This window comes from Rhodococcus sp. D-46 (genome assembly GCF_011290655.1).
Lineage (GTDB): Bacteria > Actinomycetota > Actinomycetes > Mycobacteriales > Mycobacteriaceae > Rhodococcus_F > Rhodococcus_F qingshengii.
In genome coordinates this window covers 402,582-460,252 of sequence record NZ_JAANTF010000004.1, presented here as the reverse complement: position 1 = coordinate 460,252, position 57,671 = coordinate 402,582, and the positions used below count along the sequence as shown (strand labels likewise).

Below are 57,671 nucleotides of genomic sequence, written 5' to 3'. Positions count from 1 at the left end.
TCGTGATAGTCGGCCAGGAGTCGGTTCTTTCCACGCGCCTCGAACCAGTCGACGGTCGCGCCCAGCAGTCTCCGCGTGGTCGCGTCGAACTCCGGCCGATCGTACGTGGAGGGATGGAGCAGCAGATCATTCGGCACTAAAGAGGTCGACGCTGTCATAGCGGTTGTTCTCCTCGAGATCTCGGCAGAGGCGCCTCACTGAGCACCATTCGAATACAACGCCACCGTAACAATTGCAGACGATGAATACAACGGTTGCGTATTATTCACGAAGAAGTGGCAGGCAGATTAGGGTGAGAGCGGAGGTGATGCACACGATGACCAGGTCACAAGCTGACGCAACGGATACACCGCGGCGCAAGTACGCCCCTCGCATGGCGCCGGAGCAACGTCGCGAGCAGCTCCTCGACGCAGCATTCGAGGTCACCGGCCGCGTTGGCCTGCACAACCTCAGCATGGAATCCGTCGCTGCCGAAGCCGGTGTCGGCAAGCCCGTCCTCTACACGATTTTCGATACCAGGACCGATCTCGTCGCTGCACTGCTGCGCCGCGAGCACGAGCGAGCCATCGCTCAGGTGCTCGAAACCATGCCGACAGATCTGAGCGAACTCGGCCCAGCGGCGTCGTACACCGGGACCGTCGGCGCCTTCGTCGACGCCGTACTGGAGAACCCGACGCGCTGGCGCCTGATTCTGACGTCTGTCGAGAACGCCCCCAGCGAGTATCACGGCTTGTTGAAGCTCTCTCGCGGAGCTGTCTTCGCCCGCGCCGAAGAACTGGCCCGCGCCGGGATTGCCCTCGAGTCGAAGCTCGAAGGCCTTGATCCGGTTCTCCTCGCACACACCATGATGTCGTTCGCCGAAATGCTCGGACGACTGGCCGTCAGTGATCCCGAAACCTATACCCGAGAACGACTTTCCAGTTTTGCCGTGGCTCTCGCACAATCGGTCGGGCGTTAGCGGCCGACTGAAACCTGTCGGTCGGATCTGCTTCAATACACGCATGACATCACCATCGATCGAACCGCTACAGCTTTTCGAAACGTCTCCGGGCAACTGGTCACTGATGCTCACCGACCAGCATTTCGGCAAGGTGGCATCGATATTCGAGCAGGTAGAGGGTTTCGAAGGCTCCGGTTACGACTGGGCGTCGGTCGCCCACGCAGTGGTAGGCCGCGATGCACCGCATCTGGAGGGCCGCTTCGGCACCGATCCCGAAGCGGGCATGTTTGTTGCGTACGGCAGCGACAACGGAGCTCTCGGTGAGCTCGGAGCGCTACTCGCCAAAGCGTATTCGGATGCCGAGTACCTCGGTGGCCTGGTCGCCATTTCCGAACTCGACTAGAGCGCCTGTCGAAACGACACCGGCCCCACACCTAGGTGCGGGGCCGGTACCGAACGAAAGATCTAGCCGACCAACAGCTCGGCAATCTGAATCGTGTTGAGCGCGGCACCCTTACGCAGGTTGTCGCCCGAAACGAAGAGCGCGAGTCCGCGTCCCTCCGGGACACCCGGATCCTGACGGATACGACCGACCAGCGACGCGTTGCCACCGGCAGCGGCCAGCGGCGTCGGAACCTCGACCAGCTCGACGCCCGGAGCGTCGGCGAGGATCTCCTTGGCGCGAGCAACCGAGAGCGGGTTGGCGAACTCTGCGTTGATCGCGAGCGAGTGCCCGGTCACGACGGGAACGCGCACGCACGTACCCGAAACCAACAGATCGGGAAGTCCGAGGATCTTGCGGCTCTCGTTGCGGAGCTTCTGATCCTCGTCGGTCTCGCCGCTTCCGTCGTCGACCAGCGAACCTGCGAGAGGCAGGACGTTGAACGCGATGGGGGCGACGTAGTTGTTCGGGGCCGGGAAGTCGACGGCACTGCCGTCGTGAACCAGCTTCTCCGCGTCTCCGACTACGGCGCGCACCTGGCCGAGGAGTTCCTCGACGCCGGCGATGCCGCTACCGGACACGGCCTGGTAGCTGGAGACGATCAGACGCTGCAGACCGGCTTCGTCGTGCAGAACCTTCAGCACCGGCATCGCTGCCATGGTGGTGCAGTTGGGGTTCGCAATAATGCCCTTGACCAGGTTCTTCGTGTCCTGCGGGTTGACCTCGCTGACCACGAGGGGAACCTCGGGATCCTTGCGCCATGCCGAAGAGTTGTCGACAACGGTCGCGCCGGCAGCAGCGAAGCGAGGAGCCTGGGCGCGCGAGAGCGTCGCACCGGCTGAGAACAGGGCGATGTCGATGCCCTTCAGGTCCTCATCCGATGTGGCGGCCGCATCCTCGACGATGATCTCTTCGCCGCGGAAGGGCAGCTTCTTACCGGCGGAGCGTGCAGATGCGAAGAACCGCACCTTGTCCGCGGGGAAGTTCCGCTCTTCGAGCAAAGTGCGCATGACGATGCCGACCTGACCGGTCGCACCGACAACAGCGATAGTCGTCATGAGAAATTACCGTCCCGTTCCAGCGTGTACTACTGCTTCTTCTTCGCCACCGAGCCCGAAAGCGTCGTGGATGACACGTACAGCGTCGTCCAATTCGGTGTCCTTGACCAGCACTGAGATGCGGATCTCAGAGGTCGAGATGAGGTCGATGTTGATGTCTGCCTTGGCCAGCGCCTCGCAGAACGTGGCGGTGACGCCCGGGTGGCTCCGCATTCCGGCGCCGACCAGGGAAACCTTGCCGATGTGGTCGTCGAACAAGATCTGCGTGAAGCCGATGTCTTCCTGACGCTTGGTCAGGATCTCGACGGCGCGGGGGCCGTCGGCCGTCGGAAGCGTGAAGGTGATGTCCGTCTTGTTTGTCTCCACCTTGGAGATGTTCTGCAGCACCATGTCGATGTTGATCTCGGCATCGGAGACTGCGCGGAACACCTTGGCAGCGTGTCCCGGTGTGTCCGGCAATCCGACAACGGTGATCTTGGCTTCGCCGCGATCGTGCGCGACTCCGGTGATCAGGGCCTCTTCCACAGGAATGTCCTCCATCGATCCGGACACGATTGTTCCGGGCTTGGTGGTGTATGACGAACGGACGTGCACAGGCACGTTGTAACGACGGGCGTACTCGACGCACCGGAGCATGAGCACCTTGGCACCACACGCTGCGAGTTCGAGCATTTCCTCGAAGGAAACCGTCTCGAGGCGGTGAGCGTCGGGGACGATGCGCGGATCGGCGGAGAAAACGCCGTCGACGTCGGTGTAGATCTCGCAGACGTCGGCGTTGAGTGCAGCTGCCAACGCCACGGCAGTGGTGTCCGAGCCACCGCGTCCGAGCGTCGTGATGTCCTTGCTGTCCTGGCTGACGCCTTGGAATCCGGCGACCAGAACGATCGAGCCTTCGTCCAGCGCAGTGCGAACACGGCCCGGCGTGACGTCGATGATCTTGGCGTTTCCGTGGCTGCCGGTCGTGATGACTCCGGCTTGTGAGCCCGAGAACGAACGAGCTTCGGCGCCGAGGGAGTGAATTGCCATCGCTACCAAGGAGTTGGAGATGCGCTCACCCGAGGTCAGCAGCATGTCCATTTCACGGGCCGGCGGGGAAGGGCACACCTGCTGAGCCAGATCGAGCAGCTCATCGGTGGTATCGCCCATCGCTGACACCACGACGACGACATCATTGCCGGCCTTCTTGGTCTCGACGATCCGTTCAGCGACTCGTCGGATGCGCTCGGCGGTTGCCACCGAGGATCCGCCGTACTTCTGGACGACGAGAGCCACGCGTTTCTACCTCCAGGTCGAAATTGTTTACAGATACCAGAGGTCGAGCTTACCGAGGTGGTCCTGGGACTTCCCGATGCGTACTGCTGTTCGCCTCAGATCCGCGCGGGATCAGTTGCGAGATCCGCGATCGCATCAACGTCGCAGAACGCGAGCCACCGGCAACGTAACCGACCACCGTGACGGCAACTCCGCAGGCGAGAAGCACGCGGATACTGCTGACCAGCGAAACTGCCAGCGCGTCGTACACCGCGACTGCCGCCTCAGATGACGGTATGTCTGAATTCTGTAAATAGACCCGCCGCACGACGGCCAGCGCCACCAACAGGGCGATCATCGCCACCGCCGTCGCCAGCCCGACCAGGGACAGTGCGCGCATTCTCCTCGGCGCAACTGCGACGGCCGCGATCGCACAGGCCAGCGACACCCACGGCAGCCAGGCCGCTGCCCGGTCGAGAGTGTTCGAGAGGTCCTGGGCCCGCACCAGCTCGTCGGATTGCAGGATCTCGAACTGCGGATCGAACGTCGGAAGACGATCGACGACGGTGAATCCGCGATCGCGGAGGTTCGTCCGCAGTTCTGTCATGATCGGCTCGAGGGACAAGGTGACTGTTCCGCTGTCGTCGGACCGAACGATGCCGTCGGTGGCTCTGCCGGTCACCATCGCAGCAAGTTGCGCGTGCGCCTGACGGTTGGCCGCGGTCCAGAGCGTCGCGAACTGGTCGCTGGAGACCAACGACTGAGCCGCCTCCCGAACAAGTTTCTCGGCTTGTCTCGTCACCACCTGCGGAAACCGGTCCAACCGCTGCGTCAGTTCCTCGGTCAGCCGATCAACGACAGCCGCTTGGACAGCAGGTTCGGAAGCCAACGGGGCAACCGTCTCGACGTAACTGTCGGTGTCGTTCACCTGGGTGTGGACGAACAGCGCGAGCACCGAGCCGGCAGCACCGAGACCAGCGAGAACGATCAGCAGTGAACAGACGATCCAGCGGATCGAGCGCATCACGTGTGCTTGGCGCGCGCCGGTCGAATCTTCGCGGTGATGTGGTGAATGCGGTGATCGTCAGCGGGTATCCGGAAGGTCTCGGTAACCCGAACGGTCATCAGGTTCCGCCCGAACAACCCGGCGTCGAGGAGGTAGTCAGCCGTCAGGTCGTCCCCGTCGACCGTCCACTCCACCTCACGAATGTCGCGGATCACGCGATACTGAGGACCTCCGGAAAGGCTGCGCCGCAAATGATTCCCCGAAAATCCGGTCTTGAGCCCGACCTCGTGGCGTACCGCGTCCGGAGCCAGCGGTACGGAACTGCCATCGTGACTGCGGAGCGCGTCGAGGTACGTCCTCGCCACGGCGATTCGGGGATCCATGGACGACAGTCCACCATTTTCGGGGCCGAAACGGCAGCACAATTCGGCGACAAATTGGACATGAGGGCGAACCCCACCGATTTCTCGCGAAATCCAGGAGTAGAGTGCTGTGCATGCAGCGCGCACTCCTTCTTGGTTGCCGCGACGGGGTCTGATCCAGACTGGCCTCCCGCCGCGGGGTTTTTGTGCGCCGGTCGACCAAGCCTTCCGGACTCATGGTCTTGACCAACAGGTCAACAGGCCGGGTCCACAATCCTGGAGATCACACCCATGTCCCCCGCTGACGCATTCACCACCGGCACTCGCACCATCACCCCGCCCACGAAGCCGGCACCGTCCGACCAGCCTGCGTGGAACACGCAGAAGAACTCGTCGATGCCGACGTTCCGCTACCGCCCGTTCGCCGAAGAGGTCGAGACGGTCACGCTGCCCGACCGCACCTGGCCGGACAAGATCATCGACCGAGCACCCCAGTGGTGTGCCGTTGACCTGCGCGACGGCAACCAGGCGCTGATCGATCCGATGAGCCCGGCGCGCAAGCGTCGTATGTTCGATCTCCTGGTTCGTATGGGCTACAAGGAGATCGAGGTCGGCTTCCCGTCCGCGAGCCAGACGGACTTCGATTTCGTTCGCGAGATCATCGAGGACGGCGCCATCCCGTCCGACGTCACCATCCAGGTGCTGACGCAGTCGCGTCCCGAGCTGATCAAGCGCACGTTCGAGGCCTGTGAAGGTGCCGAGAACGCGATCGTGCACTTCTACAACTCCACCTCGATTCTGCAGCGCCGCGTCGTGTTCCGCGCCGACAAGGACACGATCAAGAAGATCGCCACCGACGCCGCCGAACTGGTCCTCGCCGAGTCGAAGAAGTACCCGGACACGAACTGGCGCTGGGAATACTCGCCCGAGTCCTACACCGGCACCGAGCTCGAGTACGCCAAGGAAGTATGTGACGCCGTCACCGAAACCCTGGGTGCGACGCCGGCCAACCCGGTCATCCTGAACCTGCCCGCCACCGTCGAGATGGCTACACCCAACGTGTATGCCGACTCCATCGAGTGGATGCACCGCAACCTGGCCCGCCGCGATTCGGTCATCCTGTCGCTGCACCCCCACAACGACCGCGGCACGGGTGTCGCTGCAGCCGAGCTGGGCTACCAGGCCGGCGCGGACCGCATCGAAGGCTGCCTGTTCGGCAACGGTGAGCGCACCGGCAACGTCTGCCTGGTCACTCTCGCTCTGAACATGTTCACGCGCGGCGTCGACCCGCAGATCGATTTCTCGAACATCGACGAGATCCGTCGCACGGTCGAGTACTGCAACCAGCTGCCCGTCCACGAGCGTCATCCGTACGGCGGCGACCTGGTCTACACCGCGTTCTCCGGCAGCCACCAGGACGCGATCAACAAGGGCCTCGACGCCATGAAGGTCGACGCCGACAGCCAGAACTCCGACGTCGACGACATTCTCTGGCAGGTCCCCTACCTGCCGATCGACCCGAAGGACGTCGGCCGCAGCTACGAGGCCGTCATCCGTGTGAACTCGCAGTCCGGCAAGGGCGGCGTCGCATACATCATGAAGGCCGATCACGGTCTGGTGCTGCCGCGTCGTCTGCAGGTCGAGTTCTCGCAGTCGGTCCAGAAGATCACCGACGGCGAGGGCGGCGAGGTCTCGCCGAAGGAAATGTGGGACGTCTTCCACGAGGAGTACCTCGCTCCCATCACCCCGCTCGAGCGCATGAAGCAGAAGGTCACCGCGTCCGAGGAGGACGGCGGCACCGATGCGATCACCGCAATCGTCAAGGTGAACGGCAAGGAGCAGGAGATCTCGGGAACCGGCAACGGCCCGCTCGCTGCCTTCGTCGACGCGCTGGGAAGCATCAACTTCGACGTTCGTGTCCTCGACTACTCCGAGCACGCGATGTCCGCCGGTGACGACGCCCAGGCCGCGGCCTACGTCGAGTGCGCCGTGACGGGCCCGGAGGGTCAGAGCACCGTCGTCTGGGGTGTGGGTATCGCCACGTCGATCACGACGGCCTCGCTGCGCGCTGTGGTCTCGGCAGTGAACCGCGCCAGCTGACACTCAGCTCCTGACTCGTGAACAATCCCTGGTCTCACCCGATTTTCGGGTGGGGCCAGGGTCGTTTTCAGAGCACTGAAGATTTTCGGTCGATGTTTTCGATTCGGCATGACATTGGTCCCGAAAGAGTCGGTTAGCGAAGTTAACAAAAAGAATTCACCCATCGAGGATGATGCAGACGCCACGTGCGCGTGAGATAGTCAGCTCAGACAAATCCGACTTGTGAAATGGAGCTCGACAATGGATTCCTTTTGGGACTTCCTCTGGCTGATCATCATCAGCTTCGCGTTCATCGCGTACTTGATCCTGCTCTTCTCGATCATCACCGACCTGTTCCGCGATCACAAGACCTCCGGCTGGGTGAAGGCAATCTGGATCGTCTTCCTGTTCTTCATTCCGCTGCTCACCTCGCTCGTCTACCTGATCGTTCGCAGTGACGGAATGGCACAGCGGTCCCTCGAGGCTGCGCAGCAGGTCAAGAACGCACAGGACAGCTACATCCGTGAGGTTGCCGGAAAGTCCCCGGCCGAATCCATCGCAGATGCAAAGGCACTTCTCGACGCCGGCACCATCAGTGAAGAAGAATTCGCAGCACTGAAGGCCAAGGCTCTCGCCTGATACCGGCCCTCACTAAGCGACCCTCACTAAACCGTGAGGATTGCACTACCGAAACGGGAGCGACACTAATCGTGTCGCTCCCGTTTTGTGTTCATTCACCAACAGCTGCTCATTCACCGACAGCCGTTCATTCACCAACGGCCCTTCATTCACCGACAGCCTTCATTCACCGACAGCACGCGCGACGTCACGAAAGGCGTCGAGCACGACTCCGATAGCCGGACTGCGGTTGGCGTGTAACCGAGTTGCCAATTCATAAACTCGTGCAGCGCGCACTCCCGCCACCGGTTTCCTCGAAACTCCGGGATGCGTGATCGCGTATCGCGGCATCAAAGCCACGCCGTGGCCCGCCGCCACCAGTTCTTCGATGACGCGGAAATCGTTTATCCGATGAGCGACGCGAGGCTGGACGCCGGTTACCGACGCAACCGACAGCAGAACGTCGTCGACCGGAAACCCGCCGCGCACGCTTATCCAGTTCTCGTCGGCCAATTGTTCCAGCCGGACCGAATCCTGCTCGGCGAGTGGATGATCAGGCCGCAGCACCAGATCGATCGGTTCACGCATCAGCGGTTGCACGCTTACCCGGGGAAACGACGTCTCGGCTCCGCGTTCGTCACGGTGAGTGAGGATCACATCGTGATCGGCCAACAGCCCAGGGACGGCGGACGCCGGTTTGTCGACGTCGTAGGCGTCGATGTCCACGTCCGAGTTCTTCAGCGCCGTCAGGACACCGGGCAGCAGGAGCGCCGCGCCGGAGGGAAAGAACGCGACTCGCACCTTTCCCCGCGGCGAGCCTCGGTACGACGCCATCTCGTCCGCCGCCCGGTCTAGCGCCGCCACCACGTCGTCGGCGCGAAGCACCAGCGCTCGACCCGCGTCGGTGAGGCGCAGCGTGCGCCCGTCCGGTTCGAGGAGCGAGACCCCCGCTTCTCGTCCGAGGATCTTGAGTTGTTGCGAGACGGCGGACGGCGTCATCGAGAGGGCGAGAGCAGTAGCGCCGACGGTTCCTCGGTCGGCGAGCTCGCGGAGGATTCGCAAGCGCGTGGCATCCATACGGTGACGAATATCCATGTAGCAAAACTACATGGATAGTGCATCTATATTCGCTTGTTCTGATGCTTCGTAAGGCTCACGATTAACGCATGACTCCCCGCGACCGTCTCCTCGGCCTGACCGTGATCGTCTTGTGGGGTCTGAACTTCCTGGCCATTCGCGTCGGCCTGGATCATTTCCCGCCGTTCTTCTTCGCAGCGCTGCGGTTTCTGATCATCGCGATTCCGGTGGTCATCTTCGTGCCGCGTCCACAGGTGCCGCTCCGCTGGCTGCTGCTCTACGGATTCGGTTTCGGATTCGGCCAGTTCGTCTTCCTCTTCTGGGCGATGCATTCGGGGATGCCGACGGGCCTTGCATCACTTGTCCTGCAGTCGTCAGCACCGTTCACCGTCCTACTCGGCGCTTTCCTGCTCCGCGAGAAGCTCAGCGTCTGGCAAGTCTCCGGTATCGCCGTCGCCGTTGGCGGGATGTCCTTGATCGGCTGGGACCGCTCGCACCACGCGGCACTGCTGCCCGTCGTCCTCACACTCCTCGGCGGCCTGTCCTGGGCGTTCGGCAATCTCGGCAGCCGCTTGGCTGCGGCAAACACCGTCGGCGAGCCTGCACCGATGCGCTTGATGTTGTGGATGTGTGTCATCCCGCCGTTACCGATGCTCGCACTGTCAGCCGTGGTCGAAGGCCCCACAGTCGGCTGGCACGCACTCGGCACCGCATTCAGCGCCGACGCCTGGCCGTCGCTGGTCGGACTGGCCTACATCATTCTGCTCGGCACCATCGCCGGATCCGGGCTCTGGACGATGCTCATGGGCCGCTATCCCGCCGGCATGGTGGCGCCGCTCTCCTTGCTGGTGCCAGTCGTGGGAATCGGCGCGTCCTGGCTGTTCCTGCACGAGGATCCGAGCCCGTTGTCACTGGTCGGGGCGGTCATCGTGATCGCCGGAGCGAGCGCCGCACAGATGAGGCGTAAGCCCGCGAACACTGTTTTCTCGGACACACCTGCAGCCTCACCACCGGCGCGACTCGGCGTCTGACGACGCCCTGTGCCAAACTCGGGCCGTGGGAACTGGACTATCGATCACAGCGCGCGGAAAGCTCGCCATGCGAGCTGCCGCAGCAGCATCTTGGGCATCGCAGAAGGCCGGTCGCGGCAAGGGTTCGATGATCGGCGGGCTGATCGCCCTCAAGATCGACCCGACGCTCATGACTCAGCTCGGACGCGGCAAGCGCACCGTCGTGGTCACCGGCACCAACGGCAAGTCGACGACCACGCGTATGACCGCCGCAGCGCTCGCGACACTCGGTGACGTCGCCACGCAGGCCGACGGCGCCAACATGGATGCCGGGATCGTGGCCGCCCTGGCCGCGCGTACCGATGCGACGCTGGCGGCACTCGAGGTCGACGAACTGCACGTCCCCCACGTAGCCGACGCCGTGAACCCGGAAGTGATCGTGCTGCTCAACCTCAGCCGCGATCAACTCGACCGGGTCGGCGAGATCAACATGATCGAACGGAAACTGCGCGCGTGCGTCAACGCGCATCCGAATGCGGTGATCGTCGCCAACTGCGACGACGTACTGGTCACCTCCGTGGCATACGACGCCACCAACGTCGTGTGGGTTGCTGCCGGCGGCGGTTGGGCCGGCGATTCCGTCAGCTGCCCGCGCACCGGCGAACCCATCGTGTGGGAGGGAAAGCACTGGCGCAGTACCGGTTCCGACTTCGCGCGGCCCGAGCCGACCTGGTGGCTCGACGACGACAATCTCTACGGCCCCGACGGCCTGAAGATTCCGATGACGTTGACCCTCCCAGGAAAAGCCAACCGCGGCAACGCAGCTCAGGCCGTAGCGGCTGCAGCGGCTTTGGGTGCAGATCCGGTCGGGGCAGTTGCCGCCGCATCGACGGTTCAAGAAGTCGCGGGTCGATACAGCACCGTCGAGGTCGGACCGCACTCCGTTCACATGCTGCTCGCGAAGAATCCCGCCGGCTGGCAGGAAGCGCTGTCGATGATCGATCCCACGGTGGACGGTCTGGTCATCGCGGTGAACGGTCAGGTGCCGGACGGCGAGGACCTCTCCTGGCTGTGGGACGTGAAGTTCGAGCACTTCGAAGGTGTCAAGGTAGTGGCCGCCGGTGAACGCGGAACAGATCTGGCAGTTCGCCTCACGTACGCGGGCGTCGAGCACACTCTCGACCCGGACCCGTTGCGCGCCATCGCTTCCTGCCCTCCCGGACGTGTGGAGGTACTGGCGAACTACACAGCCTTCCGTGACCTCAACACTGCCATCGCGAAGGAGTCTCGCAATGTCTGACTCGACAGTTCGCATCGGTCTGGTACTCCCCGACGTCATGGGCACCTACGGCGACGGCGGCAATGCCCTGATCCTGCGTCAGCGTCTGCGGATGCGCGGCTACGACGCCGAAATCGTGGACATCACCCTCAGCGATCCGGTCCCCGATTCGCTCGACGTGTACACGTTGGGTGGCGCCGAGGATTCCGCTCAGCGCCTCGCAACGCGTCACCTCGCGAAATACCCTGGTCTGCAACGCGCCGCAGAGCGTGGCGCACCGGTTCTGGCGATCTGCGCTGCCATTCAGGTGCTCGGCAACTGGTACGAAACCTCCAGCGGCGAACGCGTCGACGGTGTCTCGATGCTCGACGTCACAACCTCGCCGCAGGAGAAGCGTTCCATCGGCGAAGTCATCACGAAGCCGCTGATCGACGGACTCACCGCGCCCCTCTCAGGTTTCGAGAATCACCGCGGCGGAACAACTCTGGGTAGCTCAGCCTCTGGATTCGCACGTGTCACCCATGGTGTCGGAAACGGCGTCGGCGACGGATTCGAAGGCGTCGTGCAGGGTTCGGTGATCGGGACGTACATGCACGGACCCGCTTTGGCTCGCAACCCCGAACTCGCGGACCTCCTGCTCATGCGCGCCTTGGGTGTGAACGAGCTTGAACCCCTGCATCTGCCCGAGGTCGACAAGCTCCGCAAGGAGCGACTCGCGATTCGCTGACCCGGTTCAGACGGTTTCGGATTTGCCCTCGGTCAGAATCAGTTCCACGGCCAACAGCGCGGCGCAGGCCAGTCCCGCGACCAGTTCGGGCACCGCGGTGTAGGTACCACCGAGCACGACGACTATCGCGACCGAGAACGGCACGAGGGTGCGTACCGAGGAGTCGTGTAGTCGAATGTGGATGAACCACAAGGCGGCAAGGATGACCGCGACCGGAACGGTGACGGCAGCACCCGTCACCAACGCGCTGCCGTCACCGTGATGAGTCCAGAAGTCGACGCGCGAGGCCAACCCCGCACCGATGGCGGCAGCGGCGGCGAAGATGAAGTAGTGACCGAACCCCCAGACGAAGGGTGAGACGTTGTCACCGCCGATCACTTCGCCTGCATTGCGTTGGAAGTACAACCACCACAGGCTGAAGACAATCAGAATGCCGCCGATCACGACGTAGGTGACCTGCGCTGCCGGATGCTCACCGTCGACCGCGTCCTGAATCGCGATGGTGGTCGAAAGGATCGTCTCGCCCAGAACGATGATGAAGAACAACGAGTACCGCTCCGCGATGTGATGCGGGTGCCACGGCGTCATGCCCGGCTTCTCCGACCAGATCGGTACCGCGAATTCGCACAGAACCAACACCAGGAACGTCGGGACGTAAACGGCGGACGGCACGAAGTAGAAACCGATCCAACCGATCTGGACCAACACGATTCCGAGAGCGTATCGACGCGCCGTGAGCGCATGCTCGGGGTCGTTCCGCGAGACCCTGAGCCATTGGATGACCAGTGCTATTCGCATGATGACGTAGCCGACGATGATCAGCAGGGCGTCGTCGTTGAAGAAGCGGACGATGCCGGCTGCAAGGACCAGCGATCCGAGGATCTGGAAGATGGTCAGCAGCCGGGCGATTCCGTCGTCGTTGTCGTACGCCGAGGTGAACCACGTGAAATTCAGCCACGTCCACCAGATCGCGAAAAACGCCATCGCGAAGTGCCCGACGCCCGAAGCCGCGTGCCCTTCGCTGATCGCGTGGTGCAGGCCGGTGGCCGCTTGAGCGACCGCCACGACGAAGCAGAGGTCGGTGAGCAGTTCGAGCGGCGTCGCCACCCGGTGCGGCTCGTGCGGGTCCCGCGGAACCAACGGCCTGATGAACGAACTGGTGCGATTCACGAAGGGCAGAGCAGCGCGATGATTGCCGACGCGCTGCCCGTGACTGGAACCTGTCGTCTCAGATATTCACGCCGACGCCCCGATCTGGGCTCGGATCTCCAACTGATCGGCGAGTTCGGCGCCTATCGCCCCCGCGCTCCCCAAAGTGAAGGCGATCTGCCGTCCCCACAGGAAATAGCGGTGAATCGGATAGTCGACATCCGCGCCGATTCCGCCGTGCATGTGCTGGGTCGCGTGCACCACGCGCAAACCGCCACGCGACGCCCACCATTTGGCGACCAGCGCCGCTGCTTCCGCTTCACTCTCGACTCCGCTGTCCATCAGCCAGGCAGCGCGGTGGGTGGTCAATCTGGTGCTCTCGGTGTCGAGATACGCGTCGGCGGCCCGGACGGCAACTGCCTGGTTGGTCGAGAGTGGACGTCCGAATTGCACTCGATCGGAGGTGTATTTCGCCGTCATCGCCAGCGCTTCCTCGCAGACGCCGGTAGCCAGGGCCGCCAGAGCCACCCGTGCACGTCGTAACGTCCAGTCTCGAACCACCGCGCCGTCTGCGGGAAGTGCGTCAGCTGCAGTAACCGCAACCCCGTCGAACTGCACAGCGCTGTTGCTCTCGCGGTTCGTCACCGCAAGCGGTGTACGCACCAGCGCGTCCCGGTCCGTCGGCACGATCATCACGGTGACACCGCCGTCCGGCATCGTCACCGGAACCACCAGTGCGGCAGCGAACTCGGCGGCCGGTACGGAGTCGACGTGGCCCGACAGAACCCAGCCGTCAGGAGCCGGCTCGGCGCGAACTGCCGTCTCGGCGTTGTAGCCGGTGTCGAAGGCGCCGGTGACGATCACCGAGCCGTCGAGCAGTCCCGGAATCCACGACGCTTTCTGCTCCGTACTGCCGAACTCGGCAATCGGCAGCGCTGCCGTCGAAATCACCGACCAGAGCGGCACCTGGGCGACCCGGCGGCCTTGTTGTTCGAGCACCGCTGCCAGGCCTAGCATTCCGAGTCCCGCTCCCCCGACTTCCTCTGGCAGAGGAATTCCCAGAACGTCGGAGTCGGCGAGGAGCTTCCACAGTTCGGCGTCGAAACCGCCGGCGCCCTCTACTTCCCGCAGGCGGTCCACTCCGGACTTCGCCGAGAAGATCGATTCACTCAGATCCCGCACGGCGGACAAGTTGTCGTCGAATTCGAATTCCATGTCAGCTCTTTTCGTTCTGTGCAGCGGGCCGGCGACGCGCAGCAAGCGCCATGCCCAGACATTTTGCGGCGACGATTTCACGCATCACTTCGTTGGTACCACCGCCGAAGGTGTTGTTCTGGGCGCGTCGACCCAGGTTCTCGACCCGCCCTTCCAGTACCGCTCCGGGTGTGCCGGGGCGCAGTAAGCCCTTGGCGCCCAGCACTTCCTGCAGCATGCCGTACGCACTGACGACGGCTTCGGTACCGAAGATCTTGGCCGCGGCCGAATCCCCGCCGCCCAAGGTGTTGGCGGCGACGTCCGCCACCAGTCGTAGGTTCATCAGGTCGGCAGCACTGAGCAGCGCGTAGACTTCCGCCAATTTCTCACGTACCCAGCCGATGTCGTAGACGTGGCCGTCACCGGCGGGTTCGGTCTTTGCCCATTCGACCACCTCGGCAAAGAGCTCGTTGGCTATACCACCGCGTGCCGCCAGGGCAACACGTTCGTGGTTGAGCTGGTTGGTGATGAGCTTCCACCCTTGATTGAGCTCACCGACGACATTGGTGATCGGCACCCGAACATCTTCGTAATAGGTTGCCGAAGTGCTGATTCCGCCCACGGTGTGAATTTCGGTGACCGAGAACCCCGGCGAATTGGTCGGCACCAGGACCACGGAAATGCCCTGATGCGTAGGCGCGTCGGGATCGGTGCGAACGGCAAGCCAGACCCAGTCGGCAAACACACCGGCGCTGGTGAAGATCTTGTTGCCGTTGATGACAAGCTCGTCACCCTCGATGCGGGCGCGTGTTTCGAGGGCCGCGAGATCGGTGCCCGCATTGGGTTCGGTGTAGCCGATGGCAAAGATCAATTCGCCCGCCAGGATCGGACGTAGGAAGAAGTCCTTCTGAGCTTGCGTCCCGTGCTTGATCAGAGCGGGTCCGACGGTGTTCAGCGTGACCAGCGACAGCGGCGCATTGGCGCGAATCACTTCGTCGTAGAACACGTACAGAGCTTCGGGGTTCTCACCCCGGCCGCCGAATTCCTCCGGCCACCCCAAGCCCAGCCAACCGTCTTTACCCATTCGGCGCAGAATGCGATCGAAGACGGGGCCGCCTTCGGTCTGATCCACGAGAGCACGGCGGTCTTCGTCGTTGATGATCTCCGCGAAGTACGCGCGCAATTCCTTGCGCAGAGTCTTCGACTCCTCCGACAAATCCAAGTACATGGTGAAACTCCTAAGATCTACGAACGCGGCAGGCCGAGTACGCGCTGCGCGATGACGTTGAGTTGAATTTCGACGGTTCCGCCGCCGAACAGAATCGAGGGAAGTCCGATGTGGTCTATCGCGTAATTCGCCGACGGGTCGACAACGGCGGCACGAGGTCCGAGCAGTCGCAACAGATCCCGCGAGCCCTCACGCTGCGCCAGGGCGTTGTACACCTTCGACACGCTGATCTCGGCGCCCGGTTCCTGACCCGCCAGTCGCGCCGACACCCCGCGTAGATTCATCGCGGACAGTGCCAACTCACGAGAGATACTGCGGCCGAGGCCCTCCACTGCGTCTTCGCGAGGGCAGTCGTGGCTCGCGTCGGCGATAACCTGACGGAACAGCCGACTCGAACCGTGGTGCAGCGTGCTGCCCATACTCAGGCGTTCGTTGGACAGCGTTGTCGCAGCAAGCTTCCACCCTTGCCCCGGCTCCGCCACCAGGCAGTCGTCCGGGACGAAGACGTCGTCGAGGAATACCTCGTTGAACTCCGACTTACCGGTGGCTTGTTTCAGCGGACGTACGTCGATACCTTTCGAGGTCATGTCGACCAGGAAGTACGACAGCCCACGATGTTTCGGAGCGTCGGCGTCGGAACGCGCCAGGCATACTCCCCAATCGGCCTCGTGCGCGCCCGAGTTCCACACTTTCTGACCCGACAGGACCCAGCCACCGTCGACCTTGCGCGCTTTCGTGCTCAGACCGGCCAGGTCTGATCCCGCGCCCGGCTCACTGAACAGCTGGCACCAGATGATGTCGGCGCGCAGCGAAGGCTCGACGAACCTGTCCTGCTGCTCGGCGTTGCCGTGTTCGAGAATCGTGGGCAGCACCCATTCCCCGATCACCGTGGACGGTTGAGCCCAACCTCGCATCGCGAATTCGTGTGCGATGACGGCCTGTTCTCTCGGTCCTGCTCCCAGCCCGTACGGCGCCCGATAGTGCGGGGCTACCAGTTTGGCGTCGGCAAATCGGGCGCGTCGAGCGCTCCCCTTGGCCGGCGCCCAACTGGCGCTGGTGGTTCCGTCGTCGGGCAGCAGCGCAACCTCGTCCAGAACCCTGCGAACCTGCTCTCGTAGTTCAGGCAGCATGTCCGGGTCTACAAAGGAGAAATCCCGTTCCGAATCGGCAGACCGGTCTCCCAACGTGTGTGCCCACTTCACCTCGGAACCCGCCACCGCAGCGATACTGATTGCCCGGCGCCAGTACAGATGCGCGTCATGCTCCCAAGTGAATCCGATTCCGCCGAGCAACGTGACACATTCGAGGGCGTTCTCGATGCCGACGGGCAAAGCGGCCAACGCAGCTTGAGCCGAGACAAGTCTCTGCTGATCCTCGCCGTGCTCTTCGGACCGAGCTGCGTCCCACGCTGCGGCACAGGCAATCTCGGAGCGGACCAGCATCATGGCCGCCTTGTGCTGAACTGCCTGGAAGCTTCCGACCGGACGGCCGAACTGCTGCCGGGACTTCACGTAGTCGACCGCGGTGCGTAGCGCCCACCCGGCGATACCGCTCGCCTCCGCAGCCAACACCGTGTTGACGATCAGTTCGACTCGGTGCGCCTGGAGACCCTCGACGATCAGCCCAGCGTCGACCTTGTGATCGGTCAACGTCAGCGTCCCGATCGAGCGTGTCAGATCCACTCCGTCTTCGACCTCCACCGCAGCGGAAGACGACTGCTCGAGCCGGAACCACAACTCGCCGTCTTCGCTGTTCGCTTGCACGAGAACGACATCGGCTCCGGGTAGACCTAGAGCCGGGTCGGCAGAACCGCTCACGGTCCACCCTGCATCGCTGCGAGCCGCGCGCAATCCCACGCCGGTGCAGACTGCTCCGGTTGCGCCGGTGGCCAATTCGATCAGCATTGATTCCGCAGCCGGGCCGGCAGCTTTCGCGAGGATCCCACTGGCGATGACCGTCGGAACGTACGGCCCCGGGTAAAGCGCATCACCCAATTGCTCGACTACCACCGCCAGTTCGGCAAGCCCTGCCCCGTCACCGCCGTACTGCTCCGGCAGGTGCACTGCGTGCAGTCCCTGACGGACCAATCCATCCCACGAGTCCGGCCGATCACCGGCGGCGTACCGCTTGACGTTGCTCCGCGTATCGGCGATTCCACCGAAGCGGTTCGCGAATGCGGCTACCGCTTCCGCCAGGTCACGGTGATCTTCGAGCAGGGGCAGTGCCATGGCAGGTTCCTCAATCTTCGGTTCTTGTCAGATGCGTTCGAGAATCAGGCAGGTTGTTGCGGCGGACGCGCAGATCGCGATCAGTGCGATGGACTTGTCCCGACGCTCCAGTTCGTCGATGACATTGGCCAACAGTCTGATTCCGGTTGCACCGGCCGGGTGGCCCAGCGCGATTGCACCACCGTTGACGTTCAGCAATTCGGGATCGACGCCGTGAACCTGCGCGAACGACATCGGTACCGAAGCAAATGCCTCGTTGACCTCGAACAGGTCGATGTCGTCGATCGTCAGACCGGTGCGGCCGAGCACGATGTTTGCCGCGTCCACGGGACCGTCGAGCATGAACTCGATGTCTCCGCCAATGACGCACTGCGCCAATATCTTTGCCCGCGGCCGCACCCCGAGCATCCTGGCTCGATCCTCGGACATCAGCAGAGCGGCACTCGCACCGTCCGAGACCTGCGAAGACGTTCCAGCGGTGTGCAATCCGCCCTCTTGAACGGTCCGCAGTTTCGCGAGTCCTTCGAGACTCGATTCGCGCAGACCCTGATCCCGATGAACCGGAGCGTCAGAGCCCGGAGCGACCACATCGATGATGTGCGAGTCGAAGCGTCCTGCCTCCCATGCTGCTGCGGCTCGCTGCTGCGAGCGCAGCCCGAAGGAGTCGAGATCCTCGCGGCTGAAACCGCGCTTGACAGCAATCCGATCCGCTGCGGTGTACTGGTCGACGGTATCGAGTGACCACGACTCCGGACGTGGTGTTCCGAGGCCGGTACCCACCTTGTAGGTGAGTGGTGCCCGCGACATCAGTTCCACACCGCACGCCACACCCACGTCGACTGCACCGATGGCAATCTGCCCGGCAATCAACTGCACCGATTGCTGCGCGGTTCCGCACTGCGCGTCGATCGTGGTGCAGCCCGCTTCCAACGGAAGGCCCGCATGCATCCAGGACGTACGCACGATGTTTCCGAACTGCTCACCGAGAGGCGTCACACAGCCGCCGATGACCTGGTCGACCGCGCCAGGATCCACGCCCACCCGATCCAGCACGCCTTTCTGCGCATAACCCAACAGTTCCGCCGCGTGGACTCCGGACAGCCAACCCTCACGCTTGCCGAACGGCGTTCGTGCTGCGTCCACGATGACGGGCTTCATGCCAACTCCTCGGTTCGTAATGCTGGGTTCTCCGGTAATGCTGCGCCGTCCAGACCACGCACGGTCAGGGACCACTCGTCGATCAGGTCCAAGCTGACGCTCGAGCGCGCGGTGAACTCGGTGTCGCAATCACACAGCGCTGTGACCGCTTCCACCATTTCTTCCATAGATTCGACCTGATCCGGCCGGATAGTCTCACCGACCAGGACTCTGGCGCCCTCACTGAGCACCGCTGCCCGCGGTTGAACCGTGTTGACGCGAACCCCCTGGCCGTAGAGTTCCACGCCCATGCCGTTGCTCATCCTGTTGAGCGCTGCTTTGGACGCGCCGTACACGGTCATGGCAGTTCCCGGTTCGACCCACGTGAACGGCGGGCCATGCCACGGCTTGACGGTGCCACTGGACACGTTCACGATCCAGCCGTATCCGTTTGCCACCATCCCCGGCACCACGGCTTGCATCAGATCGAGCGGTGCATGGACATTTGCCTCGAACATCAACCGTCGCCGCCGCAGTGGGTAATCCGAGAGCGGCTGATAGATCGCCGCTGCCGCGTTGTTCACCAGGATGTCGATCGTCCCGCCAAGCTTCTCGATCGCCAGCGGCACAACGGTGTCGCGCTGCTGCTCGTCCGTCAGATCTGCGACAACTATCTCGACTTTGTTTCCGTACTTGGCAATTCGAGCCGCAGTCTCTTCGAGACTGCCCGGCAGGGTTGCGTGTGCACCGAGCGTCCGGGCCACGAGAGCGACGTCAGCGCCTTCCGCTGCCAGCCTCTCTGCGACGCCTGCACCGATTCCGCGGCTGGAACCGGTGACAAGCGCTCGGCGTCCTTCGAAGCGATCGGTCATGCTACTTCCACTTCGCGGCGAAGCGATTGATGCTCTCCGCAATCCGAGCAACTTCGTCGTCACGCAAACCGTGGCTCATGCCGAGTGTCATGCCGCGGGCAAAAACTGCGTCCGCTTCCGGCAAACCTTCGGCCGGCTGGCGAAATTCGATGTTGTTCATCATGGGGTGACGAGTGACGTTGCCGCTCCACACGGTTCGGGTGTCGATGCCGTCGGCCTCGATGGCTTCCTGCAGGTCGCTGCGCGTGAAGGGGGCGTTCTCGTTGATCATCACCGGGTAACACAGCCACGCCGTGTCGAGACCGTCGAGTTCTACCGGCGTCGTGAAGAATTCAGGATGGGCGCCGTATGCCGCCGAGAAGGCCGCAAATGTTGCCTTACGCGTCTTGTAGTTCTGTTCCAGCTTGTCGAGCTGCACGACGCCGTAAGCTGCGCCAAGTTCGGAGGGCTCGAAGTTCCACGACATGAGCTCGAAGATGAAGTCGTTGTCGTAGTCGACGCCGTCGAGTTCTTCACGGAAGACTCGGCCGGACTTGGTACTGCCGAACAGGTTCGGCTCGCTACGACGGCCCCAGCGGCGAAGCAGCAACGCCTTGTCACGGCTGGCTTCGTCGTCGACGCACACCATTCCACCGGTTCCCGCGCACGTGATGATGTGTGCCATCGAGAAACTGGTGACGACGATGTCCGCCCGAGACCCGGTGGGAGTACCGCGGAGCGTGGCGCCGATCGCGTCACACGAATCCTCGATCACTTTGAGTCCATGGCGATCAGCGATATCACGAATGACGTCCCAGTCCGGGCAGTTGCCGGCGAGGTTCGGCATCAGGATGGCACCGGTCTTCTCGGTGACCATTGCCTCGATCTTGGTGACGTCGACGTTGAACGTGTTGGGTTCCACGTCCACGAACACCGGCACCAGACCGGCACGCACGATCGGTGCGATGTCGGTGGAGAACGTCAACGGCGACGTGATGATCTCACTGCCGGCAGGCAGTCCGAGCAGCTCGACTGCCAAGTACAAACCCGAGGATCCCGAGTTGCACATGACGCCGAACTTCTTGCCGGCCAAGGCCGCGATACGTTCTTCCATCTCGAAGACGTTCTTGCCGATGCGCAATCCTTGATGCCCGCTGCGCAAGACGTCGACAACAGCCTGTATTTCTTCCTCGCCGTGGGTGGCCCTGGCGTAGGTGATCCGCTCGCTCATCTTGTTCCTGCTTTCTCGAATAGGCGGCAGATTCAGCGATCTGCCGAGAGGACGAGCGCACTGTGCGGGACGGGAGAGCCGCCGGTCACGAGCACGTTGTCCAGAGTTTTGGTCGGTTGATTGGTGGAGGTGCCGCGGATCAGGCGAACACCTTCGGCAATACCGTTGACGCCGTGGATGTATCCCTCACCGAGTTGACCGCCGTGGGTGTTGATCGGCAGGCGACCGTCCAGCTCGAGATTGCCGTCGGAGATGAAGTCTTTTGCCTCGCCCCGACCGCAGAATCCGTACTCCTCGAGTTGAAGCAGAACCATCGGGGTGAAAGCGTCGTAGAGAATTGCGGCATCGATGTCGTCCGGCCCGATACCGGCCTGGTCCCACAGTTGGCGCGCCACGAGTTCGACTTCCGGCATGCTGTCGATGTCGTCTCGGTAGTAGCTGCTCATCGAAATCTGTTGCGGACCTACACCTTGCGCAGCGCCACTGATGACCGCAGGTTTGTGCGGCAGGTCGCGGGCGCGCTCCGCACTGACGATCACCAGCGCCTGTCCGCCGTCACTTTCCTGGCAGCAGTCGAGCAGGCGGATGGGATCGGCGATCATGCGTGAGTTCTGATGGTCCTCGATAGTGATCGGGCGTTCGTAGAACCAGGCCTTGGGGTTGTTCGCCGCATGCTTGCGTGAGAGGACCGAGATCTGGCCGAAGTCGGCGCTTGTTGCCCCGTACTTGTGCATGTACAGCTTGGCGAGGAAGGCTTCCTGCTGCGCCGGGGTCAGAAGCCCGTACGGGTTGATCCAGTTCCGATACTCCTGGTCCGTCGACGCGTTGTACGCAAAAGGTGGCGGGCCGGCGCCGAATCGGTGACCTGATCTTTCGTTGAAGGCACGGTAGACGACCACAACGTCGGCAACTCCGCTGGAGACGGCAAGCGCTGCTTGTTGAACCGGTGCGCAGGCACCGCCGCCGCCGTGTGGAATTCGACTGAAGAACGTCAATTCCGGGATCCCGAGGGCGCGTGCGACCGCAATCTCAGGATTGTTCTCCATGGTGAACAGCGCAAATCCGTTCACCTCTTCTGCCTCGATGTGAGCGTCGTCGAGTGCGGCGATCACGGATTCGCACGCCAACTGCCATTCGCTGCGGCCGGAGTTCTTGGAGAACTCGGTGGCGCCGATTCCGGCGATGGCTGCTTGCCTCGAAAATCCTCGTGTCATGCGATTACCCTTTCCACCGGTTCGAGAGTCACGTCGGCCGTCACGTGTGTTCCGCGGGCGTTTTTCCCGAGAACCGTCACGGTGAGCGCCCGGCCGTCTGTGGCGGTGACCTTGCCGGTGAATGTCATGGTGTCTCCGGGGAAGTTCGGAACACCAAGCCGTAGTGATGTTTTGACGATCCGTGACGCCGGACCGGACCAGTCGGTGATGTAGCGGTCGATGAGCCCGTTGGTGGTGTTGATACTCATGAAGATGTCGGGAGTTCCGCGATCCCGTGCCTTGCCCGGATCGTGATGCACGTCCTCGAAATCCTGAGAAGAGATCGCGGTGGCGACGATCAGCGTTCGATCCAACGGCAATTCGAGGCTGGGGAGGACCGAACCCACTTCGCAGTCAATCAGTTTCGTCATTGCACCGAACCCCGTCGCCTCAGTTGCGGCAGCATCTCGCCGTGAGCGTGCTCGGAGAAGGTCACTTCGAGTTCCATGCCGAATTCGAGTTCCTCGTGATCGATCCCCGCGATGTCGGCAACCAGACGCGTGCCTTCTTCGAGATCGACGAGTCCGACGGCGAGTGGGTACTCGAAAGCAGGATCCTTCGGGTGATGGATGACCGTGAAGCTGTGCAACGTGCATCGCCGCGTGGATTCGACTGTGTCCCAACTGAACGAGCGGCATTCCGGGCAGGCGGGCGCTGGCGGGTGGCGCAGAGTCTTGCAATCCGCACACCGTTGGATCTCGAGGCGACCCTCTTTGGCCGCGGAGAAGAAGAAATCGTTGTCGTCGGTGACGGTGAGTCTCGGCACCGCGGTGTGGCGGGAGCCAGTCTCGCTCATGCGATTACCTCCTGGGCTTCGGGCTTGGTATCTGTCTGGGCATCTGGTTTGAATCTGAGCAGTCGAAAGCGCTCTTCGACCAGCGTCTTTCCGTCCTGGTCCACGTACTTCTTGAACAGAGTGATGAAGCACCCGTGACCGAGAGCCGTCTGTTTGAACGGCGAGATCGCTTCGATGGTGAAATGCGCGGTGACGTGGTCACCGGGGCTCAGCTCCGCGCAATACTCCTGCTCGACGTTGGTCGCGACAACGGAGGTGTATCCGGCCTCGTCCAACAGCGCCAGCAGTCGTGAATAGGCGAAGTCCTCGGAGACTCCGTCGGCACGAAGTTGCTGGACCTGCCGATAACGTCGGTAACCCGCCATCACCCAGGTCGAGATCATGGCGGGCGGACAGACGACGTCTCGACGACCGGTACTGCGGGCGGCCTCTGCGTCGACGTAGATCGAGTTGCGGTCGTCGTGCGCCTCGACCCAGTTGCGGATCATCGCCTCGTTGACGGCGTAGCGGGCGACGCGGGGTGGTTCTGCCTCTGTGCCGATGAAATTCGGAAACTGCGTCTGCAGGCTCTGCACTGAAATCCTCCGTGAACGAAAGTTGAGCAAGCGCTTGATTTTGAAGCTAGCATAGGAATCCGGAAGTGGAAACACGCGATCTCACCGACGAATTGGTTCGAGCCGGAGCTATCAGGCAGGATTGCGCTACGTTCGACGCCGGCAGCCCGGCACCCCCGAAACCCTGCCCTGAGCAGGACCGACAACCAGTGGAGATTTCAGTGGCATCACCAGATCGTCGGGAGAAGATCCTGGAGAGCTCAGCCGAGCTGTTTGCCAGGAAGGGTGTCGCCACCACGACCGTTCGCGAGATCGGCGACGCCGCCGGTGTGTTCTCGGGCAGCCTCTACCACTACTTCAAGTCGAAGAATGCGATAGTTGCCGAGCTCATGCGCGGCTTCATCACCGACATTCAGCTCCGCTTCGATCAGGTGGAGAAGACGGCAAACGACCCCGAGGAAGTCCTGCGCGGCTTGATCCGCGAGACGCTGGTCGTCATCGAACTACACCCGCACCCGACGGCGATCTACCAGAACGATCGGGCTTATCTTCGCGACAACGATCTCCTGCAATCCGTCGACGGGCCTTCCCGCCAAGTCCGCGAGCATTGGATGAAAGCGATTGCCGAAGGCGTCGATCAGGGAATCTTCCGCAAAGACGTGGCACCGGAAATTTTCTATCGATCGGTACGAGACACCTTGTGGTCGACAACGCATTGGCCGGATCGCCAGAAGTACACCACCGACGAGTTCGCGGATCTGATGATCACGCTCTTCCTCTCGGGATTCAGGGTCGCCTGACCAGATCCGGCAAATCCAGATGTTTCGGGGTTCGTCCCTGCGGCAACAGGATCGACACCGCGAACACGACCACCGCGCAGCCCGCGCACACCAGGTAGGCGACGGAGAATCCGGTCCACGACGTGGAATGTTCCGAACCGCTGATCACGAATGCAGCGAGAATGGTTGCCACCGTCGCACTGCAGATCGTGCTTCCGGACGTCCGCAGAAGTGAGTTCACCCCGTTGGCAGCCGCCAGTCGCTGACGAGGTACGGCAACCAGAATCAGCAGCGAGAGCGTGCTGTACACGATGGCAGTCCCGACCGCTGTGATACCCAGTGCTGCAACCACTCCCCACAGCGGCTTACCGGCAACGGCGTGAATCCCGTACCCGCCGGCGAGGAACACGGCGCCGGTCAACATCGCGGTCCGTGAACCGAAGCGGTCGGTGATACGCACCGCAACCGGTGAGAACAGCACCATCGCGATACTCGCCGGAATCTGGCAGAGCGCTGCCGCGATGATCGACAGGCCGTACCCGGCACCCGGCCCCTTCATCCCCTGCAGCAGTTGTGTGGTGATCAGTGTGTTCCCGAAAAACGCGAACCCGACCAGCAGAGCCGCCAGATGCGGGATCAACACCGCACGTTTCACGAGAGCACGGACGTCGACCAGCGGATTGACGTTGCGCCGCTGTTGAATTACCCAGAGCGTGAACAGCACCGCCGACGCGGCCAGCATGGAGATCACCGCTCCACTGGTCCACCCCCAACTCGACCCCTGAGTGATCGGCACAAGCAGAGCAATCATCGCGGCGCTCAGACCAACCGCCCCGACGCCGTCGAATCTTCCCGACGGATTCGGCTCGGACTCTCGAATGAACAGCACCGCAGCAAGAGTCACGGACAGCCCGATGGCGGTGGTTACCCAGAACAGGACGTGCCAGTTCGAGTACTGCGCGATCATCGCAGAAAACGGTATGCCCAAAGCGGTTCCGACGCCGAGCGTCGAACTCATCATGGCCACTGCGCCGTTGACCTTGTTGCGTGGCAATTCGTCACGGAGCATGGAGATTCCGATGGGGATGACCGCCGACCCGGCTCCCTGCAACGCTCTCGCGAAGATGAGGACAGCGATGTCCGACGACAGCGCACACAACATCGAGCCGAGAGTCATCATCGAGAAAGCAACCAGAAGCATCTTCTTCTTGCCGAACATGTCGGCGAGTCTGCCGAAAATGGGAGTGACCACCGCGCCGACCAGCAACGTGACGGTCACCAGCCAGGACACGGCCGTACGTCCAGCGCCTGTGAAGTGCGGCAACTCCGGCAGCAGTGGAACGATGACCGTCTGCAGAACAGCCTGGAACACTGCGGCGGCGACAACGATGGGGAACAGGAAGCGGGAGCGCGGCTGCGCGAGTCCCGCATCGGAGGTGGTGACTGCAGGCGTGCCCGGCGGACGGTCGAGCGTCGTCACCCCACACCGCCTGTTCTCACTAGGTAAATATCCGTTCACCTACATTAGGTGAACGGATATTTACCTAGCAAGAATTGTGACGCCGCTCACCCGTCGAGCAGCTTTTGCACCAGCGGTGCGTACAGCGCAACCACCTCGTCCTGGGTGCCGGTGGCATGGCCGGCCATCATCCGTCGGCGCATGATCGCCACTCCGACCACCATCGACATCGCCAGTTCCGCGCGCAATCTCGCGTCGCGGCCGGACAGGCGAGCGGCGAGGGTGTCGATCATCTGCGTCGAATAGTTCTCGCGCAGCTTGCGGTTGCTCTCTTCACTGACGCCGCTCATGAACAACAAGCTCATGGACAGCGGCTTGTACGACTCCAACGGCTTGGTGAACAGCGAGACCATGCGCTCGCCGAGCGAGTCGTTCGGGGCATCGAAGACCGTGACCGCCGCTGCCCGGAAGTCGACCAACTCGTCGTACAACTGCTCTTTGGAACCGAAGTACTTGATGATCAGAGGCGCGCTGACGCCTGCGTCTTCGGCGATGTCCTTGAGCGTGATTTCGCGGTACGGCCGAGTCGCGAATGCTTTCCCGGCCGACGCGATGATCTGCGCACGCGTCTGCTCGGACGTACGACGCACCTGCTGACCTTGCTCCGTGCCGCTCATCAAGCGTTCCGCGACAATTCACGACGGCCGGACAATGCCCGACCCAGCGTCAACTCGTCTGCGAATTCGAGATCGCCACCCATCGGAAGACCCGAAGCCAACCGAGACACCGTCAGCCCCGGAATGTCTCGCATCATGCGAACGAGATAGGTAGCTGTCGCCTCACCCTCCGTGTTGGGGTCGGTGGCGATGATGACCTCGGACACGTCGACGCCGTCCTCCTGATTTGCGATGCGAGCCAACAACTCCCGGATACGCAACTGGTCAGGCCCGATCCCCGAGAGCGGATTGAGCGCACCGCCGAGCACGTGATAGCGACCCTTGAACTCACGGGTGCGCTCGACGGCCTGAACGTCCTTCGGTTCCTCCACGACGCAGATCACCGTGCGATCGCGACGTGCGTCGGCGCAGATGCGGCACTTCTCCTGATCGGAGACAGTTCCGCACACCGTGCAGAACTGAACGCCGTCACGGATGCGCTGCAATGCATTTTTCAAACGGTCGATCTCGGGAGGCTCCACGGAGAGCAGGTGAAAAGCGATGCGTTGAGCGCTCTTCGGCCCGACTCCGGGAAGCTTCCCGAGTTCGTCGATCAGATCCTGAACCGGACCTTCGTACACGCGTTCTCGTTTCTAGAAGCCGGGGAGACCGGGAAGGCCTCCGCCGAGTCCGCCGGCCAACGGGCCGAGCTTCTCAGCAGCGACTTCCTGTGCCTTACGCGAAGCGTCCTCGATCGCGCCGATCACCAGATCCTGCAGCGTCTCGACATCTTCGGGGTCGACGACCTTGGGATCGATCTGCAGACCGACAACCTCGCCGGTGCCCTTGACCGTGGCGACAACCAGTCCGCCACCGGCCTGACCGGTCACTTCGGCCTGAGCCATTTCCTGCTGCGCCGCCATCAATTGCTGCTGCATCTGCTGAGCCTGAGCCAACAGAGCAGACATGTCGGGTGCTCCACCTGGTTGCACGAGCGGTCCTTTCTACAGAGTTATCCCCACCAGCGTAGTCGGTGCGCGCTACCGTGAGCGGGTGCGCCGGAACCAGTCAGACACCGTAAAACCGTCAAGAGGGTCAAACATGGCATCTCGTGTGTTCCGCTCCACTGCCCTGATCGCCGTGGTCGGGGCCGGGCTTCTGAGCGCTGCGTGCACGATTCCGACCGAGACTGCCGAGGCCACGACTTCGGTCGAGGTGTCTCCGCTGAGCACTGTCGCCGCTGACGTCCCCGCTGCGCTCACCGGCAATGTCGTCTTCCTCGATCCCGGGCACAGCGGGGCGAACGACGACAGCATCAACACCCAGGTCCCCACGGGCCGCGGCGGCACCAAGAACTGCCAGACCACCGGCACCAACACCGATGCCGGGTTCCCCGAGCACACCTTCAACTGGGAAGTCGCGAGCCTGGTCAAGAGCGAACTCGAAGGCCAAGGCGCCACAGTGGTCCTGAGTCGACCGGACGACATCAGCGTCGGATCTTGCGTCGACGCACGCGCCGAAGCTGCCAATTCCTCCGGCGCCGACGTAGTGGTGAGCATTCACGCGGACGGCGCAGCAGCCGGAGCCGAGGGCTTCCACGTCTGCTACTCCGCGCCCCCGCTGAACGCGGTGCAGGCCGGCCCGTCCGTCACCTTTGCCGAAACCATGCGCGACTCACTCGTCACAGCCGGACTCACCCCGTCGACCTACATCGGTGACGACGGGCTGGCACCACGCGCCGATCTGACGGGACTCAATCTGTCGCAGCGGCCGTCGATTCTGGTCGAACTCGGCAACATGCGAAATGCCGACGAGGCAGCGCGCATGACGAGCCCGGACGGTCAGCAGGAATATGCGTCCGCCGTCACCAGCGGAGTCACGGCCTTCCTCACAACCCCCTGACCTGTCTTCTGTGGAGAAATTCCACTTGTCCACAGGTATGTCGGCACCGCCGAGGTAGCCCGCTCACCTGGATACGGTTCTGCCATGGGGCCGATACTTCAGGTAGATTTCGCTGCTCTGCAGCAACTTTCGGCTGATCTGTCTCGAATCGCGGATCAGATCTCGGGGATCGATTCCGCCGGCCCGATTTTCGAAGCCGCGGCGGCCCTGAACTCGTCCGCTGTCGCGGCTGTGTCGACTGGGAATGCCGGCGTCATCGCCGACGCGTACCGGTACCTGGCTACGCAATTGGGACTCATGGCGTCGGGAACCGCTGCCGCAGCACGTCTGTACGACGCTGCCGAGGGCGAAGTGGTGTCCGAACTGCGCGGAGCCTACTGATGCAGCCCACCGTCTCTCAGCTTCGAACATGGTCACCGGAGAAATTGCGCACAAGCGCTTCGGAATTGATCGACATCGACCGGCAGATCGAAGTCCTCGGCAATGACGCCGGACGCAGCATCGACGCCGTCCGCGAATTCTGGCAGGGACAAGCGTCGAGCGCGGCGGCAGTGCAGTGGTCTGGTATCTCGCTTTCCTCGTCGCGGCTGTCGATTGCAGTTCGCGTAGTTGCGGATCTGTATGGCGGAGCGGCCAATACGATCGGTGCGGCGCGAAAATCAGTTCTGGACCTGGTCGAGGAGGCGACTCTCGAACACGGCTTGACGGTGTCAGACAGTGGAGCGGTATCGGCACCTGAGACGAAGCAGCCATGGAATCTGGCCGACGCCATGCAAGATTCCGAAAACGCCACGGCTGCACAGGTTTTTCAGCAGAAGATCTCCACTGCATTGACGGCACTCGACGACGAAGACAACCGGGCCGCGACTGCTCTGCGTGCGGCATTCCGAGAGATCGGATCACTCCTTGGCAATCAGCCTGATCGCCTCGACCGCACTGTCGTCGACATCCTCGACGGGAGGTCGACACTCCCCGGGACACCCACGGAGCTACACCGACTCTGGGAATTGCTCACGCCCAACGAGAAAGACGCGTTGGCGAGGTGGGATCCGTCCATCGGTAGCCGCGACGGCCTTCCCGCTCTCGACCGGGACTACTACAACCGGCGGTACCTCTCTGCGCTCGAGCAGTTGCCGGATCGAACGGTAGCTGCCGGATACACGGCCGTGCGCGGCGAACTTCGACCGGACACGTTCCTTCTCTCGGTCACGGATGGGCATGCCGTCGTGGCAGTCGGTAATCCCGATGCCGCCGGCAACGTCGCAACACTGGTTCCCGGAACCGGCTCCGGGCTGTCGGGCGTCGGCGGAGACCTGCAACGAACCAAGGCCATGTACGACGCGTCCGTCAGGGCAGCACCGACGGAAGCCACATCAGTGATCCTGTGGTCCGGATACGACGCTCCCCCAGGCATTCCCGACGCAGCATCGGATCGGTACGCCACCTCCGCAGCGCCGAGGCTCGACAGCTTCCAGGACGGGTTACGAACCTCGCATGACGGTCCGCCTTCGCACAACGTGGTGATCGGTCATTCCTACGGCAGCACCGTCATCGGTGCTGCGACTACCCGTGGCGCTTCCCTCGACGTCGACGAACTGGTTTTTGTCGCAAGCCCCGGCGTCGATGCCGAGCGCGTGAACGAACTGAGCCTGGACGGCGTCGACTCGGCCGAGATGGCTCGCCATGTTCATTCGACGACGGCCTTCTGGGATCCGGTCCAATTGATCCCCACGATCCTCGGAGTCCACGGGTTCGACCCGTCGGATCCGGAATTCGGCGCGCAGGTATTCACCGGATCTCCCGGGGAGCCTGGGTTCGGAGTTCACAGCGATTACTGGGAAAGCGGAAACCCCGCACTCACCGAATTCGGACGGATCATTACCGGCCCATGAAAGAAGGCGCCGTACCGGTGAAGGTACGACGCCATCTCGGTGATGCAGGATCGGTTAGACGAGTTCGCGCTTGAGGTTGTCCAGGACCTGGGCCTGGATGCGCTGCAGACCCTTCGGAGCGAACGTGCGCTCGAAGAAGCCGCCGATACCGGTGGCACCCTGCCACTGGGTGAGCGTCGTCACCGTCGTTCCGGTGCCGTTGGGGGCAACGGTCCAGGTGGTGACGAGGCTGGAGTTCGCGTCCTTCTCGGTGATGACGTTGCCGTCGACCGTCACTGTCGCCTTGACGTTGCGCGAGCGCTTTTCCGTCGCCTTGAGCGTCCACTGCGCGACGGTTCCGTCACCCTGGCCACCTTCGACGACCTTGTAGTCGAGGTACTGCTCGGACAGGATTCGCGGGCGAACCGTCTCGTAGTCCGAGAGCGCCGCGAGCACCTTGTCGGGTGCTGCTGTGACGACTGTCGAACTCATTGCATTGACCTGACCCATATGCCCTACGTCTCCTTGCTCGACCAACGCGGCTCGATACCGCGAATGACTACCCGAATCCGCACCTCGAAGTGCGCAGATATTCCTTTCCATACTGCCTGCTGCGCCCGGGTATCTCGACCATCTACCCATTCCGTGTGAGCTGGTTCACCACTCGGAGCATTTACCGAGTTCGATTGCAACAACTCGATCAAATTCGGGCATTAATACCCCTCCGGATAGCTTGCACACGCAACTACCGATAGCGTCAGGGTGTGACTCTCTCGTTCAATGGGGTAGTTCAGAAGTTAGATCGAATCCGGACAAAGCAAGGCCCGGGTTCCGATGCTGCGCGTGAAATGGGGTTCGAGCAGCACAGAGAAGGCGTCGAACGCCTACTCGCGTCATACCGCGCCATTCCCGCCGATGCTTCTGTACGCCTGGCAAAGAAGACATCCAATCTGTTCCGCGCTCGCGCCAAGACGTCGGCCCCCGGCCTCGACGTCAGCGGTCTGGCAGGTGTCATCGCCGTCGATGCGCAGGCGCGCACAGCCGACGTCGCCGGCATGTGCACGTACGAGGACCTCGTCGACGCGACGCTGCCCTACGGGCTGGCGCCCCTGGTCGTGCCTCAACTCAAGACCATCACCCTGGGCGGTGCGGTGACCGGCCTGGGCATCGAGTCCACCTCGTTCCGCAACGGCCTGCCGCACGAGTCGGTACTCGAAATCGACGTACTGACCGGAAGCGGCGAGATCATCACCGCAACACCGGACGGCGAACACGCCGAACTGTTCTTCGGTTTCCCCAATTCCTACGGCACCCTTGGCTATTCGACGCGATTGAAGATCGCACTCGAACCCGTCAAGAAGTACGTCGCCTTGCGCCACGTGCGCTTCGATTCGTTGAAGAAGCTCGAAGAAACGATGGATCGCATCGTCACCGAACGCGAGTACGACGGGATCGCCGTCGACTATCTCGACGGGGTGGTCTTCACCGATTTCGAGAGCTACCTCACACTCGGCGTGCAAACCGACGAGGAAGGCCCGGTCAGCGATTACACCGACCAGGACATCTTCTACCGGTCGATCCAGCATTCGTCACTCACCCAGCCCAAGACGGATCGCTTGACCATTCGCGACTACCTGTGGCGCTGGGACACCGACTGGTTCTGGTGCTCACGAGCTTTCGGTGCACAGAACCCGAAGATCCGGCGCTTCTGGCCCAAGCAGTACCTGCGCAGCAGCTTCTACTGGAAGCTGATCGCCCTCGACCACAAGTACGACATCGGAGATCGCCTCGAAAAGCGCAAGGGCAAGCCCCCGCGCGAACGCGTCGTCCAGGACGTCGAGGTACCCATCGAACGAACCGCGGACTTCGTCTCGTGGTTCCTCGAGGAAATCCCGATCGAACCACTGTGGTTGTGCCCGTTGCGTCTTCGCGAGCCAAGCCCTGCCGCCGCTTCTGCATCACGGCCGTGGCCCCTCTACCCCCTCGAACCCAAGCGCACCTACGTCAACATCGGCTTCTGGTCTTCGGTGCCGATCGTTCCCGGTGAGCGCGAGGGGGCAGCAAATCGACTGATCGAAGAAAAGGTCAGCGATTTCGACGGACACAAATCGCTCTACTCCGACTCCTACTACTCGAAGGAAGACTTCGAGGAGCTGTACTACGGCGGCGACCGGTACATCGGACTCAAGGAACGCTACGACCCGAAATCCCGTTTATTGGATCTATTCTCTAAGGCGGTGCAACGTAAATGACCACGTTCAAAGACTCCAAAAGCCAGGACAAGCTCTCTATTGCCGAGATTCTCGAGACGCTTTCCGACGGCATGCTGCCGCTTCGATTCACCGCGTACGACGGCAGCACCGCCGGCCCCGAAGATGCCGACTACGGACTGCACCTCAAGTCGACTCGCGGAACCACTTATCTCGCAACAGCTCCCGGCGACCTCGGCATGGCCCGCGCGTACGTCTCCGGCGATCTCGAAGCCGAGGGTGTCCACCCCGGTGATCCGTACGAGATCCTGCGCATCATGGGTGACGAACTCCACCTCAAGCGCCCGTCCGCACTGACGCTCGCCAGCATCACGCGCTCCCTGGGCTGGGATCTGTTGCGGCCCATCGCCCCGCCGCCCCAGGAACATCTCCCTCGCTGGCGTCGCGTCGCAGAAGGACTGCGTCACTCCAAGACTCGTGACGCCGAAGTCATCCATCACCACTACGACGTCTCCAACACCTTCTACGAGTACGTCCTCGGCCCGTCCATGACGTACACCTGTGCCGCTTACGACAATGCGGAACAGACGCTCGAAGAAGCCCAGGAGAACAAGTACCGCCTGGTGTTCGAGAAGCTCGGACTCCAGAAGGGTGATCGACTTCTCGACATCGGCTGCGGCTGGGGCTCGATGGTCCGCTACGCGGCCAGGCGCGGCGTCAAGGTGATCGGCGTGACTCTCTCTCGCGAGCAAGCGGATTGGGCACAGAAGGCCATCGAGGACGAGGGCCTCGCCGATCTCGCCCAGGTCCGTTTCTCCGACTACCGCGACGTGGCCGAGACCGGATTCGACGCAGTGTCCTCCATCGGCCTGACCGAGCACATCGGCGTCGGAAACTACCCGGCGTACTTCGAGTTCCTCAAGGGCAAGCTGCGTGAGGGTGGGCGTCTGCTCAACCACTGCATCACCCGTCCGGACAACCGAAGCAGCGCCAAGGCAGGCGGATTCATCGACCGGTACGTCTTCCCCGACGGGGAGCTCACCGGTTCGGGTCGCATCATCTCCGAGATCCAGAACGTCGGCCTCGAGGTGCGTCACGAAGAGAACCTTCGCGAGCACTACGCACTGACGCTCGCCGGATGGTGCCAGAATCTCGTCGACAACTGGGACGCCTGCGTCGCCGAGGTCGGCGAAGGAACCGCCCGCGTCTGGGGCCTGTACATGGCCGGCTCACGACTCGGGTTCGAGCGCAATGTCGTTCAGCTGCACCAGGTTCTGGCCGTGAAGCTCGGCCCCAAGGGTGAGGCGCATGTGCCGCTTCGCCCGTGGTGGAAGGCCTAGGGGCAAAGCCCCTGTGCGCCTTTTTGGTAGTCGGCACTACCAAAAAGGCGCACAGGGGCCGCAGGCACCCGACTGCGTCCTCACCCAACCTCCCCGCCGCAAGACCGTCTCCACCTCGTGCGCAACCTGGCACGGGGTCTTCATCACCTCGTCGAATCCGTAGACCAACCGCGGACGACCTGCCAGCTCTGCCGCATTGTCACGACGGCGATCACGGAATGCCACCTCGGCCATGGAATGCGCCCACCGACCGTCGAGACGCACGATCAGCGGCACACCGAATTCGCTGTAGTCGCAATCCTCGTACAACGTGCGACCGTCGACGCGAACCGGTGACTGGCGTCTGGCCGACGGCAACCCGTGCGCCTGCTCCACGTCGACCGCATAGTGGTATTCGAGCGTTGACTGCACCCCGTCTGCCAGGAGTCGTACCGCATCGGAAAGCGCGCCCTTGAATCGATGTGGTGTTCGTTCGTCAATCCGACGACGTACATGGTTCAACGGAATTCGCGCATTTGTCACTGTAGTGATGAGTGAAACGTAGGCGCTTCGCGCTGTGGATTCGGCGGTCGCAAGATCAATCGCGGTATCCGCACGCGACGTTCGAGGTATGACTGACGGCACGCCGATGTATCGGTGGGCTCGGGATCGGTGGACGACTACCCCGGGGTGAACCACGCCACCCACTCTGACAAGTGCACCCGACGTTCGCGCTGGAACTCGGCGGATTGTCGCGGGCTGACAGCGAGCGGACTTGCCGTATGGCACGGTGACATGGACTGGCTTGTCTGCGTCGATGCGACGCATTCCCCATTCCTCAGCTGCAGTGTCGTGGCTCAGAATCGCTTGCGGGCCACCATAAAGCCAAGCGGCGTTCAAGATCATTTCTCTGGTGAGCGGGCCAGCGGTCACTGCATACACGCCTTGTAGAACGCGCTGCCATTCGCCGCGGTCCAGAAAGTTCCGCAGCATCCCTCGGTTGTATCCGAATGACGAGAGTTGCTGTTGCCGTACCAGACCGGATTGCGCATCGAGAATCCGGAGAAACTCGCTTCCACCATGAGACGTAGTCATGGCACCAAGCGTCAGGCCGAACTCCGACAGGACTGACGTGAAATTCGCTGTCGGAGTTCGTCTGTGGATAACTCACAAGCTGGGGATAAACCCCTGTGCGCCTTTTTGGTAGCCGTAACTACCAAAAAGGCGCACGGGGGCTATGCCCCTAGCGAAGCCGGCGGGGTGAACCGCGGGCCGTACTGCGCAGCGAGTTCCTTTGCACGAGCGACGAAGCCGGCCGTGCCGCCCTCGTAACCGACGATGAACTGGTGAACGCCACCGGTCCAGGCCGGGAATCCGATGCCCATGATGGAGCCGATGTTGGCGTCCGCCGTGGTGATCAGGACGTTCTCGTCGAAGCACTTCTGCGTCTCGATCGCCTCGATGAACAGCATGCGGTCGATGAGGTCCTGGATCGGAGCATCGGAGGTTCCGGAGTTGAAGTTCTCGCGGAGTCCGGACCACAGGCCGGTGCGCTTGCCCTCGGCGTAATCGTAGAAGCCGGCTCCACCGAGCTTGCCCTTACGATCGAACTTCTCGACGAGGGTGTTGATGACCTCGCCGGCCGGATCTGCCGGCAGTTCCTTGCCTTCGGCCTTGGCGGCGTCGGCAGATTCCTTGCGGATCTTCTGCATGAGGGTGAGGTTGAGCTCATCCGAAAGCTGAAGCGGCGCAGCCGGGTAACCGGCCTGCATACCGGCCTGCTCGATGGTGGCAGGCTCGACGCCCTCGGCGAGCATGCCGATGGCCTCGTTGATGAAGGTGCCGATGACACGCGAGGTGAAGAAGCCACGCGAGTCGTTGACCACGATCGGCGTCTTGCGGATCGCCTGGACGTAGTCGAACACGCGAGCCAGAGTCTCGTCGGAGGTCTTCTCACCGCGGATGATCTCCACCAGCGGCATCTTGTCGACGGGCGAGAAGAAGTGGATGCCGATGAAGTCTTCCTGACGCTTCACGCCGGTGGCGAGACCCGTGATGGGCAGCGTCGAGGTGTTCGAGCCCAGCAGTGCCTTGGGATCGACGATGTCCTCGATCTCCTGGAACACCTTGTGCTTGAGTTCCTGGCTCTCGAAAACTGCTTCGATGACGAAGTCGACGCCGGCGAAATCTGCCGGGTCAGCCGTCGGGGTGATCTTGGCGAGGAGTGCGTCGGACTTCTCCTGCGTGGTCTTGCCGCGCGAGAGCGCCTTGGCCTCAATGCCTTCGGAGTACGCCTTGCCCTTGTTCGCAGCCTCGATGGTGACGTCCTTGAGCACGACGTCGAAGCCTGCCTTGGCGGAGACGTACGCGATGCCCGCGCCCATCATGCCCGCGCCGAGGACACCGACCTTCTTGATGGTGGACTTCTCGATGCCTGCCGGACGTGAACCGCCGCCGTTGATCGACTGCAGGTCGAAGAAGAACGCCTGGATCATGTTCTTCGCGACGCGGCCGGTCACCAGCGAGGTGAAGTAGCGAGCCTCGATGAGCAGCGCGTTGTCGATGTCGACCTGCGAACCCTCGACGGCTGCGGCCATGATGGCGCGCGGAGCCGGCATCGGAGCGCCCTTGAGCTGCTTACGCAGGTTCGCGGGGAACGCCGGAAGGTTGGCAGCGAATGCCGGAGTGGACGGAGTTCCGCCAGGGATCTTGTAGCCCTTGACATCCCACGGCTGAACGCCGCCTTCGGGGTTGGCCTTGATCCATGCCTTCGCAGCCGGAACCAGCTCCTCTACCGAGCCGACGACCTCGTCGATGAGGCCGACTTCCTTGGCCTGAACGGGTCCACGCTGCTGCCCCTGGAGCAGGACGCCCATGAGCGCGTTCTGCAGGCCGAGCATCCGCACGGTACGCACGACGCCGCCGCCGCCGGGCAGCAGGCCGAGGGTGACCTCGGGCAGGCCGATCTTGACTCCCTTGACGTCTGCCGCGATGCGGTGGTGGGTCGCGAGAGCGATCTCGAGGCCGCCGCCGAGTGCCGCGCCGTTGATGGCGGCGACGACCGGCTTGCCGAGAGTTTCGAGGCGACGCAGGTCTGCCTTGATCTCGACGCTGTGGTTGTAGATCTCCTCGGCCTGCTCGGGGCCGACCTTGATCATGTTCTTGAGGTCGCCACCGGCGAAGAAGGTCTTCTTGCCGGAAGTGATGACGGCACCGGTGATGGAGTCCTTCTCGGCGACCAGACGGTCGACGGTGGCCTTCATCGACGCGATGTACGCGTCGTTCATGGTGTTTGCGCCCTGGTTGGGATCGTTGATGGTGAGCACGACGATGCCGTCGGCGTCCTGGTCCCAGTTGATGATGTTCTGATCAGTCACTTTGCTTGACTCCTGGTAAGCCTCGTTGGAAGGACGGACGCCGCGTCAGACGCGCTCGATGATGGTGGCAACGCCCATACCGCCGCCGATGCACAGGGTGATGAGGGCGCGCTTGCCGCCACGACGCTCGAGCTCGTCGACCATCGTTCCGGTGATCATCGCGCCGGTTGCACCGAGTGGGTGACCCATGGCGATCGCGCCACCGTTGACGTTGAGCTTCTCGTCCGGGATGTTCAGGTCCTTCTGGAACTTCAGGACGACGGAAGCGAATGCCTCGTTGATCTCGAAGAGGTCGATGTCGTCGACCGTCAGGCCGGCAGCTGCCAGAACCTTCTTCGACGCCGGCGTCGGGCCGGTGAGCATGATGGTGGAGTCGGCGCCGCTGGTGGCGGTGGCGACGACGCGAGCGCGCGGCGTCAGACCCATGTCCTTGCCGGCCTGCTCGCTACCGACGAGCACGAGGGCAGCGCCGTCGACGATCCCCGAGCTGTTGCCGCCGTGGTGAACGTGGTTGATCTTCTCGACCCAGTGGTACTTCTGCAGCGACACGGCGTCGAATCCGCCGATTTCACCGATCACACCGAACGCGGGAGCCAAGCCGGCGAGGTTCTCTGCCGTGGTGCCCGGACGCATGTGCTCGTCGTTGTCGAGGATGGTGATGCCGTTGATGTCCTTGACCGGCACTACCGACTTGGCGAAGTATCCGCCGGTCCACGCCTTGGCGGCGAGGTCCTGCGAGCGCACGGCGTATGCGTCGACGTCGTCACGCGAGAAGCCCTCGATGGTGGCGATGAGGTCTGCGCCGACGCCCTGCGGCACGAAGTAGTTGTCGTAGTTGGTGGCGGGGTCGAGTGCCCACGGTCCACCGTCGGATCCCATCGGAACGCGGGACATCGACTCGACGCCACCGGCGATCACCAGTTCGTCCCAGCCGGACCGAACCTTCTGAGCAGCCATGTTCACGGCCTCGAGGCCGGAAGCGCAAAAACGGTTGAGCTGAACGCCGCCGACGGTGTCGGGCAGTCCCGCATCGTTGACTGCAACGCGGGCGATGTCCATTCCCTGATCGCCAACGGGGGTGACGACGCCCAGGATGAGGTCGGAGATCCGGTCCTCGTCGAGGTCGGGAAAGCGCACGCGCAGTTCCTGGATCAGACCCGTGACCAGCGAGATCGGCTTGACCGAGTGCAACGACCCGGTCTTCTTGCCGCGGCCTCGCGGGGTACGGATGGCTTCATAAATGAATGCCTCTGTGGTCACTGTGAGGTGTTCCTTCCGTGTAATTCGTCGAACCGGTCTGCAGATCGTCCGCGCCACCTTCGGTGGTGGCGCATGGCCGAGGTACAGACCTCAGCCCTTTCACTGTAGAACGTGTTCCAAATTCATGGGAAGGACCGAAGCGATCCTGCTAGGTGACCGAGGTGATCAGGTGCGCGAACGCCTGCCCGCTTCGGTTCATTTCGGGTGCGCCCCCGGAAGCACTCACGGCACGATGCGATACGGCAACATCATGTCGTGATCTTCGTGATCGAGTAGATGGCAATGCCACACATATCCCTGGAGTCGACCAGAATCAGCCATATCGTGGCGCCCGCCGCCCGTCATCCCGCCGCCCGTCATCCCACCGCCCGTCATCCCACTGCCCGTCATCCCACCGCTCGGAAGACGATCGAACATCGCGTCGGGATCGAAACCCAGCTCATCCGCGGTGGGGAATCGCACGATGATCCGGGTGACGGTGCCGCCGTCCACCCTGACGGTGTCCTTCATTCCCGCTTCCCACGGCGCCGGCGCGATCATCGGCCCCGCCTCGAACCCTTCGGGCGACGGAGTCCACTTGTTGCCGATCACCGGCTGCGGATGTCGGATCAAGTACTCCAGCGTCCGCATCGGTGTTCTGCCGAGAATCCGGAAATTCACCAGGTGCAGGTGTATCGGATGCGGGTCCGGCGTGGTGTTGACGATGTTCCACTGCTCGACGGTGCCTTGCCGCGGCCTCTCGACGTCCGTGGTGCTGAACGTCAGGTTGTTCAGCGTCATCTGAGCCGGTGGATTCCGCAGTTCCAGTTGCTGGCTCACCGTCACCGTGCGAATTACCGTCGGCTGCTCCAACGGGGCGAGAACGTCACGTTGCCGGCGCCCACCGCGCAGTTGCGACGGAACACCACCGGTGAATCCGCGCCTGGCGTCACCGCGGAACCGGCAGAACAGCGGCATAGTCACTTCACCGATGACAGCGGCGGGTAGCGGGGGCGCCTCGTCGTTGCGAAGCTCCACCGTCGATCCCTCCGACAGTCCGGTGAAATCGACGAGGAGGTCGTACCGCTCCCCCGGTGCGCAGCGGAAGGCATTGACCGCGACGGGTGCGTCGAGCATTCCGGCGTCGTTGCCGATGACCCAGAACGTCATCATGTTCGAGAAGTGAAGATTCCACACACTTGCCGACGACGCATTGACGATGCGGAGGCGGTAAAGGCCCCGAGCCACGGACAGTTCCGGCCACACCTTGCCGTTGATCAAGCCGACGTCGCCCACCGCGCCGCCTTCCCACGATCCTTCCGGGATCAAGATGGTGGATCGGCCGTTCTGGGCGCCTGTCGGCGTGAAGATCTTCTCCTGCAGGATCAACGGGATCTCGAATTCCTCGGCCGGCAACCCCAACGGATTTCCCAGTTCGCCGGTGTCGAATTCATCCCTGATCAGATAGTTGCCGATCAGACCGGCGTAGACGTTGAGCCGGGTGATGCCCATCGCATGATCGTGATACCAGAGGTGGGCGGCTTCCTGACCGTGCAAAAAGTGATGCATCGCAGCCTGTCCCGGCATCACCAGCAGCTCCGGATGGCCGTCGCTCTCAGGTGAAGTGACTCCCCCGTGCAAGTGCAACGACGTCGGCGGGTGCGCACGAAAGTCGGCCTGCATTCCGTGCAGCGTCATATCCATGTCCGCTGCCAACGGATGTCCGGTCAGATCGTTCTCGAACGTCAACATGATCGGCTCGCCGGAATGCGCCTCGACGGTAGGGCCCAGATAACCGCCACCGATCTCTCCGCTGCGGTACGACAGTGCTGGGGACGGGGGAAAATCCCGATGAAAGGCATGTTGCCCCACTTGCGCTGTCAGTGTGATCTCGTTTCCGGAAAGCGTTGACAACGAATGTAGTTCGTCACAGAACGGCTCGAACTCCGGCGAATGAAAAATCAACGGAGACTCGATATCCACACTCCCCGCCGGAGCAGCACCTGCCTTTGCACCCAAAGCAACAGCCGCTGTGCCGACTACCGACCCTTTCAGAACCGATCTTCTGGAAACCCCGATACCCATACATTCCCCTCCCCATCGAAACGGGTTGCGTTCTCCCACAAGGAAAACGCAACCCGTCTCTCCACTTCGATCTCGGAAAATCCCCCGTCTACTTTCCGTCGATCGCCTCCAGCACCGAATCGATCAGCGACTGTGGAAGTTTCGACGGCGGAGAGATTTCCAGTTCTCCCGGAGCGCCCGGCATCGTCCAGACAGTTCTGTGCCGAGCGATCGCGAGCTTCTCCCGTGATCCGTCCTCGTTGACCTTGAAGTACTCGAACTCGAGGTCGATCCCCCTCTCGTAGAGGGCAGACAAGGACATCGTGACCAGGACGTCGTCGAACGGCATGACCTCGCGCAGATGCTCAACCCTGGTGTGCACACAACGAAGTTCCCCGAGAGCGCCTCTGGCCGCCATGGCCTCACGCTGAGAACGGACCAGGAACTTGTCCCGAACCCTCGACTGCCAGATGTAATAGTTGCCGAAGTAGATGTTGCCCACGACGTTTCCGTCCTGCAACGTCGTCGAGAACACCTCGGATTCGAGCAGGTACGGATTGCGCGGCACCATCGGAGCCGAGCGGATCACGGAACCACGATCGACGTTCTTCGGTTCGGTGGGAACAGCGATGTTCTTCGTCCCCGTCGGAATCGTCATCGGCTCGATGAAATCGTGGAAGTACTGCGGCATCGGCCGTGCCGCCACCACACCGTGGGAGAGGATTTCCACCCACGTCGTCTGCATCGCACTCCACCCGATGTGAGTGCGCGTCTCGCCGTCGACCCGGCACCATTCGACATGCAGATTGGTGGTTGCCCGATCCGGACCGGTGAGCTCGGTGATCCAGATCGTCCCCTCGACAATGTCGTCGGTGTACAGGTTCGCATCGATGAACACCTCGGAGTTGTTGGTCACCATGCCCCAACGACCCGTCGCCATGTCCTCCACGATCTGCTTCGAGATCGGTCCGGTTCCCCTCTCTCGCAAAGCGCCCAACCACAGCGCGAAGCTCGCGAACCCCACTGATCCACCGACGTTGCACGCGTCCCGGAACCCGACGGGGAACCGGATCGACACCGCCGGATAGCCGCTCCGGGCCACCACATGCACGTCGGAGCCGTAGGCCATCGGATCGAACTGCGCGAGAGACTTCGCCGACAACGGTCCGGAGTCGAACTGCGGTGCCGGGTCCTGCGCCGGTTCCTCCGCATCCTCCTCATGAGTCACAAACGCGAGAATCCGCTCCTCGTTGTCCGTCAACAGAGCTGGAAAAGTCAGAACCACCACGCTTCCCTCTGCGCCGCCGCGGAAGGTCACTGCGTCGTCCTCCCTGGCGCCCATCGCCAGAGAAACCGACATCTGCCCCGTGGCCTTTCGGATCGCCTCGGCCGCCGCCCACAGCCTGGTTCCCGCACGATCGAGTGATTCGCCGCCTGCGATCAACTCGTCCAGCAGCGGAATCCGCGCCGAACCCAGAAGCGCCTTCCACTGCACGGCGGTTCGGGAGCGAATCGGTTCGATGTCACACCCCTGAGGCCAGTCGCCGGCCGAACCGAGTGACTTGCTGCCGTCGTGCGAGAGCGAGACATCCACAGAGGGCGGAATATCACCGACGACGACGGGCTTTCCGGTTTCCTGCCATTCGATGGCAAAGGCATTACTCATTTGATCACCACATCCTCATCGAGATGAATGTTCACGGCCGCCTCGGCGATCGGTTTCTCCTGCTCGTGGCGTTCCGACTTGGTCAACTCGTGAATCCCCGGGGTATGCGCGACCACAACCCGCGGGCTCTTCACTCCCAACGCCCGGCTGTGTTGCGCGAGCTTGTCGAGAATGATCTGTGCGTCGCGCGCAGTCGGATCCGCGATTTCCTCAGCCGTAGGACGGCCTTCGTCGTGGGAGAGAATCTGGGAGCGATATCCCTCGAGCTGCATCACCACTCGTCCGTCCTTCACCACCGCCACGTCGGCTTGCATGTGGGTCTCTGTCTGCACCTTGTCGTAGGCGTACGCGGTGAACGAACGAGCCTCGAATCGTCCGTCGTACATGTCGATTCGCGCAATGTTGACCGGAAGGCAGATCTCCCGCGGAACCATGATCTGACCCGATTGGAGCAGGGAATCGAGGAAGTAGGGATCACCGAGGAGGTGCTGCTTACGGTCGGCTCGCGAAATAGCGCTGAAGAGAATGTGCTCGGAATCGAGGCTCGAGATCTCTTCGAGTCGGCGGAAATCGCCCTCCTGGAACAGCAACCACGAGTAGAGATCGTCCAACGGATCGATGTCGAGCACCGGTCGCGGCAACTCCTTCTCGAACTCCGGCAGTGTTTCGTCCAGCCCGAAGATGAAGTCGGCCGAGAAATGGGGCCGTCCGTACCCGGTCCGTTCGGTGCCGATCGTGACATGCACCCGCGTTCCTGCAGCATCACGATCCTGCTCCACGACGCTTGCCTTGATCTCGACTCTGGTGCCCTCGACCGTGTCGACGACGATCGGTCGATCCAGCTTGATGTCGTCGATGCGGACGCGGCCCAGAGTCACGCGTCCGGTGACATAAGCCGCCGCCTGCGACATCGCCTCGAGTCCGAACACCGTCGGAAGCAGCGCCGATCCTTTCCAGACATGGTCTAGGACAAAAGGATCTGCTGAGGTGGACAACGTCGTCCGGGTAACCAGTTCTACCTGCGGCTCGATGGTCACCACTTGGTCGATGTACCGCGACACCGCCGGCAGAGCCGGTGCTGCCGGCGCCCAGGTGTCCAGACCGCCGAGTCGACTGGTCACGACGATACGACTCGCCTCGGGTCCGCTGTCGACCAGACGAAGGAAATGATCCACTCCCGCAGCCGTGGAAATCGGCATGACACCCATCTTCGCGAGGTGGTTGACACTGCCCATGCGGGCGCCCATGCCGGTCTCCCCCCACACGCTGTACGCGAGCGAGAACGTCCGAGTCTTCGGGTGCCCGGCGGCATACCGCATCACCATTTCGTCGAGAAGCTCGTTTCCGTATGCATACCAGCTGTTTCCGGGCATACCTGTGAATCCGATGATGGAGGAGAAGCCCACGAACAGCTTCAAGTCGCGATCAGCGAGCGCTTCGACGAAGTTGGCTGCGCCCAGGACCTTAGGTGCAACCTCCTTGAAAGCCGCAGCGCTGTCGACTCTCTCGAACCGCCGCGGAACATTCGCCCCCGCACCGTGGACAAACCCGGTGATCGGCCCAACCTCGACCTCGATCTGGGCGACGACGCCGGCCACCGCCGCAGCATCCGTGACGTTGCAGCGATAGTAGTGAGCGCTCAATCCGGCAGACGTGAAGTCCGCAAGAGTGGAAGCGATTTCGTCACCCGCTTGTCGCTGAGAGCTTCCGATCAGCACTAGTTCGGCGCCTGTCTTTCGACCGAGAGCCAGAGCGCATTGCGCCATGATGCCTTTCGCGCCACCGGTCACGACCACTACATCCGAACTCCCCAACCCGCTCTCGCGGACGGTGTAGTCGCTCGAGGCAAGAACCCGCGGTTGCAGTGCCGTGCGTCCCATCTCGGTGTCGTAAGTCGCGAACACATAGGATGCAACCGAATCCAACTCGGAGACGACGGTGGTTGCCACCACCGCGTCCGCAGTCGAGCCGTCGAATCCTATGACGCGGACATCCAGTTCGGGGCGCTCGTGATGCACCGAAGCGGCAAAAGCCGCCGCACTCGATACCGGCGCCGGATTGCCCAACTCGACATCGGTGAACTGAATCACTGCCAATGTGGTTCGTGCGCCTCCACTTTGCTGCGCCGGAACCATCTTGTACATGTGTTCGATCCCACGGCGCAAACCGATTTCGGTGACGGAATCATCGGTCACACGCGGCATTACGGCAACCACGTGCTGTGCATTCGCAGGAGCGCCGTCGGAGAATGTGCGAATGTCGACCTGAGCACCACGCCCTCGCAGTTCGGATTCCAACCTTCCGACCAAACCGGCGTCGTCACCGATGACGACAAACGTCGTGTCCGTGAGGTCTCGGACTCCGTGCAACGCTGTCTCGCTCCGAACCTTTTCCAGAGTGTAATCGCGAACCCAGGTGAAGCTGTCGGCTGATATACCCTTTGCCTTCATCGGCAGCGCCCGCGCAACCGGCTGCTGCTGCCCCGACTTCTCTTTCGCGGATCGATCGAGCACTTCGATCAGTTCACCCAGGCTGACGTTGACGAGTTCGGCCGGATCCAGATCACCCTGAACACCCAATCGCGTTGCCACAGTTGCTATCGCATCGGCAGCCTTGATCGAGTCCATGTTCAGGTCGTCGAGCAGGTGGAGATCCACATCGAGAGACTCCACCGGAAATCCGGTGTCCTCCGCGATTACCTCGAGCAGTATTCGCGACACGTCCGACTGCACCGAACTCGCTGCTGGAACGGCAGAACCGGGATTCGGTGATGCCGCAAGGATCAGCGATGCTGCTTCTCCGATGGTGGCGTTGGCCAACTCGGCAGGGTCGAGGTCGACAACCTCGAACTGATGCGCAACCTTCGAAATAGCCTCTGCCGCACTGATCGAGTCGAGATTCAGATCATCGAGCAGACGCAGATCCGTCGTGATCGACTCGGCGGGGAATCCCGTCGTATCGGCGAGGATCCTGATCAGCTCACTTTCCACGGACCCAGCGCCCGCGTCAGCCGGCTCTTCGACTACCGGAGCCGAAACCGGCGAAGGAGCTTTCGCTGCCACGGATTCGTGGCCGTTGGTGACTGCCCGCGAAGTCGGAGCAGATGGAGAAGACGGAGAAGTCGCTCCACTGCCTACATCAGCACGAATCACGTCGACGAGGAAGGTCCCGCGTCGGCTCAGGTAATCGGCCAGCGCCGCAGCCGGATCCCCGCCGGACGTACCAAGTGCGAGCGGTTCGGGAGCAGAGGTTACCGTCAGCTTCGCCTCGGCCAGGTTCTCGATGAACACCTTCTGATCGGCAGGAACGAATTCGCGCACGAACCGGCCGTCGAAAAGTTCGTTCCATCGGACCTGAGCGCCGTGTACGTACATCGCGGCCAGTGCGACATTGAAGTCCTCGTCGCGTCCGGACTTGGACGCAACGGGGAAGCAGCGCACGCCGTCGGTCCCATTGATCGCCTTGGTGAGCCCGGTCAGCACACGGCCGGGACCGACCTCGACGAGCAGGTCCACGTCCTGCGAGATTCCACTTACCGTCTTGACCCAGTCGACCGGTGAGACAACCTGTTTGGTGACCAATTCGCGAAGTGCCAGTGGCGTCTGTACGCGTTTCCCTTCGACGCAGGAATACACGGGGCAAGTCAGCGAATCGACTTGCTCGTCAACGGGCGCAGTGGACATCAGCTCCCGCTCGGCCTCGTTCATCATCTCGGAGTGGAAAGCATTCGACACGGCAAGCGCCTGAGCCGACACTCCGCGCGTCTTCGCGATGGCAACCACATCGTCGACCGCGTCTTTGGTGCCCGAAACCACGGTCTGTGTAGGCGTATTCAGATTCGCGACGGTCGCGTAACCCTTTGTTTCCGCGATGATCGCCTCAGCCGTCGATCGGTCGCAGGTCAGGCTCGCCATCGCGCCGTTTCCACCACCACTGACAGCCATGGCCGCACCCTTCGCCGCAGCCAAGGTGATCAGCGTCTTCTGGTCGTAAGCTCCTGCCGCGTAGAGCGCGGTCAACTCGCCGAGACTGTGGCCGGCGACAGCACTGGGTGTGACACCCAATCGGCGGAGGTACTCGAACCAGAGCAGCGAAGCCAAAGCGACGGCAGGCTGGGTGAACTGCGTCTGGGCGAGATCCCGCTTCCACTTCGCCAATTCCGCAGCGTCAGCGCTCTTGACCGGGTTCCGCAGAATTCGAGGCGTGATCGCCTCCGCTCCAACTCCCTCCAACCAGCCGTCCGCCTCGGTCGCCAGTTCGCGTGCCCACTCGAAGCGCTCGATCAGCACGCGCGCCATCTCTAGTTGTTGGGATCCCTGTCCCGGGAACAGGAATCCGATGTCGTGGTGGACGGCGTTCGAGATCGAGATCTCGTTGCTCACGACCTTCACCTGACCGGATGCAGGAGCGGAGTTCTCGCAGATCACGGCAAGCTGACGCATGCGTTCGGCCAACTGCGCGGGACGTCCGGCCACCACTGCGGCACGGAAGGGCGCGGTCGGCGAGATCACTCGAGAGAGTTTCGCCGAAAAGTCCAGCAGCTCGGCAACACTCAACGGAACCGCCAGATCTGCAACATCCCGCGCTCGGGTCGCCAAGTCCACCGCGGAATCTGCAGAAAGTACGAAAACCTCGGTGTCCTGATACGACGCCATCATCGTGCGGACGTCTTGCGAGGGTGTCAGCTTGCTGGATGGTGCATCAGCCGATTCGATCGCGACGTGGCAGTTGATACCGCCGAAACCCATGGCTTGCGCACCGGCACGCATCTTCTCGGACGGATCTCTGATCTCACCGTTGACGAGCGGAAAGAGTGCCGGCGCTTCGGTTCCGAACGCCGGGTTCGGGTCGGTGCAACCGGCGAGCGGCGGAAGGATTCGTTGATTGACGGCCATGGTCGCCTTGATCAGCGCAAGGATGCCCGACGCCGCCTTCGTGTGCCCGATCAACGACTTCAGTGACGTCATGCCGATGCTACGAGCCTCGACGGGCCCGTCCGTCTGAGCGGCCTGCTGGACGCCGGCCAGTTCGACGGGGTCTCCGACGGGAGTACCAGTTCCGTGTCCTTCGACGAAGGCAACCTCGCTGGCCGCGAATCCCGCTCGCGAGTATGCGCGACGGATCATCTCGGCCTGAGTTTCGGCGCGGGGCTTGGTGATTCCACCCTTGCCATCGGTGGAGATGCCCCAGCCGCGAATCGTCGCGTACACGTAGTCGCCGTCCGCCCTGGCGTCCTCGAGTCGTTTCAAGGCCACGAATCCGCAACCTTCACCCGGGATGAATCCGCTTCGGCTTGCGTCGTACACGTTCATGTCGCCACGGGTCAGTGCACCCAAACGGGCGAATCCCACCAGTTCCAAAGGATCCAAGCTGACGTCGACTCCCCCTGCCAAGACGAAGTCGGCCGCGCCGGACGCCAGCTTTTCGGCTGCAGTCGCCACCGCGAGCATTCCGGACGCGCACGCACCGTCCACGACGTACCCGCCGCCGTTGAAGTCGAGATAATTGCAGATCCGGCCGGCAATCGTATTCGACAACATGCCGGCGAGAGTGTCTTCACTCGGCTCCACCAATGGGCCCTTGTAGACCTCTTCCATCGTCTCGGCGAGAGCATCGGCGACGGAACTGTCCAACTGGCGCGCTTCGGCTGCCACAGCGAGTGCGCGCTTGACGTAAGGCCAACGCAAACGCATCGACCACATCCGGGATTCTTCACCGGTGAGGGAGTTGCCGACGATTGCGGCGCTGCGTCCAGTGGGTACCGATCCTCGGCTGTAGCCCGCGTCCGTCAAAGCCCCGAGTGCTGTTTCCAGAGCCAACCAGTGTGTGAGATCTGTCGACTTGAAGGTCCGCTCCGGTATCCGGCGACCGACCCAGTCGAATTCGAAACCATCCATGAACGCGCCGCGATCGGCGTATGTCTTGTCGACGTCGTCAGGGCTCGCGCTCCAGTAGTCGTCGAGGGACATCCGTGACTCCGGAAACTTTCGGAATTGCATCCGACGCGCGAGGACGTTCTCCCAAAATCCTTGCAGATCATGTGCACCGGGGGACCACATGCTCATCCCGACTATCGCAATCGCAGGATTAGTTGAATCTTCAGTCATCTTACACTTCCTATTTTCGCGCGCATCCACGGGAGACTCAATCGACCGAAGACTAACCACGCCCTCATCGGTGTGTAAAACGCAGATTCACCTCAAGGCATAAACAAATAACAAAGGTTGTTCGGCGCAATGAACGTGTTTCAGCAATTTGACAGCAATCGAGAGTTAGCTGTAACTCGGAGTTACCTATTTGCTTCGTAACCGGTCATGCTCCTGCTTGAACATCCGTACCGGATCCCGGTTTCACGGCCGCCATTTTCTCGCGATCGGCAAATATTCAGTTGAATATGCACCGAAATGCCGCAATGCCGAATATGTGGCCAATTCGCCGAATGTCCCAAATTGGTCGATCCCCGCAAATCAAACATCCGACAACTATCAATCTGAACATTCGTGACACACCGAAATTTAACAGCAGCACTCGAATGCCCATCAGACAACGAGAAATTCCAGATATTCTTCGGCGACCATCGTCCGAATCGACGTTTCGTTACACCGGAACTGAGCGAACGAATGTGCCAGCAAACCAGCCACATACAATTCAGCTTTGCGAGGCCGAACCGGTGCGCTTTCGAGACGCGCGCGCACAAAGGGAACGGCACTTATAACAATTCGATCACACAGTGGTGCAGCTGGATTCCGACAGCTGTTTCACGCACACGGACCGACTCGGCAACTCAGCTTTCGAGGCGGCGAGCTCCGAGGACGTCCTTGAGGAGTTCCTTTGCAACATCCTCGGGATCACGTCTGGCAGTCGGATCAGCGGGCTCAGCCGCCTCCGCAAACATCTCGTCCTCGTCCTCCGGCGTTGCAGGCGGAGGAGTTGCCTCGTAGTCGACCTCAGGAGCAGGGGCCGGTCCAGGGTCTTCCGGATAGTCGGGGGCCTCGGGCGGCGGAATGTCGTCCGAATCTCCGCGCTGGGGCTGCGGGGCCTTGGGCTGCTGCGCTGCGCGCTCCTGACTGGGCCGCGAGAAGCGGGGCGCAGCGGCAGGGCGGCTCGGAGCTTCTGTCGCCTTGGTTGCGCTCGATACTGTCGGCGCTGTGGGCGCACCTTCTTGATACTCGACTTGCCAAGTGCCACCGAACATTTCGGCAAGGACCTCGCAAATGACCGCCGCGTTGTGCGGTTGCGTCACACGAGCACCCAGGACCGGTGAGCCGTGAGCGATGACAACGACATGTCCACGCACGTCGTGAACCGTCGCAGCGGACAGCATGGCCGGAAGAACCTTGTTTCGTTCACCGACCTTGTTGCGCAAGGTGTTCCACGATTCACGGAGAGTCTCGACTGTGGGGCCTGCCGAGACCGGCGCAGCTTCGGCAACCGCCGGCTCGTCGAACTCGGGCTCGGGCTCGTAGTCGGGTTCCGGCTCGGCAAGCCCGATCAGCTCTTCCGCCTCGACAGAAGCAGTAACCGGTGGTTCAACCACAGGAGCTTCAACTATTGGAGCTTCGGCAACCGGAGCTTCAACCACCGGAGCTTCGGCAACCGGCGGTTCCACGATCTCGACAGTGGGAGTCTCGACGACGGGAACTGCCGCTACCGGAGGTTCGACGACAGGAGCCTCCACAACCGGCGGCGCCGCAGCTGGAGCAGGCGCGGCTGGTTCCGGCCGTGCCTCAGGCTCGGCCTTGCGTTGAGAGGGCCGTTGGAACTTGGAAGCAATCTCCGGTTCGAGCGGCGGCACGGTGGGTGCCGGCGTTGCTGCCGCGCGAGGAGCAGCCGCGACTCCGGCAGCCGGAATACCTTGTTCCAGGCGCTCCAGCCGCTGCAATACAGCTGACTCGGTGTCGGAGGCCGACGGCAGCAGCATTCGCGCGCACATCACTTCGAGCAGCAGCCGCGGCGCCGTCGCACCACGCATTTCGCTGAGTCCGGCATGGACAGTCTCGGCGAAGCGGGTGAGCGTGGCCGGGCCGACTCGTTGAATCTGCTCACGCATCGTGACCAGCTCCGCTTCCGGAGCGTCGACCAATCCTCGTTCGCTGGCGTCGGAAACAGCCTGCATCAAGATGAGATCACGCAGGCGCTCGAGAAGATCGAGCGCGAATCGGCGTGGATCGTGACCGGCGTCCATCACGCGATCGACAGTGCCGAACAACGCGGCCCCGTCACTGGCAGACAGGGCGTCTACTGCTTCGTCGATGAGCGCGACGTCGGTGACTCCGAGAAGAGAGAGCGCGCGCGGATACGTGACACCTTCTTCTCCTGCGCCCGCGAGCAGCTGATCGAGGACACTCAACGAGTCACGAGGGGAACCGCCGCCGGCCTTGATGACCAGTGGATACACCGCAGGCTCGACCGGTACGCCCTCCTGGGCGCAGATCTTTTCCAGGAGTCCGCGCATGGTCGACGGCGCCAACAGGCGGAACGGGTAATGGTGTGTACGCGAACGGATGGTCGGGAGAACCTTTTCCGGTTCCGTCGTCGCAAAGATGAAGATGAGGTGTTCCGGCGGCTCTTCGACGATCTTGAGCAGCGCATTGAAACCCGCCGCCGTCACCATGTGTGCCTCGTCGATGATGAAGACGCGGTAGCGAGATGCGGCGGGTGCGTGGAACGCCTTGTCTCGGAGTTCTCGGGTGTCGTCGACGCCACCGTGACTTGCGGCGTCGAGTTCCGTCACATCCAGGTTGCCTGTGCCGCCCGGGCCCAGCGAAACGCACGAGTCGCACACGTCGCACGGCGTCGACGTCGGTCCCTGCTCACAGTTCAGCGAACGCGCCAGGATTCGCGCCGACGACGTCTTTCCGCAGCCGCGCGGGCCGGAAAACAGGTAGGCATGGTTGATGCGTCCGGTGTCGAGGGCCGTGCTGAGCGGTGCGGTGACATGCTCCTGCCCCACCACCTCGGCGAAGGACGCGGGTCGATACTTCCGGTACAGGGCCACGCGCAAAGACTACCGGCGACCCACGACAGGTGGTCCGGTGCGGGTGCAACGCCGACTTCTCCCGAAACATGTTCGCAACACAATCGCAGTGCGGAGGAAACCGCACGCACTCATCGTGGGTTCCGTGCACGCGGGCTGGTCCGCGTGCGTGAGGAGAAAACTGTGCCCGCCACCATCGATGCCGGAGCAACTGCCTGGTTGCTCGTCAGTACTGCACTCGTACTTCTGATGACGCCAGGACTCGCACTGTTCTACGGCGGCATGGTCCGCTCGACGGGCGTACTCAACATGATCATGATGAGTTTCGTCTCGATCGCACTCGTCACGGTTGCGTGGTTGTTCGTGGGCTACAGCCTCGTGTTCGGCGACGATCACGGTGGCATCATCGGCGGACTCGAGCACATCGGCATGGCGGGCATCGACCCGTCGACGGTGCACGGGAATGTCCCGGAAGTGTTGTTCGCAACCTTCCAATTGACGTTCGCAATCCTTACTGCAGCGCTCATCAGTGGTGCGATCGCCGACCGCGCGAAGTTCTCCGCCTGGATGATCTTCGTCCCCATCTGGTCCTTGCTCGTCTATGTCCCCGTCGCTCACTGGGTGTGGAATCCGCAGGGATGGCTCGCCCAGATGGGCGCACTCGACTACGCCGGTGGCCTCGTGGTCGAAATCGTGTCCGGAGCGTCGGGTCTGGCATTGGCACTGGTCCTCGGCCAGCGGATGGGTTTCAAGGCCGAGTCGATGCGTCCGCACAATCTGCCGTTCGTCCTGCTCGGCGTAGGCCTGCTCTGGTTCGGTTGGTTCGGATTCAACGCCGGCTCGGCCCTTGCGGCCGACGGTATGGCCTCGCAGATCTTCCTCAACACACTCGTCGCCGGTTGCACCGGACTACTCGGCTGGCTGTTCGTCGAGCAGAATCGTGACGGACACCCCACCACGTTCGGCGCAGCTTCGGGCGTCGTCGCCGGTCTGGTCGCGATCACCCCGTCGTGCGGAACGGTGAACATGTTCGGTGCGCTCGTCATCGGTCTGATCGCCGGCATCGTCTGCTCGTACGCCGTGGGATGGAAGCACAAGCTCGGCTACGACGACTCCCTCGACGTCGTCGGCGTGCACCTCGTCGGCGGAATCGTCGGCTCGTTGTTGATCGGACTCCTCGCGACGGCCGTGATGACAGGCGGTCCGGAAGGTTTGTTCTTCGGCGGTGGATTCGCGCAGTTGGGCAAGCAGTTCGTCGGCGTCGTCGTGGTCGCGCTCTATGCCTTCGGTGTGACCTACGGTCTCGGAAAGCTCATCGACAAGACCTTCGGCTTCCGCATTTCGCGTGAAGACGAGGCCCGCGGAATCGACGTTGCCCTGCACGCGGAGTCGGCCTACGAGCACGGAGTCCTCGGCCACGGTCCGATCGGCGGACAGAACCCGAGCCCGTTCCTCCAGCGTCAGCGGGAGGAACGGGAGAACCGCGAGCGGGACTGACCGCCCTCACCGGTTCGCGATTTCCTCCATCAGGATCGGAACGCCGACATTGCAGGAATGAATCCCGACGACGGTGGTCAGTTTCAGCACCTCGAGAATCTCCTTCGAGGTCACTCCCATGTCGAGCGCGGCGCGAATATGGCGTCGGACGCCGGGTGCGTACATGTGTGTGCTCGCCGCATCGACGGCTATGCACAGCAACTGGATCACCTGAGGTGACAGCACCCCGCTGTTCCAGGGCTGCATCGCTGTCTTCATGTACAGCTCGGTCCACTCGGGATCCAGCTCCGAAAGTCCGTCCCACAACGGATTCCAGCCACCCGAATCCTTCATGGCCTGGGTCACGGGAAAAGCTTCACTTGCTCGAACGTCAGTCATCGATCTCCTCAGGCCATCGAAAATGCTTGATTCAGTTCACGTTTGAGAATCTTTCCGGTTGCCGTCATCGGCAGCGACGGCACGAACTCGATGCGACGCGGATATTTGTAGGCGGCCATCTGTTCCCGCGTCCAATCCACGAGATCCGATTCGGAGATCTCTTCACTCGGCTCTCGGATCACGAACGCGACAACTTCTTCGCCGAGGCTCGAGTCCGGCACCCCGACGACGGCGACGAGTGAGACGGCTGGGTGAGTGAGCAGAACCTCTTCGATTTCGCGTGGGTAGACGTTGAATCCGCCCCGCACGATCATGTCCTTCGCGCGATCGACGATGTAGTAATTTCCGTCGGTATCGACCCGTGCCAAATCCCCGGTGCGAAACCATCCGTCGCGCATGACTTCCGCCGTCGCCTCGGGTCGGTTGAAATAGCCCTTCATGACGTTGTGCCCGCGAATGGCCAACTCTCCCAATTCATCGGGGCCGGCGATCGTGTGCCAAGAGTCGTCGACAAGCCGCGCTTCGACGCCCCAGATCGGCACGCCGATCGAACCGGGCCGGGGGTCGCTCTCCGGGTCACTGAACAAGGCCAACGGAGAGGTCTCGGACAACCCGTACCCTTCGGGGATCTGAACACCGAAGCGTTCCCTGAACTGTGTCAAGATTTCGACGGGAAGCGCTGCACCACCGGAGATCGCGCACCGCATGTTCTGTGCAACGGTCTCGATATCCACCCCGGATTTCACTACCTCCTCCAGCACGCCGAGCAGTCCCCAATACATGGTCGGGACGCCCGCGAAGACCGAGATCTTTTCGCGTTCCATGATCTCGCGTGCCGCGGTCGCATCGAAGCGCGGCATCAACACCAAGGTGGCACCGACGCAGATTCCCGCATTCATGGTCACTGTCTGGCCGAACGAGTGGAACAACGGCAAAGTCAGGAGATAACGCTCATGCATGGACGGAACGCTCTCGAACAACCGGTTGGTCGACAGTGCATTCAAGACCATGTTGCAGTGAGTGAGTTCGGCGCCCTTGGGCTTTCCGGTCGTGCCGCTGGTGTAGAGGATGACCGCGGTGTCCGTCGGTTCACGAACAACCGCGACTGCAGGCGTTTCCGTGCCGGACACGGATGCCAGTGCTTCGCCTAGAGTCTCGACTCCGAGGATCGATGACGGTGCACCCGACTCGGCGCTGATCACGATCAGGGCCGAACAGGTCTCGCTCTGCTCGAACCCGGCGATGGCGTACTCAGCGATCGGCAATTCGGGACTTCCCTCGACACAGAAGTACAGCTTTGCTTCCGAATCAGCCAGGTGATAGGCGATTTCGCGCCCCTTGAGCAGAATGTTCAGAGGAACGACGACGCCGCCGGCCTTGAGAATGCCGTAGTAGACGATCGGGAACTCGAGAACGTTCGGGCAGGACAACGCCACCTTGTCACCTGGCTCGACACCCCGCGAGACGAGCAGATGGGCGATGCGATTCGCGTAGGCGTCGAACTGCGCATACGTCAGCCTCGCTTCCCCGAGAACCAGCGCATCCCGTTCCGGGTATCGCCGGGCCGAATCTTCCAGCAGAGCAGCAAGATCAAGCACGACTGTGTTCCTCCTGCGCCTCGGAATCCGTGGCATGAGACGAGGCAGCGCGCGACACCGACTCGAGCAGTTCCCGCACCAACGATTCCGCCCGCGGCCAATACCCGTATCCGGACGCCGGATTGAGGTGTCCGACCTCGCCCAGATCCAGTAACCGACTCCCCCATCCTTCAGCCAAACCCACAACTCGGCGATACCCGGCCAGCGGATCGTTCCGACTCGCCGCGACCGTGCTCGGAAACGGCAGACGCTGACGCGGTATCGGTAGCCACCCGTGTCGGTCGAGATCTTCGAGAGACGGATAAGACTCGGGCAGCGGAAGTTCGAGATCCGCCGGCGTGACCAGAAGTGCGCCCGCAACCTCTCGATGATGCGCCCTCGCCCAGTGAGCAACTGTCATGACTCCGGCGCTGTGCGCGACCAGGACCACCGGGCTGGAAACACTTGTCAACACCTCGTCCAATGCCGCAACCCTGGCATCGCGACTGAGCTTGTCGGTCTCGAGGGGAGGAACCGTCAGAACGTTGTCGAGCCTGCGCGCGAGGTGAGTCTGCCAATGATCTTCGACATGATCGCGCAGACCGGGAACTATTACTACCGTGGGTGATTCATCCATCAGGCACTCCGAACATCTGCTACTTCAGTGGCGTCGGGGATCTCGGGCCGATTCTGCAACGTCGCCAGCCGCCTCATCCCGGCGGGATAGGCACGCTTGCCGGCTACCAACGCGAGGGCCGCGACGACATAGACGAAGGGCGAAAGCTGTAGAGCGCCGAGAAGACCCAGGTGATCGGCGAGGATGCCGACAACGAAGGGACCGAGCGCCAGCCCCAGAAGGTTGTTGGCAACGGTGAGCGTTCCCATGGCCGAGGCTCGAATCGAGTGATGGGTAAGGTTCGCGACCATCGCTGCCGTCGGTCCCGACTAACCGGCGGAGAAGAATGCACCGATACCGAGCAACACGAGTTGCGCTGTCCCCGTGCCCAACCGGAGCCCGATGCTCAGCGCCACCAACGAGATGGCGCAGTAGACGATGGCAGTGGTCCATTTTCGCGCCGAATCGTCGCGGCTGAATCTGTCTGTGATGAAACCGCAGACCACCATCCCGCTTCCGACAAGGAGGACGAATACGGAAGCCGTGACGCCGGCCTTGTCCGGGGCCAAATCGTAGTAGCGATTGAAAAAGCTCGGCAACCACGCCAGAAGTACAGCGGCGGTGAACATCTGGAGACCACCACCGATGTAGGCGAACAATACGGCCGGATTGGTGAACAACGATGACACCGGCGCGCGAAAGCCGTCGCGCCCGAGCGCTTCCCCGGCAGCATCCGGCGCGGCCTCGACGGCGTAGGCCGTGAGCTTCTTCTCGGTGACGAGGGCACGGAAGAGCGCAACCAGAATCAGACCGAAGATCGCCATGGCGGCAAAAGACCACCGCCAACTGAACTGAACTGCGATGAACCCACCGATTGCCACACCGATGACCGAACCGAACGATCCACCGGCCATGAACGCACCGGCAAGAGCTGCGTGCACACGGGGCGCAAACACACTGAGCACCACGGCGATACCCACGCTGCCGTACGCCGCTTCACCGACACCGACCAAGAACCGAGCACCCAGCATCTGTTCGTAGGTCTGAGCGATAGCGCACAGCAACGTCGCGACACTCCACAACACGGCCATCAGGATCAAGCTCTTGACGCGCCCCCAACGGTCCGCGAGCAGCGACAACGGGAACGTCAACAGCCCGACCATCAATGCCACCACGCTGCTCAGGGAGGCAAGGTGCGAATCGGACAGATCCCAGTCGGCTTTCAGGATCGGGAAGACCGCACTGAGTACCTGCCGCGACATGTAGTCCGAGAGAAGTAGACCGAAAGCCAGGGCAAAAACGATCCACGGGTATAACTTTCGTCGTCCGCCGATTCCGAGCGCGGTGTCCACACGTGGTGTGGCGGGAGCTTGCAGTCCCATGACTCTCCTAGGAGTACTCGAGGTAGATCGGGGGCTTCGGGGTGCGAACCGTCACGGTTCGCACCCCCGGAGCTGTTGTACGAGACGGGGTGGACTCAGGCGTGCTGCGTGAATCCCAGCTGGCCGATCCGGCGGTTGGGTGCATAACCCAACTTCGTCAACGTCTCGTCGGTGTCGACATACGTCTCACCGATCCGGTAGATGTCGCGAGCTTCCTTCGCGGTAGCCACCTCGCGGCCCAATTCGCCTGCAATGCGCACCAACTGCTCGATCTGCTGCACCGATGTCATCTTCTCGCCCTTGCGGCCCCAGATGGTGTCCTCGTTGCCGCAACGAGCGTGCAAGCCCATCGCGATCGCCATCGTGTTCACCGGCAGGACGCTACGCATCAGCGTTTCCAGGGTCAGGCACGCACCGTCGGGAACACGCTGGACGAAGTTCATCATGTTGTACGGGTTTGGGCCGTCGAAGCCGCCGCCGATTGCGACCCACGTGAGGTTGACCGGACCCGTGTAGATGCCGCGTCGGATCAACCGCTCCACCGTTTCGAGCTGCGGAATGCTCGACAACTGGAAATGCGGCTGGATTCCGGCGGCCTGCAGCCGGCGCAGGTGCTCTGCCACCCATTCCGGACCGGCGGGCACGGTCATCTCCCGATACGTATCGGCCAATTCCGGACGCTGCATCGACGTACCCGCGATGTCGTCGTCGGTCATCAGTTCCATGATGTTCATCTGGCTGGTGTTGATCGCGATCGTCACCTGATCAGGAGCGGGCTCCAATTCCGCAAGCATGTGACGCACGTCGTCGGACAACCACTTCGCATCGGCACCTTCCCCTTCCGGAGCGAACGAAATCGAACCGCCGACCTGCAGGATCATCTCGGGAACGGCCTCACGCAAGCGACCGAGAAGTTCGTTGAACTTCGACAGACGCTTCGAACCCTTGCCGTCGAGTTCACGCACGTGGATGTGGAGAACGGTGGCACCGGCGTTGAAGCAGTCGACGGCTTGCTGGACGTGCTCGTCCATCGACAGCGGTAGGTCTTCTGCAAAATCGTCCGGTTCCCACTCCGGTCCGTAGGGAGCAACGGTGATGACAAGCTTGTCCTGGGTTTCGGGGAACAGTGAATCGTCGTGGAAATGCATAGCGTGACTCCGATCGAGTGAATGAATTATCTTCGGGGCTGGGAAGAGAGATCAGAACGGTGCGTCGCCGATGATTCCGGCGCG

The 57,671-nt window shown here is 62.3% G+C and carries 48 protein-coding genes and 1 pseudogene (2 of these 49 cut by a window edge); 14 read left to right on the top strand and 35 right to left on the bottom strand.

The genetic code is table 11. The features are described 5' to 3' along the window. Positions 1-158 carry the 5' end (the start) of an acyl-CoA dehydrogenase gene (locus tag G9U53_RS12860; protein WP_165638746.1) on the bottom strand. Its footprint begins 1,624 nt before the window's first position, so the window shows 158 of its 1,782 coding nt (coding positions 1-158); it begins with the start codon at positions 156-158; its stop codon lies beyond the left edge, outside the window. A 158-nt stretch (positions 159-316) separates the two neighbouring features. Here G9U53_RS12860 and G9U53_RS12855 point away from each other — a divergent pair, with 158 nt between their 5' ends. Further along, a complete protein-coding gene (locus G9U53_RS12855) occupies positions 317-958 on the top strand; it encodes a TetR/AcrR family transcriptional regulator (RefSeq protein ID WP_037130914.1) in 642 nt (213 codons plus the stop codon). A gap of 43 nt (positions 959-1,001) precedes the next feature. Beyond that, a complete protein-coding gene (locus tag G9U53_RS12850) occupies positions 1,002-1,343 on the top strand; it encodes an Imm51 family immunity protein (protein WP_003943507.1) in 342 nt (113 codons plus the stop codon). A 62-nt stretch (positions 1,344-1,405) separates the two neighbouring features. On the opposite strand, the gene G9U53_RS12845 is transcribed toward G9U53_RS12850, so the two are convergent. The 4 genes from G9U53_RS12845 to G9U53_RS12830 are packed head-to-tail and all read right to left on the bottom strand — an operon-like array spanning position 1,406 to position 5,080. Further along, a complete protein-coding gene (locus tag G9U53_RS12845) occupies positions 1,406-2,440 on the bottom strand; it encodes an aspartate-semialdehyde dehydrogenase (RefSeq protein WP_042447794.1) in 1,035 nt (344 codons plus the stop codon). 6 nt (positions 2,441-2,446) lie between these two features. Then, a complete protein-coding gene (locus tag G9U53_RS12840) occupies positions 2,447-3,712 on the bottom strand; it encodes an aspartate kinase (protein ID WP_003943494.1) in 1,266 nt (421 codons plus the stop codon). Between the two features lie 49 nt (positions 3,713-3,761). After that, positions 3,762-4,715, bottom strand: coding sequence for a hypothetical protein (locus tag G9U53_RS12835; RefSeq protein WP_007731502.1), 954 nt, complete (start codon positions 4,713-4,715; stop codon positions 3,762-3,764). Continuing rightward, positions 4,715-5,080, bottom strand: coding sequence for a hypothetical protein (locus G9U53_RS12830; protein WP_042922809.1), 366 nt, complete (start codon positions 5,078-5,080; stop codon positions 4,715-4,717). The genes G9U53_RS12835 and G9U53_RS12830 overlap by 1 nt, the downstream gene beginning before the upstream one ends. A 270-nt stretch (positions 5,081-5,350) precedes the next feature. Here G9U53_RS12830 and leuA point away from each other — a divergent pair, with 270 nt between their 5' ends. Then, on the top strand, positions 5,351-7,159 hold the full coding sequence (gene leuA / locus G9U53_RS12825; RefSeq protein WP_003943488.1) for a 2-isopropylmalate synthase: 1,809 nt from the start codon (positions 5,351-5,353) through the stop codon (positions 7,157-7,159). A gap of 240 nt (positions 7,160-7,399) precedes the next feature. Beyond that, positions 7,400-7,777: a PLDc N-terminal domain-containing protein gene (locus G9U53_RS12820; RefSeq protein WP_003943489.1), complete on the top strand. Its 378-nt coding sequence runs from the start codon at positions 7,400-7,402 to the stop codon at positions 7,775-7,777. A 162-nt stretch (positions 7,778-7,939) separates the two neighbouring features. Here G9U53_RS12820 and G9U53_RS12815 read toward each other — a convergent pair whose 3' ends face one another. Beyond that, on the bottom strand, positions 7,940-8,833 hold the full coding sequence (locus G9U53_RS12815) for a LysR family transcriptional regulator (RefSeq protein WP_003943476.1): 894 nt from the start codon (positions 8,831-8,833) through the stop codon (positions 7,940-7,942). An 89-nt stretch (positions 8,834-8,922) separates the two neighbouring features. On the opposite strand from G9U53_RS12815, the gene G9U53_RS12810 reads away from it, so the two are divergent. Genes G9U53_RS12810 through G9U53_RS12800 form a run of 3 tightly spaced genes read left to right on the top strand, consistent with a single transcriptional unit; the run spans position 8,923 to position 11,849 of the window. Beyond that, on the top strand, positions 8,923-9,864 hold the full coding sequence (locus G9U53_RS12810) for an EamA family transporter (protein ID WP_003943484.1): 942 nt from the start codon (positions 8,923-8,925) through the stop codon (positions 9,862-9,864). Positions 9,865-9,889: 25 nt separating this feature from the next. Next, positions 9,890-11,143 carry a MurT ligase domain-containing protein gene (locus G9U53_RS12805; RefSeq protein ID WP_003943457.1) on the top strand — a complete coding sequence of 418 codons (1,254 nt, stop codon included), beginning with the start codon at positions 9,890-9,892 and terminating at the stop codon, positions 11,141-11,143. Next, positions 11,136-11,849, top strand: coding sequence for a hypothetical protein (locus G9U53_RS12800; RefSeq protein WP_007731510.1), 714 nt, complete (start codon positions 11,136-11,138; stop codon positions 11,847-11,849). Before G9U53_RS12805 ends, G9U53_RS12800 begins: the two co-directional genes overlap by 8 nt. Before the next feature lie 6 nt (positions 11,850-11,855). Here G9U53_RS12800 and G9U53_RS12795 read toward each other — a convergent pair whose 3' ends face one another. The 11 genes from G9U53_RS12795 to G9U53_RS12745 all read right to left on the bottom strand — a co-directional run bounded on the left by G9U53_RS12795 (position 11,856) and on the right by G9U53_RS12745 (position 23,491). Then, complete coding sequence (locus tag G9U53_RS12795) at positions 11,856-13,019, bottom strand: low temperature requirement protein A (protein WP_047271595.1); 1,164 nt, start codon at positions 13,017-13,019, stop codon at positions 11,856-11,858. A 66-nt stretch (positions 13,020-13,085) separates the two neighbouring features. After that, positions 13,086-14,213: an acyl-CoA dehydrogenase family protein gene (locus G9U53_RS12790; protein WP_058038231.1), complete on the bottom strand. Its 1,128-nt coding sequence runs from the start codon at positions 14,211-14,213 to the stop codon at positions 13,086-13,088. 1 nt (position 14,214) lies between these two features. Further along, positions 14,215-15,420, bottom strand: a complete 1,206-nt coding sequence (locus G9U53_RS12785) for an acyl-CoA dehydrogenase family protein (RefSeq protein WP_058038230.1) — start codon at positions 15,418-15,420, stop codon at positions 14,215-14,217. Between the two features lie 17 nt (positions 15,421-15,437). Then, complete coding sequence (locus G9U53_RS12780) at positions 15,438-17,648, bottom strand: acyl-CoA dehydrogenase (protein WP_058038229.1); 2,211 nt, start codon at positions 17,646-17,648, stop codon at positions 15,438-15,440. Between the two features lie 27 nt (positions 17,649-17,675). Next, the gene (locus G9U53_RS12775; protein WP_007731522.1) at positions 17,676-18,806 is read right to left on the bottom strand and encodes a steroid 3-ketoacyl-CoA thiolase; all 1,131 of its coding nucleotides are present in this window, start codon (positions 18,804-18,806) and stop codon (positions 17,676-17,678) included. After that, positions 18,803-19,657: an SDR family NAD(P)-dependent oxidoreductase gene (locus G9U53_RS12770; RefSeq protein WP_042447783.1), complete on the bottom strand. Its 855-nt coding sequence runs from the start codon at positions 19,655-19,657 to the stop codon at positions 18,803-18,805. Before G9U53_RS12770 ends, G9U53_RS12775 begins: the two co-directional genes overlap by 4 nt. 1 nt (position 19,658) lies before the next feature. Continuing rightward, on the bottom strand, positions 19,659-20,867 hold the full coding sequence (locus G9U53_RS12765; protein ID WP_047271586.1) for a DegT/DnrJ/EryC1/StrS aminotransferase family protein: 1,209 nt from the start codon (positions 20,865-20,867) through the stop codon (positions 19,659-19,661). A gap of 32 nt (positions 20,868-20,899) precedes the next feature. After that, positions 20,900-22,081, bottom strand: a complete 1,182-nt coding sequence (locus G9U53_RS12760; protein ID WP_042447777.1) for a lipid-transfer protein — start codon at positions 22,079-22,081, stop codon at positions 20,900-20,902. Beyond that, positions 22,078-22,491, bottom strand: coding sequence for a hypothetical protein (locus G9U53_RS12755; protein ID WP_054781276.1), 414 nt, complete (start codon positions 22,489-22,491; stop codon positions 22,078-22,080). The genes G9U53_RS12760 and G9U53_RS12755 overlap by 4 nt, the downstream gene beginning before the upstream one ends. Further along, positions 22,488-22,916, bottom strand: coding sequence for an OB-fold domain-containing protein (locus G9U53_RS12750; protein ID WP_054781277.1), 429 nt, complete (start codon positions 22,914-22,916; stop codon positions 22,488-22,490). The genes G9U53_RS12755 and G9U53_RS12750 overlap by 4 nt, the downstream gene beginning before the upstream one ends. After that, a complete protein-coding gene (locus G9U53_RS12745; RefSeq protein ID WP_063315206.1) occupies positions 22,913-23,491 on the bottom strand; it encodes a MaoC family dehydratase N-terminal domain-containing protein in 579 nt (192 codons plus the stop codon). The genes G9U53_RS12750 and G9U53_RS12745 overlap by 4 nt, the downstream gene beginning before the upstream one ends. Positions 23,492-23,556: 65 nt before the next feature. Here G9U53_RS12745 and G9U53_RS12740 point away from each other — a divergent pair, with 65 nt between their 5' ends. Next, entirely contained in the window at positions 23,557-24,270 is a 714-nt protein-coding gene (locus G9U53_RS12740; protein WP_172827063.1) for a TetR/AcrR family transcriptional regulator, read from the top strand. Here G9U53_RS12740 and G9U53_RS12735 read toward each other — a convergent pair. From G9U53_RS12735 to G9U53_RS12720, 4 genes are all read right to left on the bottom strand, one after another. After that, positions 24,257-25,729, bottom strand: a complete 1,473-nt coding sequence (locus tag G9U53_RS12735; protein WP_007731537.1) for an MFS transporter — start codon at positions 25,727-25,729, stop codon at positions 24,257-24,259. The genes G9U53_RS12740 and G9U53_RS12735 overlap by 14 nt on opposite strands. A gap of 86 nt (positions 25,730-25,815) precedes the next feature. Next, positions 25,816-26,385, bottom strand: a complete 570-nt coding sequence (locus tag G9U53_RS12730) for a TetR/AcrR family transcriptional regulator (RefSeq protein WP_054188608.1) — start codon at positions 26,383-26,385, stop codon at positions 25,816-25,818. Then, positions 26,385-27,005, bottom strand: a complete 621-nt coding sequence (gene recR / locus G9U53_RS12725) for a recombination mediator RecR (RefSeq protein WP_003943917.1) — start codon at positions 27,003-27,005, stop codon at positions 26,385-26,387. The genes G9U53_RS12730 and recR overlap by 1 nt, the downstream gene beginning before the upstream one ends. A 12-nt stretch (positions 27,006-27,017) precedes the next feature. Further along, on the bottom strand, positions 27,018-27,356 hold the full coding sequence (locus G9U53_RS12720; protein WP_003943929.1) for a YbaB/EbfC family nucleoid-associated protein: 339 nt from the start codon (positions 27,354-27,356) through the stop codon (positions 27,018-27,020). A 109-nt stretch (positions 27,357-27,465) separates the two neighbouring features. Here G9U53_RS12720 and G9U53_RS12715 point away from each other — a divergent pair, with 109 nt between their 5' ends. From G9U53_RS12715 to G9U53_RS12705, 3 genes are all read left to right on the top strand, one after another. Continuing rightward, on the top strand, positions 27,466-28,266 hold the full coding sequence (locus G9U53_RS12715; RefSeq protein ID WP_165638745.1) for an Rv3717 family N-acetylmuramoyl-L-alanine amidase: 801 nt from the start codon (positions 27,466-27,468) through the stop codon (positions 28,264-28,266). 84 nt (positions 28,267-28,350) lie between these two features. Continuing rightward, complete coding sequence (locus G9U53_RS12710; RefSeq protein WP_020905903.1) at positions 28,351-28,647, top strand: hypothetical protein; 297 nt, start codon at positions 28,351-28,353, stop codon at positions 28,645-28,647. Further along, positions 28,647-30,158 carry an alpha/beta hydrolase gene (locus G9U53_RS12705; protein WP_165638744.1) on the top strand — a complete coding sequence of 504 codons (1,512 nt, stop codon included), beginning with the start codon at positions 28,647-28,649 and terminating at the stop codon, positions 30,156-30,158. The genes G9U53_RS12710 and G9U53_RS12705 overlap by 1 nt, the downstream gene beginning before the upstream one ends. A 54-nt stretch (positions 30,159-30,212) precedes the next feature. On the opposite strand, the gene G9U53_RS12700 is transcribed toward G9U53_RS12705, so the two are convergent. Continuing rightward, the gene (locus G9U53_RS12700; RefSeq protein WP_003943959.1) at positions 30,213-30,647 is read right to left on the bottom strand and encodes an SRPBCC family protein; all 435 of its coding nucleotides are present in this window, start codon (positions 30,645-30,647) and stop codon (positions 30,213-30,215) included. A 338-nt stretch (positions 30,648-30,985) separates the two neighbouring features. Here G9U53_RS12700 and G9U53_RS12690 point away from each other — a divergent pair, with 338 nt between their 5' ends. Together G9U53_RS12690 and G9U53_RS12685 are read left to right on the top strand one after the other, a co-directional pair. Beyond that, on the top strand, positions 30,986-32,389 hold the full coding sequence (locus G9U53_RS12690; protein WP_165638743.1) for an FAD-binding oxidoreductase: 1,404 nt from the start codon (positions 30,986-30,988) through the stop codon (positions 32,387-32,389). Further along, entirely contained in the window at positions 32,386-33,687 is a 1,302-nt protein-coding gene (locus G9U53_RS12685; RefSeq protein WP_003943932.1) for a class I SAM-dependent methyltransferase, read from the top strand. Before G9U53_RS12690 ends, G9U53_RS12685 begins: the two co-directional genes overlap by 4 nt. Positions 33,688-33,723: 36 nt before the next feature. Here the strand turns inward: G9U53_RS12685 and G9U53_RS12680 are convergent, their stop codons facing one another. From G9U53_RS12680 to G9U53_RS12650, 7 genes are all read right to left on the bottom strand, one after another. After that, on the bottom strand, positions 33,724-34,761 hold the full coding sequence (locus G9U53_RS12680) for a type IV toxin-antitoxin system AbiEi family antitoxin domain-containing protein (RefSeq protein ID WP_165638742.1): 1,038 nt from the start codon (positions 34,759-34,761) through the stop codon (positions 33,724-33,726). A 140-nt stretch (positions 34,762-34,901) separates the two neighbouring features. Next, positions 34,902-37,043 carry a 3-hydroxyacyl-CoA dehydrogenase NAD-binding domain-containing protein gene (locus G9U53_RS12675; protein WP_030535720.1) on the bottom strand — a complete coding sequence of 714 codons (2,142 nt, stop codon included), beginning with the start codon at positions 37,041-37,043 and terminating at the stop codon, positions 34,902-34,904. Between the two features lie 45 nt (positions 37,044-37,088). Next, positions 37,089-38,303 (bottom strand): acetyl-CoA C-acetyltransferase, encoded by a 1,215-nt coding sequence (locus tag G9U53_RS12670; protein ID WP_007731553.1) that lies wholly within the window; start codon positions 38,301-38,303, stop codon positions 37,089-37,091. Between the two features lie 222 nt (positions 38,304-38,525). Continuing rightward, positions 38,526-40,367 carry a multicopper oxidase domain-containing protein gene (locus tag G9U53_RS12665; RefSeq protein ID WP_165638741.1) on the bottom strand — a complete coding sequence of 614 codons (1,842 nt, stop codon included), beginning with the start codon at positions 40,365-40,367 and terminating at the stop codon, positions 38,526-38,528. Positions 40,368-40,455: 88 nt separating this feature from the next. Next, the gene (locus G9U53_RS12660; protein ID WP_064687942.1) at positions 40,456-42,012 is read right to left on the bottom strand and encodes a hypothetical protein; all 1,557 of its coding nucleotides are present in this window, start codon (positions 42,010-42,012) and stop codon (positions 40,456-40,458) included. Next, entirely contained in the window at positions 42,009-48,119 is a 6,111-nt protein-coding gene (locus G9U53_RS12655; protein WP_165638740.1) for a type I polyketide synthase, read from the bottom strand. Before G9U53_RS12655 ends, G9U53_RS12660 begins: the two co-directional genes overlap by 4 nt. Before the next feature lie 677 nt (positions 48,120-48,796). Continuing rightward, positions 48,797-51,010 (bottom strand): DNA polymerase III subunit gamma and tau, encoded by a 2,214-nt coding sequence (locus G9U53_RS12650; protein ID WP_030535724.1) that lies wholly within the window; start codon positions 51,008-51,010, stop codon positions 48,797-48,799. A 162-nt stretch (positions 51,011-51,172) separates the two neighbouring features. On the opposite strand from G9U53_RS12650, the gene G9U53_RS12645 reads away from it, so the two are divergent. Then, the gene (locus G9U53_RS12645; protein ID WP_003943791.1) at positions 51,173-52,486 is read left to right on the top strand and encodes an ammonium transporter; all 1,314 of its coding nucleotides are present in this window, start codon (positions 51,173-51,175) and stop codon (positions 52,484-52,486) included. A gap of 6 nt (positions 52,487-52,492) precedes the next feature. On the opposite strand, the gene G9U53_RS12640 is transcribed toward G9U53_RS12645, so the two are convergent. The 6 genes and pseudogenes from G9U53_RS12640 to G9U53_RS12615 form a co-directional block, all read right to left on the bottom strand. Continuing rightward, the gene (locus tag G9U53_RS12640) at positions 52,493-52,864 is read right to left on the bottom strand and encodes a carboxymuconolactone decarboxylase family protein (protein WP_007731560.1); all 372 of its coding nucleotides are present in this window, start codon (positions 52,862-52,864) and stop codon (positions 52,493-52,495) included. A gap of 8 nt (positions 52,865-52,872) precedes the next feature. Then, positions 52,873-54,462, bottom strand: a complete 1,590-nt coding sequence (locus G9U53_RS12635; RefSeq protein ID WP_165638739.1) for a long-chain fatty acid--CoA ligase — start codon at positions 54,460-54,462, stop codon at positions 52,873-52,875. Beyond that, a complete protein-coding gene (locus G9U53_RS12630; RefSeq protein WP_165638738.1) occupies positions 54,455-55,078 on the bottom strand; it encodes an alpha/beta hydrolase in 624 nt (207 codons plus the stop codon). Before G9U53_RS12630 ends, G9U53_RS12635 begins: the two co-directional genes overlap by 8 nt. Continuing rightward, positions 55,078-56,439, bottom strand: a pseudogene (locus G9U53_RS12625) (MFS transporter). The gene G9U53_RS12630 and the pseudogene G9U53_RS12625 overlap by 1 nt, the downstream one beginning before the upstream one ends. A gap of 95 nt (positions 56,440-56,534) precedes the next feature. Then, entirely contained in the window at positions 56,535-57,587 is a 1,053-nt protein-coding gene (locus G9U53_RS12620; protein ID WP_099696779.1) for a 3-keto-5-aminohexanoate cleavage protein, read from the bottom strand. A gap of 51 nt (positions 57,588-57,638) precedes the next feature. Then, positions 57,639-57,671 carry the end of a TauD/TfdA family dioxygenase gene (locus G9U53_RS12615; RefSeq protein ID WP_054780791.1) on the bottom strand. It continues 867 nt past the right edge of the window, so only the last 33 of its 900 coding nucleotides appear in the window; its start codon lies off the right edge, out of view; its stop codon occupies positions 57,639-57,641.

Coding starts and splice junctions, on each gene's coding strand:
- G9U53_RS12855 (WP_037130914.1), top strand. CDS start 317: ATGACCAGGTCACAAGCTGACGCAACGGATACACCGCGGCGCAAGTAC.
- G9U53_RS12850 (WP_003943507.1), top strand. CDS start 1,002: ATGACATCACCATCGATCGAACCGCTACAGCTTTTCGAAACGTCTCCG.
- G9U53_RS12845 (WP_042447794.1), bottom strand. CDS start 2,440: ATGACGACTATCGCTGTTGTCGGTGCGACCGGTCAGGTCGGCATCGTC.
- G9U53_RS12835 (WP_007731502.1), bottom strand. CDS start 4,715: ATGCGCTCGATCCGCTGGATCGTCTGTTCACTGCTGATCGTTCTCGCT.
- G9U53_RS12830 (WP_042922809.1), bottom strand. CDS start 5,080: ATGGATCCCCGAATCGCCGTGGCGAGGACGTACCTCGACGCGCTCCGC.
- leuA (WP_003943488.1), top strand. CDS start 5,351: ATGTCCCCCGCTGACGCATTCACCACCGGCACTCGCACCATCACCCCG.
- G9U53_RS12820 (WP_003943489.1), top strand. CDS start 7,400: ATGGATTCCTTTTGGGACTTCCTCTGGCTGATCATCATCAGCTTCGCG.
- G9U53_RS12815 (WP_003943476.1), bottom strand. CDS start 8,833: ATGGATGCCACGCGCTTGCGAATCCTCCGCGAGCTCGCCGACCGAGGA.
- G9U53_RS12810 (WP_003943484.1), top strand. CDS start 8,923: ATGACTCCCCGCGACCGTCTCCTCGGCCTGACCGTGATCGTCTTGTGG.
- G9U53_RS12800 (WP_007731510.1), top strand. CDS start 11,136: ATGTCTGACTCGACAGTTCGCATCGGTCTGGTACTCCCCGACGTCATG.
- G9U53_RS12790 (WP_058038231.1), bottom strand. CDS start 14,213: ATGGAATTCGAATTCGACGACAACTTGTCCGCCGTGCGGGATCTGAGT.
- G9U53_RS12785 (WP_058038230.1), bottom strand. CDS start 15,420: ATGTACTTGGATTTGTCGGAGGAGTCGAAGACTCTGCGCAAGGAATTG.
- G9U53_RS12780 (WP_058038229.1), bottom strand. CDS start 17,648: ATGGCACTGCCCCTGCTCGAAGATCACCGTGACCTGGCGGAAGCGGTA.
- G9U53_RS12775 (WP_007731522.1), bottom strand. CDS start 18,806: ATGAAGCCCGTCATCGTGGACGCAGCACGAACGCCGTTCGGCAAGCGT.
- G9U53_RS12770 (WP_042447783.1), bottom strand. CDS start 19,657: ATGACCGATCGCTTCGAAGGACGCCGAGCGCTTGTCACCGGTTCCAGC.
- G9U53_RS12765 (WP_047271586.1), bottom strand. CDS start 20,867: ATGAGCGAGCGGATCACCTACGCCAGGGCCACCCACGGCGAGGAAGAA.
- G9U53_RS12760 (WP_042447777.1), bottom strand. CDS start 22,081: ATGACACGAGGATTTTCGAGGCAAGCAGCCATCGCCGGAATCGGCGCC.
- G9U53_RS12755 (WP_054781276.1), bottom strand. CDS start 22,491: ATGACGAAACTGATTGACTGCGAAGTGGGTTCGGTCCTCCCCAGCCTC.
- G9U53_RS12750 (WP_054781277.1), bottom strand. CDS start 22,916: ATGAGCGAGACTGGCTCCCGCCACACCGCGGTGCCGAGACTCACCGTC.
- G9U53_RS12730 (WP_054188608.1), bottom strand. CDS start 26,385: ATGAGCGGCACGGAGCAAGGTCAGCAGGTGCGTCGTACGTCCGAGCAG.
- G9U53_RS12715 (WP_165638745.1), top strand. CDS start 27,466: ATGGCATCTCGTGTGTTCCGCTCCACTGCCCTGATCGCCGTGGTCGGG.
- G9U53_RS12710 (WP_020905903.1), top strand. CDS start 28,351: ATGGGGCCGATACTTCAGGTAGATTTCGCTGCTCTGCAGCAACTTTCG.
- G9U53_RS12705 (WP_165638744.1), top strand. CDS start 28,647: ATGCAGCCCACCGTCTCTCAGCTTCGAACATGGTCACCGGAGAAATTG.
- G9U53_RS12700 (WP_003943959.1), bottom strand. CDS start 30,647: ATGGGTCAGGTCAATGCAATGAGTTCGACAGTCGTCACAGCAGCACCC.
- G9U53_RS12690 (WP_165638743.1), top strand. CDS start 30,986: ATGGGGTTCGAGCAGCACAGAGAAGGCGTCGAACGCCTACTCGCGTCA.
- G9U53_RS12685 (WP_003943932.1), top strand. CDS start 32,386: ATGACCACGTTCAAAGACTCCAAAAGCCAGGACAAGCTCTCTATTGCC.
- G9U53_RS12680 (WP_165638742.1), bottom strand. CDS start 34,761: ATGACTACGTCTCATGGTGGAAGCGAGTTTCTCCGGATTCTCGATGCG.
- G9U53_RS12665 (WP_165638741.1), bottom strand. CDS start 40,367: ATGGGTATCGGGGTTTCCAGAAGATCGGTTCTGAAAGGGTCGGTAGTC.
- G9U53_RS12660 (WP_064687942.1), bottom strand. CDS start 42,012: ATGAGTAATGCCTTTGCCATCGAATGGCAGGAAACCGGAAAGCCCGTC.
- G9U53_RS12655 (WP_165638740.1), bottom strand. CDS start 48,119: ATGACTGAAGATTCAACTAATCCTGCGATTGCGATAGTCGGGATGAGC.
- G9U53_RS12640 (WP_007731560.1), bottom strand. CDS start 52,864: ATGACTGACGTTCGAGCAAGTGAAGCTTTTCCCGTGACCCAGGCCATG.
- G9U53_RS12630 (WP_165638738.1), bottom strand. CDS start 55,078: ATGGATGAATCACCCACGGTAGTAATAGTTCCCGGTCTGCGCGATCAT.
- G9U53_RS12620 (WP_099696779.1), bottom strand. CDS start 57,587: ATGCATTTCCACGACGATTCACTGTTCCCCGAAACCCAGGACAAGCTT.